At 60.1% G+C, this 57,671-nt stretch carries 45 protein-coding genes (1 of these 45 only partly in view); 19 read left to right on the top strand and 26 right to left on the bottom strand.

Translation table 11 applies throughout. From position 1 onward, the window contains the following. The first annotated feature begins 74 nt into the window (after positions 1–74). From CHU94_RS08980 to CHU94_RS08995, 3 genes are all read left to right on the top strand, one after another. On the top strand, positions 75–971 hold the full coding sequence (locus tag CHU94_RS08980) for a hypothetical protein (RefSeq protein WP_094478875.1): 897 nt from the start codon (positions 75–77) through the stop codon (positions 969–971). Between the two features lie 492 nt (positions 972–1,463). Next, a complete protein-coding gene (locus tag CHU94_RS08990) occupies positions 1,464–1,730 on the top strand; it encodes an AlpA family transcriptional regulator (RefSeq protein WP_094479356.1) in 267 nt (88 codons plus the stop codon). Positions 1,731–1,860: 130 nt separating this feature from the next. Next, positions 1,861–4,158 (top strand): phage/plasmid primase, P4 family, encoded by a 2,298-nt coding sequence (locus CHU94_RS08995; RefSeq protein WP_141211430.1) that lies wholly within the window; start codon positions 1,861–1,863, stop codon positions 4,156–4,158. 29 nt (positions 4,159–4,187) lie between these two features. Here CHU94_RS08995 and CHU94_RS09000 read toward each other — a convergent pair whose 3' ends face one another. Then, positions 4,188–5,180 (bottom strand): hypothetical protein, encoded by a 993-nt coding sequence (locus CHU94_RS09000; protein ID WP_141211431.1) that lies wholly within the window; start codon positions 5,178–5,180, stop codon positions 4,188–4,190. Between the two features lie 38 nt (positions 5,181–5,218). Next, positions 5,219–6,553 carry a site-specific integrase gene (locus CHU94_RS09005; RefSeq protein ID WP_094478884.1) on the bottom strand — a complete coding sequence of 445 codons (1,335 nt, stop codon included), beginning with the start codon at positions 6,551–6,553 and terminating at the stop codon, positions 5,219–5,221. A 319-nt stretch (positions 6,554–6,872) separates the two neighbouring features. Between CHU94_RS09005 and CHU94_RS09010 the strand changes: the two genes are divergently transcribed. Continuing rightward, positions 6,873–7,682 (top strand): mechanosensitive ion channel family protein, encoded by an 810-nt coding sequence (locus CHU94_RS09010; RefSeq protein ID WP_094478886.1) that lies wholly within the window; start codon positions 6,873–6,875, stop codon positions 7,680–7,682. Between the two features lie 66 nt (positions 7,683–7,748). On the opposite strand, the gene CHU94_RS09015 is transcribed toward CHU94_RS09010, so the two are convergent. From CHU94_RS09015 to CHU94_RS09035, 5 genes are all read right to left on the bottom strand, one after another. Then, complete coding sequence (locus CHU94_RS09015) at positions 7,749–8,384, bottom strand: glutaredoxin domain-containing protein (RefSeq protein WP_094479358.1); 636 nt, start codon at positions 8,382–8,384, stop codon at positions 7,749–7,751. A gap of 40 nt (positions 8,385–8,424) precedes the next feature. Then, a complete protein-coding gene (locus tag CHU94_RS09020) occupies positions 8,425–10,470 on the bottom strand; it encodes a M3 family metallopeptidase (protein ID WP_094478888.1) in 2,046 nt (681 codons plus the stop codon). A 52-nt stretch (positions 10,471–10,522) separates the two neighbouring features. Then, complete coding sequence (gene folD, locus CHU94_RS09025; RefSeq protein WP_094478890.1) at positions 10,523–11,395, bottom strand: bifunctional methylenetetrahydrofolate dehydrogenase/methenyltetrahydrofolate cyclohydrolase FolD; 873 nt, start codon at positions 11,393–11,395, stop codon at positions 10,523–10,525. A 71-nt stretch (positions 11,396–11,466) separates the two neighbouring features. After that, positions 11,467–12,093: a response regulator transcription factor gene (locus CHU94_RS09030; RefSeq protein ID WP_094478892.1), complete on the bottom strand. Its 627-nt coding sequence runs from the start codon at positions 12,091–12,093 to the stop codon at positions 11,467–11,469. A 4-nt stretch (positions 12,094–12,097) separates the two neighbouring features. Further along, positions 12,098–14,644: a PAS domain S-box protein gene (locus CHU94_RS09035; RefSeq protein WP_217901296.1), complete on the bottom strand. Its 2,547-nt coding sequence runs from the start codon at positions 14,642–14,644 to the stop codon at positions 12,098–12,100. Positions 14,645–14,811: 167 nt separating this feature from the next. Here CHU94_RS09035 and aceE point away from each other — a divergent pair, with 167 nt between their 5' ends. The 4 genes from aceE (at position 14,812) to CHU94_RS09055 (ending at position 22,064) form a co-directional block, all read left to right on the top strand. Next, on the top strand, positions 14,812–17,520 hold the full coding sequence (aceE, locus tag CHU94_RS09040) for a pyruvate dehydrogenase (acetyl-transferring), homodimeric type (RefSeq protein ID WP_094478894.1): 2,709 nt from the start codon (positions 14,812–14,814) through the stop codon (positions 17,518–17,520). An 18-nt stretch (positions 17,521–17,538) separates the two neighbouring features. Continuing rightward, positions 17,539–19,209 carry a dihydrolipoyllysine-residue acetyltransferase gene (gene aceF / locus CHU94_RS09045; protein WP_094478896.1) on the top strand — a complete coding sequence of 557 codons (1,671 nt, stop codon included), beginning with the start codon at positions 17,539–17,541 and terminating at the stop codon, positions 19,207–19,209. A gap of 15 nt (positions 19,210–19,224) precedes the next feature. After that, complete coding sequence (lpdA, locus tag CHU94_RS09050; protein WP_094478898.1) at positions 19,225–21,060, top strand: dihydrolipoyl dehydrogenase; 1,836 nt, start codon at positions 19,225–19,227, stop codon at positions 21,058–21,060. 179 nt (positions 21,061–21,239) lie between these two features. Then, positions 21,240–22,064 (top strand): hypothetical protein, encoded by an 825-nt coding sequence (locus tag CHU94_RS09055; protein WP_094478900.1) that lies wholly within the window; start codon positions 21,240–21,242, stop codon positions 22,062–22,064. Between the two features lie 171 nt (positions 22,065–22,235). Here the strand turns inward: CHU94_RS09055 and CHU94_RS19240 are convergent, their stop codons facing one another. Then, positions 22,236–22,379 (bottom strand): hypothetical protein, encoded by a 144-nt coding sequence (locus tag CHU94_RS19240; protein WP_176451974.1) that lies wholly within the window; start codon positions 22,377–22,379, stop codon positions 22,236–22,238. Positions 22,380–22,613: 234 nt separating this feature from the next. On the opposite strand from CHU94_RS19240, the gene CHU94_RS09065 reads away from it, so the two are divergent. The 5 genes from CHU94_RS09065 (at position 22,614) to CHU94_RS09085 (ending at position 29,860) form a co-directional block, all read left to right on the top strand. After that, entirely contained in the window at positions 22,614–23,558 is a 945-nt protein-coding gene (locus CHU94_RS09065) for a GGDEF domain-containing protein (protein ID WP_176451975.1), read from the top strand. A 195-nt stretch (positions 23,559–23,753) separates the two neighbouring features. After that, a complete protein-coding gene (gene rsmH, locus CHU94_RS09070; RefSeq protein WP_094478906.1) occupies positions 23,754–24,812 on the top strand; it encodes a 16S rRNA (cytosine(1402)-N(4))-methyltransferase RsmH in 1,059 nt (352 codons plus the stop codon). Positions 24,813–24,939: 127 nt separating this feature from the next. Beyond that, positions 24,940–25,764: an EAL domain-containing protein gene (locus CHU94_RS09075; protein WP_094478908.1), complete on the top strand. Its 825-nt coding sequence runs from the start codon at positions 24,940–24,942 to the stop codon at positions 25,762–25,764. 172 nt (positions 25,765–25,936) lie between these two features. Then, positions 25,937–28,354: a bifunctional diguanylate cyclase/phosphodiesterase gene (locus tag CHU94_RS09080; RefSeq protein WP_094478910.1), complete on the top strand. Its 2,418-nt coding sequence runs from the start codon at positions 25,937–25,939 to the stop codon at positions 28,352–28,354. An 84-nt stretch (positions 28,355–28,438) separates the two neighbouring features. Beyond that, a complete protein-coding gene (locus CHU94_RS09085) occupies positions 28,439–29,860 on the top strand; it encodes an aspartate kinase (RefSeq protein WP_094478912.1) in 1,422 nt (473 codons plus the stop codon). Between the two features lie 84 nt (positions 29,861–29,944). Here CHU94_RS09085 and CHU94_RS09090 read toward each other — a convergent pair whose 3' ends face one another. From CHU94_RS09090 to cyoA, 7 genes are read right to left on the bottom strand one after another with little or no spacing between them, the layout of a single operon-like run. Continuing rightward, the gene (locus CHU94_RS09090) at positions 29,945–30,478 is read right to left on the bottom strand and encodes a response regulator transcription factor (RefSeq protein WP_094478914.1); all 534 of its coding nucleotides are present in this window, start codon (positions 30,476–30,478) and stop codon (positions 29,945–29,947) included. Next, positions 30,468–31,805 carry an ATP-binding protein gene (locus CHU94_RS09095; protein WP_094479362.1) on the bottom strand — a complete coding sequence of 446 codons (1,338 nt, stop codon included), beginning with the start codon at positions 31,803–31,805 and terminating at the stop codon, positions 30,468–30,470. Before CHU94_RS09095 ends, CHU94_RS09090 begins: the two co-directional genes overlap by 11 nt. After that, on the bottom strand, positions 31,789–32,562 hold the full coding sequence (locus CHU94_RS09100) for an SURF1 family protein (RefSeq protein ID WP_094479364.1): 774 nt from the start codon (positions 32,560–32,562) through the stop codon (positions 31,789–31,791). The genes CHU94_RS09095 and CHU94_RS09100 overlap by 17 nt, the downstream gene beginning before the upstream one ends. 52 nt (positions 32,563–32,614) lie before the next feature. Beyond that, on the bottom strand, positions 32,615–32,992 hold the full coding sequence (cyoD, locus tag CHU94_RS09105) for a cytochrome o ubiquinol oxidase subunit IV (protein WP_094478916.1): 378 nt from the start codon (positions 32,990–32,992) through the stop codon (positions 32,615–32,617). Beyond that, positions 32,993–33,625: a cytochrome o ubiquinol oxidase subunit III gene (gene cyoC, locus CHU94_RS09110; protein ID WP_094478918.1), complete on the bottom strand. Its 633-nt coding sequence runs from the start codon at positions 33,623–33,625 to the stop codon at positions 32,993–32,995. Next, positions 33,618–35,621, bottom strand: a complete 2,004-nt coding sequence (gene cyoB / locus CHU94_RS09115; RefSeq protein WP_094478920.1) for a cytochrome o ubiquinol oxidase subunit I — start codon at positions 35,619–35,621, stop codon at positions 33,618–33,620. Before cyoB ends, cyoC begins: the two co-directional genes overlap by 8 nt. Positions 35,622–35,629: 8 nt before the next feature. Then, positions 35,630–36,676, bottom strand: a complete 1,047-nt coding sequence (cyoA, locus tag CHU94_RS09120) for a ubiquinol oxidase subunit II (protein WP_094478922.1) — start codon at positions 36,674–36,676, stop codon at positions 35,630–35,632. A gap of 339 nt (positions 36,677–37,015) precedes the next feature. Between cyoA and CHU94_RS09125 the strand changes: the two genes are divergently transcribed. From CHU94_RS09125 to CHU94_RS09150, 6 genes are all read left to right on the top strand, one after another. After that, on the top strand, positions 37,016–38,311 hold the full coding sequence (locus tag CHU94_RS09125; RefSeq protein ID WP_255033905.1) for an MFS transporter: 1,296 nt from the start codon (positions 37,016–37,018) through the stop codon (positions 38,309–38,311). Positions 38,312–38,671: 360 nt separating this feature from the next. Beyond that, a complete protein-coding gene (locus tag CHU94_RS09130; RefSeq protein ID WP_255033891.1) occupies positions 38,672–40,030 on the top strand; it encodes an SWIM zinc finger family protein in 1,359 nt (452 codons plus the stop codon). Further along, entirely contained in the window at positions 40,027–41,640 is a 1,614-nt protein-coding gene (locus tag CHU94_RS09135) for a DUF5691 domain-containing protein (RefSeq protein WP_094478926.1), read from the top strand. Before CHU94_RS09130 ends, CHU94_RS09135 begins: the two co-directional genes overlap by 4 nt. Beyond that, a complete protein-coding gene (locus CHU94_RS09140) occupies positions 41,637–42,716 on the top strand; it encodes an AAA family ATPase (protein ID WP_094478928.1) in 1,080 nt (359 codons plus the stop codon). Before CHU94_RS09135 ends, CHU94_RS09140 begins: the two co-directional genes overlap by 4 nt. Positions 42,717–42,738: 22 nt before the next feature. Then, entirely contained in the window at positions 42,739–45,072 is a 2,334-nt protein-coding gene (locus CHU94_RS09145; RefSeq protein ID WP_094478930.1) for a DUF5682 family protein, read from the top strand. Beyond that, on the top strand, positions 45,069–46,280 hold the full coding sequence (locus CHU94_RS09150; RefSeq protein ID WP_094478932.1) for a VWA domain-containing protein: 1,212 nt from the start codon (positions 45,069–45,071) through the stop codon (positions 46,278–46,280). The genes CHU94_RS09145 and CHU94_RS09150 overlap by 4 nt, the downstream gene beginning before the upstream one ends. Positions 46,281–46,373: 93 nt before the next feature. Here the strand turns inward: CHU94_RS09150 and CHU94_RS09155 are convergent, their stop codons facing one another. The 11 genes in view from CHU94_RS09155 to CHU94_RS09205 are tightly spaced (at most 53 nt apart) and all read right to left on the bottom strand, a layout consistent with a single transcriptional unit that may run on beyond the window. Beyond that, on the bottom strand, positions 46,374–47,093 hold the full coding sequence (locus CHU94_RS09155; protein WP_141211432.1) for a YceI family protein: 720 nt from the start codon (positions 47,091–47,093) through the stop codon (positions 46,374–46,376). A gap of 5 nt (positions 47,094–47,098) precedes the next feature. Then, a complete protein-coding gene (locus CHU94_RS09160) occupies positions 47,099–48,106 on the bottom strand; it encodes a zinc-binding alcohol dehydrogenase family protein (protein ID WP_094478936.1) in 1,008 nt (335 codons plus the stop codon). 15 nt (positions 48,107–48,121) lie between these two features. Continuing rightward, a complete protein-coding gene (locus tag CHU94_RS09165; RefSeq protein WP_303396085.1) occupies positions 48,122–49,081 on the bottom strand; it encodes a sugar kinase in 960 nt (319 codons plus the stop codon). Next, positions 49,078–50,586, bottom strand: a complete 1,509-nt coding sequence (locus tag CHU94_RS09170; RefSeq protein WP_176451976.1) for a mannitol dehydrogenase family protein — start codon at positions 50,584–50,586, stop codon at positions 49,078–49,080. The genes CHU94_RS09165 and CHU94_RS09170 overlap by 4 nt, the downstream gene beginning before the upstream one ends. Before the next feature lie 8 nt (positions 50,587–50,594). After that, a complete protein-coding gene (gene manD / locus CHU94_RS09175) occupies positions 50,595–51,806 on the bottom strand; it encodes a D-mannonate dehydratase ManD (RefSeq protein WP_094478939.1) in 1,212 nt (403 codons plus the stop codon). Further along, positions 51,803–52,888 carry a mandelate racemase/muconate lactonizing enzyme family protein gene (locus CHU94_RS09180; protein WP_094478941.1) on the bottom strand — a complete coding sequence of 362 codons (1,086 nt, stop codon included), beginning with the start codon at positions 52,886–52,888 and terminating at the stop codon, positions 51,803–51,805. Before CHU94_RS09180 ends, manD begins: the two co-directional genes overlap by 4 nt. 4 nt (positions 52,889–52,892) lie before the next feature. Beyond that, a complete protein-coding gene (locus tag CHU94_RS09185) occupies positions 52,893–54,416 on the bottom strand; it encodes a UxaA family hydrolase (RefSeq protein ID WP_094479372.1) in 1,524 nt (507 codons plus the stop codon). Then, the gene (locus CHU94_RS09190) at positions 54,413–55,819 is read right to left on the bottom strand and encodes a TRAP transporter large permease (RefSeq protein ID WP_094478943.1); all 1,407 of its coding nucleotides are present in this window, start codon (positions 55,817–55,819) and stop codon (positions 54,413–54,415) included. Before CHU94_RS09190 ends, CHU94_RS09185 begins: the two co-directional genes overlap by 4 nt. Before the next feature lie 12 nt (positions 55,820–55,831). Further along, positions 55,832–56,443: a TRAP transporter small permease gene (locus CHU94_RS09195; protein ID WP_094478945.1), complete on the bottom strand. Its 612-nt coding sequence runs from the start codon at positions 56,441–56,443 to the stop codon at positions 55,832–55,834. Between the two features lie 11 nt (positions 56,444–56,454). After that, on the bottom strand, positions 56,455–57,423 hold the full coding sequence (locus CHU94_RS09200; RefSeq protein WP_176451977.1) for a sialic acid TRAP transporter substrate-binding protein SiaP: 969 nt from the start codon (positions 57,421–57,423) through the stop codon (positions 56,455–56,457). A gap of 53 nt (positions 57,424–57,476) precedes the next feature. After that, a protein-coding gene (locus CHU94_RS09205) for an L-idonate 5-dehydrogenase (protein ID WP_094478947.1) crosses the window boundary here: on the bottom strand, positions 57,477–57,671 show its 3' portion. It continues 819 nt past the right edge of the window; 195 of the gene's 1,014 nt are visible here — the last part of the coding sequence; its start codon lies off the right edge, out of view — the gene reads right to left on this strand; its stop codon occupies positions 57,477–57,479.

A 57,671-nucleotide genomic window follows, 5' to 3' on the forward strand; every position in this document is an offset into this window, starting at 1 on the left:
CTTACTACAGGAAGGCACCCGCTCTCGTGAAGTAGGTCTGCGAAAAGCAGTAACAAACCAAAGAGGGAGAAAGTATGAAAAACGTGATGAAGGTATTTGCCGCAGGACGGCGGCTCTTCTTGCCACTGGTAATAGTTGCCCACGGATTGGCACTTGCCCAGCCCATACAAGTGCCGCGCTACGACGATGCTGATGAGTACCTTCCGAGTGCGCAGAAGAAGAACAAGGAGAATGCCCGCCTGTTCCTGCAACAGCAGCCGGAGGAAGAGCTATTCAAGGTCGCAAGCCCTCGAAACGTATTGGTAGATGTCGTTGCGAATGTCCCAAAAGATGCCGATGTCGGCATCGTCATCCTGCTGGGCGGGAGTGGTGTTCTATCGATAGTCAATGACAGGTTGGATCGTTCTTTCAGTTTCCAGCCCAGGACCCGAGATTTTTGGTGGGCGAACAAGATTGCTACCTTCATCGTGGACGCACCGTCTGATCGCTTGGGCAAGGATGGAATATCTGACGTGAGCTGGCGGGCCGGTCCCGAACATCGGACGGATTTGAAAGCGGTGCTGGACGAAGTGTCTAAACGCTTTGCAGGACCGCTGGTTTTGTTTGGACACTCAAACGGTGCGCATTCTCTGGGTAATGCGGCCGGGCTTGATATCCCTAATGTCAGGGCTTACCTTTTCAGTAGTCCAGCACATTTCAAGGCCGGGAGTGCGGCGCTCACTCAGTTGCAATACAAACTGCCAACATTGGTCTTCGCACATAGGAAAGACGCCTGCGGCAGTGCACCGGCCAGGGAAGTTGAAGGTTTCTATACGGGTCTAAATGCAAATACCAAGAAGCTGATTTGGATGGAAGGGGGCTTTGATCCCATCAGCGGTGCTTGCGGACCGTTTGCGCCGCACAGCTACTTTGGGATTGAGAAGCAGGTCATTGATGCAATGGCCTCGGAGATTCGCAAGGTCGTTCAGTAGCCTGGCTGTGATTGAGCTGGACGTGAAGACGAGGTTGAGGAAATATTTCGGGGCGCAATTCTTCGCATTGGTTTCCAGCAAATATCGCCACCAATCTTGGTCGAATTGGTGGCGAGCTCCGTCAAGTCCTTTGGCGGATCTGGAGCCATAAATTCAGCACCTTGTTTTCTCCACTTTATTTCTTAGGTGATTTGCCTATCCCCCCACGAAGAATGTGGAGGAAGTGGAGGGCATATCCAAACAGATGGTGTTTCTTCTTTTTTCTAATGAAGAAAAAAGAAACACCATTCGTCATCAAGCTCCGGTAAACATCTTCCACTTCCTCCACTTTTTTGTCGTGGGGGAGGGAGCAACAGGATGGATTAACTCGCAGTGCGACGTTAACTCAATGCTGATAGTTCTTTTCCGCTAAAAAATGCCCCTGATTTGGCGGAAACGGGCTTCCCGTTTGTCGGCTTAATCACCTTCATTGCAACTCGAACGAAAGGTGATATGAGCGACATTAAAAAGCAGCCAATTTCCCGGATAACAGGGCCGGGTAAAAGCAAATCCGTAGATGTAGACCATCCGATTCTTCCGCACACTGGATTGTTAAGACTCCCTCAAGTGTTGAAGTTCATCCCGGTCAGTCCTTCCCAGTTCTGGGCTGGTGTCAAAAGTGGTCAATACCCGGCGAGCAAAAAGTTGTCCGCAAGGGTGACCGTATGGACCGCTGAGTCAATACGGGCGTATTTGGAACGCGTTAGCGCCCAGGACTAGGGCATTGCAGAAGCGCTCCTGGGATGCGGGCGTTCATTGCCAATTGTTGGGGGTGTTGACGAAGGTCGTGCCCCATTTTCATTCACGTCCGAGCAGGACCAAATCTGACAGCCTAAGGCTTGTAGAGATCATGAGAAAAGTTAACAAAATCAGTAAGACAGGCAGCCGCGCAAAAGGCGACTCAATTGCGAAAGTAGAACCTGACCGCAAGATGATGGCGCTGGGTAAGCGGATAGTGCTGGGTAGCAAAAAGGCTGTGTTCGGTATTCACAAAGAAATGGATGGAAGTCCAGAGGTCAGCCGCTTTCTTTATGGGTCATACACAGGTAGCAAGCTTGAGCTTGAACAAGCAAACCTTGGTGGTGCTCGCGTCACCTTCTTGCCTCAAATAACCGATGGCAAAGGGGCAAAAGCAAAGAACGTCATCAAGATCAATTCCGTCTTTATTGACATCGACAATGATTTTGAGCGAAGTCTGAAAAAACTCAGTAACTCCAAGTTTCCCCCCGACGTTGTGGTTAGCACTTCAAAGAATCGTGGTCTTGTCATGTGGCTCGTTAAGAACTGCCCATTGGAAGATTTTCCAAGAGTTCAGAAGGCTTTGGCTAAGTTCGTTGGCGGAGATTTATCCCGTACCAGCCCAGCGTCAACTGTCCGTTTGGCCGGATCGCTCCACCACAAAAAAGGCACTCACCTAGTCAAATTGTTGGTAGCCAATATCAAGGCATCCCACAAAGATGTTTGGAAGTTGTGCAAGGGACTTGGCGTGAAGGTGCCGGAACAACCTTCCGATTCAAATGTGGTCGCAAAGCCAGATGACAGCAAGGTACCCATTGAAGACATTCGTCGTGCGTTGGGGGTGATACCACCGGCCGAAATCAAGGGCCGCGAAATGTGGCTAAAACTGATGATGGCAGTGCACTCAGCGGTACCAAATGACGAAGGCTACAAGGCATACCAGGATTTCTGCAAGGGGGAGCCTGGCTATGTTGAGAAGGACCAGCAAAAGGCTTGGAAAAGTTTGAAGTCCAACGGCCGCGTAACGGTGGCAACGCTATTCGACTTGGCATCGAAATACTCTCCAAGTCAGGTGAAGGCGGATGTGATGCCTGCATTCGTGGATAGTTTTGCAGTTCTAGATCGCTTTGCCGAAGAAGCCAAGGACACTCTGCGATACGACGCAGGACGGAAGGCATGGCTGGTTTGGCAGGAATCTGTGTGGACGGTAGACCCTGCGCTCGTTGAGCAGCGGGCCAGACATATCGCTCAAAAGATTGCAACAGATTTGTATGCGACTGGTGAACAGTTCAATCGAAAACAGGCGAGTTCTCTACGCTCAATGGCGGCAGTTCGCGCATTGCTGGGCAGCGCAACAACACATCCGCTATTGTCCGCGACGTCGGAAATGTTCGATGCCAATCCATACCTTCTGGCCGTGAAGAATGGTGTTATTGATCTAAGAACAGGTGAGTTTCGTCCGTCAACACCCCAGGACATGCTCGTTGTTCAGGCGAACGTTGTGTTTGACCATCAGGCTACCGCGCCCAAGTTTAAGAAGTTTATGAATTTTTTTACCTGCGGGAGACCAAAGCTAGAGGAGTATTTACAGCGCGTTTTGGGCTATATGCTTTTGGGGCATGGAAAAGAACAGGTTGCATTTATCTTGTTGGGTGACACAGAAAACGGCAAGGGTGTACTTAGTCGCGTGATGGAGTTTGTACTTGGGAAATATGTAATTTCGATAGCTCCCAATTTATTGACTAAGGCATATTCGGGTAATCCGAACTCGCCAACACCGGCGTTGATGGCACTGCGAGGTGCTCGAATGTATTTGTGTGGGGAGGGGCAGGAGGGCAAGCCGTTTGACGCAGCATTCTTCAAGCAGCTTTCTGGTAACGATACATTCACGGCCCGAGATGGGTATGCATCCCAAGGCGAATTTCGTCCTGTAGGAAAGCTTTGGCTTTCAACAAATGAGCTGCCCGACGTTGATCGTCAACAAAAAGCCATATGGCGCCGTATGGTCATCATTCCTTGCGATGGAAAGGTAGAGAAGGTTAACCGCAACTTAGATGACGAGCTAGCGCAGGAGGCCTCGGGGGTGCTCAACTGGCTGATCGAGGGCACAAAGGCTTACCGAAAAAATGGATTGGGTAGTTGCGAAGAGGTAGATCAAGCAAAAAAAACCGCCATGGCGAAAAGTGATTCGGTGGCCAATTGGATCGCTGAAAAGTGTTCGACTGGATCGAAAAAGAAGGTGCAGGCATCAGTCGCCTACAAAGACTACATTCAGTTCATCCGTAGTACGGGGCGGGTTGCACTATCGATTCAGCGCTTCCATAAAGCCATGGTAAAAAAGGGGCATCCAACCAAACGCCGTAACGGGTACAACACATTTCTCGGCATTGACCTCAAGCTAGAAAAATAGGTTAAAAATGACGCCCTGCGGGGCGTCATTTATTTTCGTTTGGATACCGATTTACGAGGGACCGCTTTGCTCTTGACTTGAGAAAGCACTAGTCCTGTATATCCGCCACCTGCAAGGTCTAGAGCTTCTCGGTAAATGTCGCTTGCTCTCTTATCAGGATCCACATTGGAATCTTCACTTGGAGTGTATGGGTGCTGTGGATTTAGTACGTCAAAAATTTGCCCGCCGTTCAGCGAGGTGCTCACTTTAAGGTCGAGACATCGAATCATTTTAAGAAGCTCCTCAGGAGAATATGGTCTTGGATTGGTGGTTTTATTTCGGCTCGTGTCTTCAAGATAAATACCCCTAAGAAGCCTTCCAAAATCCCGCAATCGATCCTCAGCATCTTTGAGCTGTTTTGCCAAGCTGCCTTCAAGGTTGAAAAGCATCGGTGCGATCTTGAATGTGATAGCAACATCGTCATGACCTAACTTGATCGACAGACGGCGGTCATCTTGAATTTCCTGTCCTTTGGCTCGTAGAAGGTGAACTTCCGAAAACTGCTCCCGCTTCGGATAAGAGGTGATGCTGACCAAAAAGCGTGGTGGATTGGGTTCGTATTCTTCGGCGTGGGGTTTGTAGGTTTGCAAGAAATGCTCGGCGGCCGCGGTCGTCATATCGGAAGTTTCATCTTTGGCGTATTCTTGGTACCGCTTGTCCCGTCGCAGGAATTCCCACATCCACATTTCCGTTTGCCATTTCTCCCAGTTGGAGTACTCATTCAGGTTCTTTCCTGTTGGACGTCTCCATTGGCCCACTTTATTGGTCAAGTGGAGAGGGCGATGCGGTCGATCACCATCAGAATCTGCGCTACCGTCGCTACTAGAAAATCGGCTTCGCCATTTAAGTGCCAGTGGCCCAGCAGGGGTATGAAGTTCGCGCTCGTCACCAGGACCACTAGTGATATGCAAAGTTGTTGGATCTTTCCGTGACCGTCCAAGCAATGGACGAGATGTGGCTTTACGGTCTTTCCTTTTTTTCATATCAATGATTTTGAGTATGGTGAAGTGACCAATCCCATTCAGGTCGACTTTGTGTGAGCATGATCTTTCTCTACGAACTGAGCCCAGTCGTTCATCAATTTGCGACGCTTGGCCAACACATCACCACGCCAGTAGGCTTGTTCGGTTTGATCGCCAGGCAAATGTGACAATGCAACCTCCAGTAGTTCTCTGGGGTGGTCGGTTAGCTCAGCTCCCCAGTCCCTGAACGATGAACGAAAGCCGTGCATGGTGTAAGGCAAGCCCAGTCCTTTGTGTAGAAGGCTTGTAAATACTGCATCGCTAAAGGCCTTGCCCGTCTTCGGATGGCAAAAGACCAGTTGCCTATTGCCAGTTATCAATCGTGCTTCTTCGAGTATTTCAACGCAGCGTGCAGGTAAGGGAACCCTATGTTCTTTGCCAGCTTTCATTCTTGAGCTTGGAATTTTCCATAGTGCTTCGTCTTCGGAAAATTCAGCCCAAGTCATCAAGCGTGCTTCACCTGAACGTGCAGCTGTAAGAAGAGTGAACTCAAATGCCAGCTTGACAATTGGTCGACTAGCACTTTGACGAAGGGCAGTGACAACCTTTGAAACTTGGTCGATAGGGCATGCGGCATGATGTGATTTCTCGCCTGAACGCGCTGAACCAAGTACCCGGTCAATCTGCCCCCACATGGCATGGGGGTAGTTGGGATACAGGTCCCTTGAGGCAGCCCAATCCAACACGGCATGCATCCGTTGCTTTACGCGACTTGCCGTTTCTGGCTTGACCTTCCATATCGGTTCAAGCACGCCCAGCACCTCTGGCTTGCCAATGTTGTGCACTTTCATTCTCCCAATTTTTGGAAAAGCATAAGTGCGTAAGGTGTTAATCCATTGCGCAGCGTGCTTGGCGTTCTTCCAGTTAGTGGCCTCGCGTAGATGGTATTCCTCAGCACATTCCTTGAAAGTAACCTCTGTGGCTCGCTGCAAAGCAAGCTCACGGGCGCGTTGTTCTCGTTCGTCAATTGGGTCGCGCTTGTCCCTGACTGTTTGTCGCAGTTTTCTAGCTGCCTCTCGTGCTTCAGCAAGAGTCAAGTCATTAAGAGAGCCAAGTCCCATGCTGCGAAGCTTGCCCTGTAAACGATATCGAAACACCCACGATTTATTGATTGCTGGACCCGATGCACTTTCAGCTTTGCGCTTGGAAAGAGATACTTGGAGGTAAAGGCCACCTCCATCGTGGTAAAGATCAGGCGTAGTTAGTCGCTTGATACCTAGTGGCGTTAGCCGATCACGAGCTGTACTGTAAGGACGCGCATCCGTTGACTTTATGAATGAGGATGGTTCAATACCATCGGGTTCGATGGAGGTTGATTGAATATCTGTATGCATATTCAATTATCTGATGGTCTTGGATAACAATCAACACCATTGGATGAACAGATTGCGCTGTATGTCTCATCTGCTATGGATTTTGTCGCTCAACTGGAGTTTCCGAGACTCACTTGGACAACATGGCAAGCGGTCTCCGTCTCCGCCAAAGTTGAAAAATGCCCGATCAATGATCGGGCATTTTTTTCGTCCCTGTGTGACGCACTTCACACAAGCCTCCCAATCGCGCCCTGCATGGCAGCTATCATGCAACGCAGCCACATGTGGCTTGGCGTCAGGCGTATTGGCGATTCCGATTTCATTTCAGGAGGGCGCGTACATGAACACAGAAGTCATTTGGACATTTCTCACCACGCAAGGCGCGGATTTTGGTTTGAAATTGCTAGGGGCCTTGGGTGCCTGGATTGTTGGGCGCTGGCTGATATCGCTAGCCTTGCGTTTGCTGGGGGCAGCCTTGCAGCGCGGGGGCAAGGTGGACCAGACCCTAGCCAATTACCTGAATTCCATTTTGTCCGTGATTCTGAACGTGGTTCTGATCTTGGCGATTTTGGACATATTCGGTGTGCAGACCACTTCATTTGCCGCTTTGCTTGCAGGTGCCGGTCTGGCAATTGGCACCGCTTGGGGCGGCTTGCTCACCCACTTTGCAGCGGGTGTGTTCATGCAGGTGTTGCGCCCCTACAAGGTGGGTGATTTTGTAACTGCAGGTGGCGTAACGGGTACCGTCAAGGAGCTGGGTCTGTTTGGTACCACCCTGATCACTGCCGACAATGTGGTCACCATAGTGGGTAATAACACCGTGTTCTCGGGCTCCATCCAGAACTTCAGTACTTTGGCGTATCGCCGCGTGGATTGCGTAGCCAAGGTGGCCAATGGGGTGGATGTGCTCGACGCCATTGCACGTTTGCGTGCTGCTGTGGCGGCGATTCCCAACGTGGCTGCGACGCCCGCACCTGACATTGAGATTCTGCAGTTCACTCCAGAGGGCCCATTGCTGTGCGTGCGCCCGTATACCCATACCGATCACTACTGGCAGGTCTACTTTGACACACACAAAGCAGTGGTAAGTACGTTTGGCGCAGCAGGTTATCCCGTACCAGAGACGCCGATAGTGCATCGGACACTATAAAACAGGGCAACACCAATACAAAGGCCGCCTGATAAGGCGGCCTTTTTGCATGGAGCCAAGCTTGGTCTAGAAGGTGATACCCGCGGGGTTGGACGGTGCTTGCGCCGGCGGTGCTACAGGTTCTACGGGTGCCTCGGCGGGTTTTGTTGCCGAATTGGTGGGGGTGGTCGGTTTTTGCACCGCAACCAGCGGCGTTGGGGAGGCAAAGCGGTAGGCTTTGGGAAGCGCTGAGGCTGCGGGATAGCCGGCCGCATTGAGGTATTGCGACCACTCCAGGTCGGAGAACCCTTTGAGCTTTTGTCCTCCAATCGTTGCATAGGGGAGGGATTTGTCGCCGGCCAAGCGCTGCAGGGCTTCCAGGTCTTCTTGCGTGCTCACGGTTCGCTCGGCGAAAGGGATGCCCCGATTTTTCAGCAGCGCACGGCCTGCATCGCAGGGGGCACAGCCGGTTGCTGTGTAAAGGGTAACGGGGTATTTGGACGCCACTTGGCGCAATTCGTAAGGGAGGTCGGGGCCAGAGTTGCCACCGCCTGATGCCGTGCCACTTGCGGCTACTTTGCCTTTGTCTGCCGAAGCTGGAGGCTTGTCGGAAAACGTGACCTTGCCATCCGGCCCCACAATTTTGTAGACCGGTTGGGCCAGGCTGGTCTGGCCTAGCAATGCCAGTGCCAGGGTGCCGATGAGGGTGATGCGGGTCTGCATGGTCATGGGGTTATCCTGCAAGGTGTGTGTCAACAAGAATTCAGGGCTGCGCCATGCCTTGGTGGCGTAGCAGTGCATCCAGTGAAGGTTCACGGCCACGGAAGGCCTTGAACGACTCCATGGCCGGACGGCTACCGCCCGCCTCGAGAATGGCCTTCCGGTATTGTCGGCCGGTTTCGGGGTTGGGCACGCCCTGGGCATCGGCAGATTCTTCAAATGCGGCGTAAGCGTCCGCACTCAGTACCTCCGCCCATTTGTAGCTGTAGTAACCCGCGGCATAACCGCCCGCAAAAATATGGCTGAAAGTGTTGGCGGTCCGGCTCCAGGCAGGAGGCTGCAAGACCGCAACCTCTTGGCGCACTTGCTCTAGCAGGGGCATGAAGTCAGCTGCAGGGTCGTGGTCGGTATGCAGCAGCATGTCGAACAGTGAAAACTCGATTTGGCGCAAGGTCTGCATACCGCTCTGGAAGTTTTTGGCCGCCAGCATTTTGTCAAACAATGCACGGGGCAGTGTCTCACCGGTGTCCACGTGGGCTGTCATGTGTTGCAGCACACGCCATTCCCAGCAAAAGTTTTCCATGAACTGGCTAGGTAGCTCCACCGCATCCCACTCTACGCCGCTAATGCCAGACACATCGCGTTCGTTCACTTGTGTCAGCATGTGGTGCAGGCCGTGACCGAATTCGTGGAACAGGGTGGTGACGTCATCGTGTGTGAGTAGCGCGGGCTTGCCGTCTACGCTTTCCGCAAAGTTGCAGACCAGATGGGCTACCGGGGTTTGCAGTTGGCCAGTGTCGGGGCGCAGCCAGCGCGTGCGCACATCGTCCATCCAGGCGCCGCCACGCTTGCTACTGCGGGCCGTGGGGTCCAGGTAGAACTGGCCCACCAGTTGCAGGCCTTGGGCATTACGTCGTTCGATCCGGTAAAACTTCACACCGGCATTCCACACAGGGGCGTTGTCTTCGCGGATTTCCACGTCGAAGAGGGTTTCCACAATCTTGAACAGGCCTGCCAGCACTTTGGGTGCCGTGAAGTACTGTTTGACTTCCTGTTCGCTGAAAGCGTAGCGCGCTTCCTTGAGCTTTTCAGAGATATAGGGCCAGTCCCAGGCCTGCGGGTCGTTCAGGCCGAGCTCAGTACGGGCAAAGGCGCGCAGGTCGGCAATGTCTTGCTCGGCAAAGGGGCGTGCCTTGCGCGCCAAGTCACGTAGAAATGCGATCACCGTGGCAGGAGAATCCGCCATCTTGGGCACTACGGACAGTGCGCCAAAGTTGGCGTATCCCAGCAGATGTGCCTCCTCTTGGCGCAAGGCCAACAGCTCGCGGATGATGGTGCTGTTGTCGAATTTTTGGAACTCGGGCTCTGCTTCGGTGGAGGCGCGGGTGACGTAGGCACGGTACAGCACAGCCCGTAGGGCGCTGCTCGTGGCAAACTGCATCACGGGCAGGTAGCAGGGCATCTTCAGTGTGAGTTTGTAGCCTGCTTTGCCTTCGGCCTGGGCCGCGGCATGTGCTGCTTGCACCACATCGGGTGGTACACCGTCCAGCTCAGCCTCGCTGGCGTAGTAGGCAAAGGCATCAGTGGCGTCCAGGGTGTTTTCGCTGAACTTCTGACCAAGTTCGGCCTGCTTTTCCTGGATGGCTGCAAAACGCTCGCGCTCGGCACCTTGAAGCTCGGCACCGCCCAGTACAAAGTTGCGCACAGCGTTTTTGTGGGCCTGCAGTTGCTCGGGGTTCAACGCCGTGGTGTCAATGGCTTTGTATTTGGCGTAGAGGCGCTCATCTGCCCCCAGGCGAGTCCAAAATTCGGTCACTTTGGGCAGCGCCTCATTGTAGGCCGCACGCAATTCTGGTGTGTCGGCCACGCTATTGAGGTGGCTTACCGCGCCCCAAGCCATGCCGAGCTTTTCAGTGGCGACGTCAAGTGTCCGGGCGATGGCATCCCATTCGGCGGGGAAATCGGTGGCTGCCACAGTCTCCAATGCCTCTTCGGCCTGGGCCAGCAGCGCGTCTACGGCGGGTTCCACATGTTCTGGCCGGATTTGGTCGAACAGGGGCAGGCCGGTGGCGTTTAACAAAGGATTCATGGTGGTTGGGACGGGGCAGTGAAACTCAAAAGCAGATGGGGTCTGGCCGGGCTTATGCAAGATCACGCAGGGCCGCATCGCGCTCTGCGGCTTCCAACGTGTTGACCAGCAACATGGTGATGGTCATGGGGCCCACGCCACCAGGCACCGGGGTGATGTAGCCGGCTACTTCGCTCACGCCAGCAAAATCCACGTCGCCGCAGAGTTTGCCCGCGTCATCGCGGTTCATGCCCACGTCGATGACCACGGTGCCGGGTTTGACCATGTCGGCGGTGAGCACATTGCGCTTGCCTACGGCGGCCACGATCACGTCAGCTTGCAGGGTCATGGCTTTCAAGTTGACGGTGCCGCTGTGGCAGATGGTGACGGTGGCATTTTGTTGCAACAGCATCATGGCCATGGGCTTGCCCACGATGTTGGAGCGACCAATGACGACGGCATGCTTGCCCTTGAGGCTGTAGCCAATGCTTTCCAGCATCTTCATGCAACCGTAGGGGGTGCAGGGCCAAAAACCGGGTTGGCCCACCATGAGCGCGCCAGCACTCGCTACGTGGAATCCGTCCACGTCTTTGGCGGGCGAGATGGCCTCGATCACCTTGTGCGCGTCAATGTGTGCAGGCAAAGGCAGCTGCACCAGGATGCCGTGGATGCTGGGGTCATTGTTCAGCGCGTCCACGCGGGCCAGCAATTCAGCCTCGGTCATGGAGGCCTCATACTTTTCCAGTATGGAATGCAATCCGGCATCTGTGCAGGCCTTGACCTTGTTGCGAACATAGACTTGGCTGGCTTGGTTGTCGCCAACCAGGACCACGGCCAGCCCGGGAGTGAGTCCGCGGGCCTTGAGGGCTGCGGTACGGGTGGCGACGTCGCCGCGGAGTTGGGCCGCCAGGGCGTTGCCGTCAATGGTCTGTGCGGGAACTGTCATGGTCGATTATTCAAGTAAAAACGCCCGCAGCGGAGGCAGAGCGGGCGTAAAGTGCTATAAAAAGTGAAGTTTCAGGTTTTTGGGGCGTTCTGGCCCAAGGCAATCTTGAGCAGATCGGCCACCGTGTTTGCGCTGAGTTTTTCCATGATGTTGGCGCGGTGCGCCTCCACCGTTTTGATGCTGATGCCCAAGTCGTCGGCAATCTGCTTGTTCAGGCGGCCGGCAACAATGCGTTCCAGAACCTGGCTTTCGCGCAAGGTGAGCTTGGAGAGAAGTGCGTCGCGGCTGACGGCGAGCTGGTAGTCGGCAAAGGTGTCCTTGGCGTGCTCCAGCATGCGTTCCACCAGGCTGACCAGTTGGTCTTCTTTGAAGGGCTTCTGGATGAAATCCATGGCGCCCTTTTTCATGCTGTCCACGGCCATCGGCACGTCACCGTGGCCGGTGATGAAGACGATGGGCAGGGGAGACTTGGCTTCGATGAGGCGGCTTTGCAGTTCCAGGCCGGTCATGCCACCCATGCGGATGTCGACAATCAGGCATGCCACCTCGCGCGCGTCGTAGCGGCTCAAAAACGATTCGGCGGAATCAAAGCAGCGAACCCGATACCCCTTACCCTCCAGCAGCCACTGCAGGGAGTCCCGCACTGCTTCGTCGTCATCGACTACGTAAACCGTTCCTTTTTTGGGGATCAAGCTCATTCAGTTATCCGAGGTTGGGTTGGGGGGCAGGAGGCTCTGCATAGGTCAGGGCGCTACCTTCGGTCAGAGGCACCCAAAAAGAGAAGCGGCACCCTGACACTTCCGTGCCATTGTAGATGTTCTCCGCAGTCATTCGCCCAAGGTGAGACTCGACAATGGAGCGGCACAAAGAGAGGCCAATCCCCATGCCATCGGCCTTGGTGGAATAGAAAGCTTCGTAGAGCCTCGCCATGACTTCGGGTGCCAGGCCTTTGCCTGTGTCCTGCACTGAAAACTCGATGACAGGCTTGTTGTCAATGTGGCGCGGCAATACCCTCAGTTCGACGATGCGATCTGCGGTTTGGCGCAGTGCTGAATCAATGGATTCGGCCGCATTGCGCAGCAGGTTGACCAGCACTTGCTCGATAAGGATGGGGTCCACCATGACCATGGGCAGGCGCGCTGCCACATAGTGGTTCAAGCGCACATTGAAACGGCGCAGCTCGATTTCAGCCAGCTCCACGGCTTCAGCCACCATGATCGCCACTTCGGAAGGCGTGCGGTTAGGCTCGCTGCGTTTTACGAAGGAACGAATGCGCTGGATGATCTGGCCCGCGCGCTGGGCCTGTTTGGCAGTCTTTTCCAAGGCTCCCAGCAGGTCCTCCTCGGATATCTGCTTTTCTTTGATGCGCGACACCATACCATTGCAGTAGTTGTTGATGGCGGTCAGGGGCTGGTTCAGCTCGTGGGCCACGCTCGAGGCCATCTCGCCCATAGTGATGAGCCGGCTGGAGGTTTGTGCCCGCTCGGCCTGGATGGCCGCCTGCTCTTCGGCCAAACGGCGGGTGGTGATGTCGGTGGCAATCACCATCTGCGCCAAGCGACCATCGACCCAGCTCAGATACCGGGTGCGCACTTCCAGCCATTTGCCCAGCGCCGTGATGAAGATTTCTGCACTCTCTGAATCGCTGTCTGGCAAAGCGGTGGTGGGCAGGCCGGCAAACGAGTCCACGCTGTCTGACGCTTCGTCATTGGTCGTGTTCATGGGTACGCCAGCCTCTGCCACCAGCTGCAAGTGGCCACCTGCCTGTACCCCAAACCATTGGCGGTACAGTTTGTTGGCGAACAGCAGCTCGTCGCTGCCCAGTGGTGCCACAGAGATGGAGGCGTCCAACGCCTCTAGCACGGTGGTGAAGCGTTGGTGTGATGCCGAGAGCTGCTCGCGCACCCGGTTCGGCTCGGTGATGTCGGTCATGGACGTGACCCAACCTGTTTGTGTCCCCATCGCGTCAATCAGCGGCGACACATACAGCCGGGCGTCGAAAAGTGTGTTGTCACGCCGTTTGACGCGGACCTGAATGCCGCCCGGCGTCGTGTTGCCATGCATTTCTTCTTCCAGACGAGAAGCCAGATTGTCCCGGTCACTGTCGGGCCAATAGGGGAAGGGGGCTGTCCGGCCCACCAGGTCGGATTCGCTCCAGCCTGTCATCTGGCAAAACGCAGCGTTGACGTAGGTGATTCGGCCTTGCAGGTCCATGGCGCGCATGCCGGTGAGCATGGAGTTTTCCATGGCGCGGCGGAAGTTGGTCTCCGACATCAGGGCTTGTTGTGCCTGTACGCGGCGGCGGGTGTGGCGCCAATTGGCAATCAGCATCCAAGCTGTCATCACGCTCAGGGCGCTGACCAGCCAAAACAGACCACTGCCGATGACCCCCAGCGAGGCCCGGTAGGCCTGCGCCCGGATCACCAGCCCAGCGCCTACTGGCGAGACCGGCATGGCGTATTCATTGGCAGGGTTGCTCCAGGGCATCACACGGCCTACCAATTTGCGGTCCGGAATGCTGGTGCCGGCCAAAAGTTTGCCATTGGCGTCTTGCAGCGAAACCGCGTAGCGCGCGGAAACTTCCGATGGCACCCCATAGCGGTAGAGGCCATCCACCGAGTATTCCGTCAGTAGCACCCCTGAGAAACGTCCCCGTTCGTTCAGCGGGACGAACATTTGCAGCATGGGTGCCTCGTCCTTGGCCCGTGGGGGCTGGATGTACAGGGGCTGGTTGACTTCGCGCGTCAGGGTGTAGCCCGCTTCACGTGCGCCAAAGGACAGTACGTCGTTGCTGGACTGCAAGCTGCCCGAGAAATTGCCACCCATACCCAAGCTAGCGCGGGTGCGTTGTTTGTCATCCACCCAGGCCATGCCCTGTACCTCGGGGTACTGGTCCAGCATGGCGGCGGCACGTTGCCGGAAATCGTCCAGGTCCAACTCGCGGTTCGAGATTTCGCGGGCTATCCGCATGATTTGTTCTTGCCGCTCCAGCAGGCGCAGGCGCAGGCGCTGTTGGGTGTACTCCACATCCCGTTGTACGGCTTCTTGCTCGCGGTCCATCTCTTCCACGCGCAAATAGCCCAGTGCCGAAACAATGGCTGCAAAAAACAACAACACGGCCGCCAGCGGAGCCAACATGGCCACACGGTCTTGGCGGTGTGGCGTGAGCCGATGCCACCAACGGCGTGCGCCATCGACGGAGGGCAGGGCGATGGGTTTTGGCAATGAGATCACTTTGTGCAAGGGCATACGCCGAGTGTAGGGGAGGGGCGCCGTAGCCCACGGCGCATGTGCTGCAAAGCAGCAATAAATTCCACAATAAGAAATGGGTTGGCATGATTTGAAATTCTCAAATAAATATGAGAAACTAGGTACACCGCACTAAATTACGCCAAAGTACCAAGAAGGAGACATCGATGGCTGCAGTTCCCCAAAACCCTTTGGGTACGTCCGATGTGGACGGTCAGGAAACCCGTGAATGGATGGACGCGCTCAGTGCCGTCATCGAAGCTGAAGGCCCCGAACGCGCCCATTTCCTGCTGGAGCAACTGCTCGAGCACGCACGCCAAAAGAGCATCGACATGCCTTTCTCGGCTACCACCGGCTACGTGAACACCATTGAGCCCCAGGACGAGGAACGTTCCCCCGGCAATCTGGAAATTGAAGAGCGCCTGCGCGCCTATATGCGCTGGAATGCCATGGCCATGGTTGTGAAGGCCAACCGCCACAACCCCGCAGATGGTGGGGACTTGGGTGGTCACATCGGCTCTTTTGCATCGCTGGCCAGCCTGTTCGGCGCCGGCTTCAACCACTTCTGGCACGCTGAAAGCGAAAACCACGGTGGCGACTGCCTCTACATCCAGGGTCACGTGTCCCCCGGTGTGTATGCCCGCGCCTACCTGGAAGGCCGCCTGACCGAAGAGCAGTTGCTCAACTTCCGCCAGGAAGTGGACGGCAAGGGCTTGTCGAGCTACCCGCACCCCAAGTTGATGCCCGAGTTCTGGCAGTTCCCCACTGTGTCCATGGGCTTGGGCCCATTGATGGCGATTTACCAGGCCCGTTTCCTGAAATACCTGCACGCCCGCGGCATTGCCAACACCGAAAACCGCAAGGTCTGGGTGTTCTGCGGCGACGGCGAAATGGACGAAGTGGAATCCTTGGGCGCCATCGGCCTGGCTGCCCGTGAAGGCTTGGACAACCTGGTCTTCGTAATCAACTGCAACTTGCAGCGTCTGGACGGCCCGGTGCGCGGCAACGGCAAGATCATCCAGGAACTCGAAGGCGAATTCCGCGGCGCCGGCTGGAACGTGATCAAGCTGCTGTGGGGCTCCGGTTGGGATCCTTTGCTGGCCCGCGACAAGGAAGGCGCCCTCAAGAAAATAATGATGGAAACGCTGGATGGCGACTACCAGGCCATGAAGGCCAACGACGGTGCCTACGTGCGCAAGCATTTCTTCGGCAAGGACCCCCGCACGCTGGAGATGGTCTCCAAAATGTCCGATGAAGAAATCTTCGATCTGCGCCGCGGTGGCCACGATTCCAAGAAGGTGTACGCCGCCTTCCACAAGGCCGTAAACCACAAGGGCGAACCGACGGTCTTGTTGATCAAGACCGTCAAGGGCTTCGGCATGGGCAAAGCCGGTGAAGGCAAGAACACCGTGCACCAGACCAAGAAGCTGACCGACGAAGACATCAAGGCCTTCCGCGACCGCTTCAATATCCCCGTGCCGGACAGCGAGTTGCCCAAGGTGCCGTTCTACAAGCCTGCAGACGACACCCCTGAAATGAAGTACCTGCATGAGCGCCGCAAGGCCTTGGGTGGCTATCTGCCGCACCGCCGTACCAAAGCGGACGAGAGCTTCACCGTGCCGTCCCTGGAAACCTTCAAGGCTGTGATCGAACCCACTGCCGAAGGCCGTGAGATTTCCACCACCCAAGCCTATGTGCGCTTCCTGACCCAATTGTTGCGCGACCAGGCTTTGGGCCCCCGCGTGGTGCCGATTCTGGTGGATGAGGCCCGTACCTTCGGTATGGAAGGCTTGTTCCGCCAAGTGGGTATCTACAACCCCGCAGGCCAGCAGTACACCCCGGTCGACAAAGACCAGGTCATGTACTACAAGGAAGACAAGGCCGGCCAGATCCTGCAAGAGGGTATCAACGAAGCCGGCGGCATGAGCAGCTGGATTGCAGCGGCCACCAGTTACTCCACCAGCAACCGCATCATGGTGCCGTTCTACGTGTACTACTCGATGTTCGGCTTCCAGCGCATTGGTGACTTGGCCTGGGCGGCTGGCGACATGCAAGCCCGTGGCTTCTTGTTGGGCGGCACTTCCGGCCGTACCACCCTGAACGGAGAGGGTTTGCAGCACGAGGATGGCCACAGCCACATCATGGCCGGCACTATCCCGAACTGCATCTCGTACGACCCGACCTTCGCCCACGAAGTCGGCGTGATCCTGCACCACGGTTTGAAGCGCATGGTCGAGAAGCAAGACAACGTCTTCTACTACCTGACCCTGTTGAATGAAAACTACCCCATGCCCGGCCTGCAGCCCGGCACGGAAGAGCAAATCATCAAAGGCATGTACCAGTGCAAGGCCGGCCCTGCGCTCACCAAGAAGGCTCCCCGCGTACAACTTTTGGGCTCCGGCACCATCCTGCGCGAAAGCATTGCGGCGCAAGAGTTGCTGGAAAAAGACTGGGGCATCGGCGCCGACGTGTGGAGCTGCCCAAGCTTTAACGAACTGACCCGCGACGGCCAGGACGCTGACCGCTGGAACCTGCTGCACCCGCTGGAAACACCGCGTGTGCCTTTCGTGGCCGAGCAACTCAACAAGTCCACCGGCCCCGTGATCGCGTCTACCGACTACATGAAGGCCTATGCCGAGCAGATCCGTCCGTTCGTGCCCAAGGGCCGTACGTACAAAGTGCTGGGTACCGATGGCTTCGGCCGCTCCGACTTCCGCAGCAAGCTGCGTGAGCACTTCGAGGTGAACCGCCATTACATCGTGGTTGCCGCCCTGAAGGCCCTGAGCGAAGACGGTACCGTGCCGGTGGCCAAGGTGGCGGAAGCCATCGCCAAGTACGGCATCAACGCTGACAAAGTGAACCCCCTGTACGCCTAAGCACCGGAGACAAACAATATGGCAATCGTAGAAGTACAAGTCCCGGACATTGGCGACCTCGACGAGGTGGCGGTGATCGAGGTAATGGTCAAAGTCGGGGACACGGTCAAGGCCGAGCAAAGCCTGATCACCGTGGAGAGCGACAAGGCCTCCATGGAAATCCCTTCCAGCACCGCCGGTGTGGTCAAAGAGATCAAGGTCAAGCTGGGCGACAAGGTCAAGCAAGGTTCTGTGGTGTTGGTGCTGGAAGCCGAAGGTGCTGCTGCAGCTCCGGCTGCGGAATCAAAAGCGGCTCCAGCGCCGGCAGCGTCTGCGCCAGCAGCTCCTGTTTCTGTAGCGGCAGCCCCGGTTACAGCGCCAGCGGCCTCCGGCCCTGTGAATGTGCTGGTGCCCGACATCGGCGACTTCAAAGACGTGGCCGTCATCGAACTGCTGGTCAAAGTTGGCGACACCGTTAAGGTGGAGCAGAGCCTGATCACCGTGGAGTCGGACAAGGCTTCCATGGAGATTCCTTCCAGCACCGCCGGTGTGGTGAAGGAAATCAAGGTCAAGCTGGGTGACACCGTCAACATCGGTGACTTGGTGGTGATTCTGGAAGGCGTGGCTGGTGCCGCAGCCGCCCCTGCTGCGGCTCCCGCTGCGGTTGCCGCCATGCCTGCTACCCCCGCCGCAGCTCTGGCGCCTGTGGCTGCTGCTGTGGCAGCGCCTGTCGCTGTGGCCGTGCCCGCGCACGCGCCCGGAGGCACCACGCTTGGTTTGCCCCATGCATCCCCATCCGTGCGCAAGTTCGCCCGCGAACTGGGCGTGCCGCTGAACGAAGTCAAGGGTTCCGGCCTCAAGGGCCGTATCACCGAGGCTGACGTGCAAGGCTTCACCCGTTCCGTGATGAGTGGTGCGGTACAGACCTTGGCCATTGCAGCCCAAGCCAAGGTTGCCGGCAGCAACGACGGCGCCGGCCTAGGCTTGATCCCTTGGCCGAAGGTGGACTTTGCCAAGTTCGGCCCGATCGAGCGCAAGGAAATGTCCCGCATCAAGAAGATCAGCGGTGCCAACCTGCTGCGCAACGCGGTCATGATTCCGGCCGTCACCAATCACGACGACGCCGACATCACCGACCTCGAAGCCTTCCGCGTCTCTACCAATAAAGAGAACGAGAAGTCGGGCATCAAGGTCACCATGCTGGCTTTCCTGATCAAGGCCTGCGTGGCTGCGCTCAAGAAGTTCCCCGAGTTCAACAGCTCGCTGGACGGCGATGCGCTGATCTACAAGCAGTACTACCACATCGGTTTTGCGGCCGACACGCCTAACGGCTTGGTGGTGCCTGTGATCAAGGATGCCGACAAAAAAGGCATCTTCCAGATCAGCCAGGAAATGGGTGAGCTGGCCAAGAAGGCCCGTGATGGCAAGCTCGGCCCTGCCGACATGAGCGGCGCGACCTTCACCATCTCTTCATTGGGTGGCATTGGTGGCCGTTACTTCACGCCCATCATCAACGCGCCTGAAGTCGCTATTCTGGGCGTCTGCAAGAGCCAGATGGAACCCGTGTGGGATGGCAAGGCTTTCCAGCCACGCCTGATGCTGCCCTTGTCGCTGACCTGGGACCACCGCGTGATCGACGGCGCCGCGGCTGCCCGCTTTAACGTGTACCTGGGCCAGATCCTGGGTGACTTCCGCCGCGTGCTGCTCTAAGACAGGAACCTGAATATGGCAATCGTAGAAATCAAGGTTCCGGACATCGGTGACTTCGACGAAGTCGCGGTTATCGAACTGCTGGTCAAGGTCGGCGACACCATCAAGCCCGAGCAAAGCCTGATCACCGTGGAGTCCGACAAGGCCTCCATGGAGATCCCGGCCAGCCACGGCGGTGTGGTCACCGAGCTCAAAGTCAAGCTGGGCGATAAGGTCAAAGAAGGCTCTGTGGTCGTGTTGCTCGATGCAGTCGGCGCAGTTTCTGAGGCAAAATCGGCTGCAGCGCCCGCCGCATCTGCGCCAGCAGCTCCTGTTTCTGTAGCAGCCCCGGCGGCTTCGGCCCCAGTGGCCAGCAGCTTTGGCGGCAGTGCAGATCTGGAGTGCGATGTGGTCGTCATCGGTGGCGGCCCCGGCGGTTACTCCGCGGCATTCCGCGCGGCAGACTTGGGCCTCAAGGTCATCGTTGTCGAGCGCTACGCCACCTTGGGCGGCGTGTGCCTGAACGTGGGTTGCATTCCTTCCAAGGCGCTGTTGCACGTGGCGGCGGTCATGGACGAAGTTAGCCACATGGCGGACCTGGGTGTGGACTTTGGCGCACCCGTGGTCAACATTGACAAGCTGCGCGGCCACAAAGAAAAGGTCATCGGCAAGCTGACCGGTGGCTTGGCTGCCATGGCCAAAATGCGCAAGGTCACCACCGTGCGCGGCTACGGCAACTTTGTGGGTGCGAACCACCTTGAAGTCGAAGAAACCAGCGGCACCGCCCAAGAGAAGACCGGCAGCAAGAAAGTTATCACCTTTAAGCGCGCCATCATTGCGGCCGGCTCGCAAGCCGTGCGTTTGCCTTTCATGCCCAACGACCCGCGCGTCGTGGACTCCACCGGCGCTTTGGAGCTCAAGGAAGTTCCCAAGCGCATGTTGATTTTGGGTGGCGGCATCATCGGCTTGGAAATGGGCACCGTTTACAGCACGCTGGGCGCCCGCCTGGACGTGGTGGAAATGATGGACGGCCTGATGCAGGGAGCCGATCGCGACCTGGTCAAGATCTGGCAGAAGATGAACGCCAAGCGCTTCGACAACATCATGCTCAAGACCAAGACCGTGTCCGCACGCGCCTTGCCTGAAGGCATTGAAGTGACATTTGCAGCAGCGGAAGAGGGCGGTACTGCCCCCGCACCGCAGGTGTACGACTTGGTGCTGCAAGCCGTGGGCCGCACGCCCAATGGCAAAAAGATCAGCGCAGAGAAGGCCGGTGTGGCGGTGACAGACCGTGGCTTCATCAACGTCGACATCCAGATGCGCACCAACGTGCCGCACATCTTCGCCATCGGCGACATCGTGGGCCAGCCCATGCTGGCGCACAAGGCGGTGCATGAAGCGCACGTGGCAGCCGAAGTGATTGCCGGTGAACTCCAAGGTAACAAGGAATTGGCCGCTGCGGCATTCAACGCCCGCGTCATTCCTAGCGTGGCCTACACCGACCCCGAAGTGGCATGGGTGGGCCTTACCGAAGACCAGGCCAAGGCGCAAGGCATCAAGGTCAAGAAGGGCCTGTTCCCCTGGACCGCCTCTGGCCGCGCCATCGCCAACGGCCGCGACGAAGGCGTGACCAAACTGCTGTTCGACGACTCGCCCGAGGCCCATGGCCACGGCAAGATCCTGGGCGGCGGCATGGTGGGCACCCATGCGGGCGACATGATTGGCGAGATCGCCTTGGCGATCGAGATGGGCGCTGATGCAGTAGATATCGGCAAGACCATTCACCCGCACCCCACACTGGGCGAGAGCATAGGCATGGCGGCGGAGATTGCGCATGGCAGCTGCACGGATGTGCTGCCGCAGAAGAAGTAATCACTAAAAACTGCTACTAATTCAGTACCTGGCTGCGCAGATTCCGTAAGGGCTGTGCGGCCTTTTTTTCTTCGAAAGTTCTCTCTTGCCAAACTACCCTCCGTACCATTGGACTTCCTGTCCGTCCCAATTGATCGTCGGCTAGACTGTTTGGCCTGTCACCTACAACGGAGTACCACGTGGCAACGACCCCCAAGGAGATTAAACAGCTGCTTGACCGATTGATCGAGCGCCAGAACCTGCCCTTTGACGAGGTGCTGTCGATCTTCGCAGACCGGGGCGGCAAGTTCAGGCCTGGGGCGGTGCGGGAGCGCTTGCACTTTCTGTGGAACCGAGACCTGTTCGTACTGCTCGACGAGGCTGGCGAGCCGTCCTCGTGGGACGATGACGGGCCCTTCAAGTCGCCCGCGGCCTACACGCTGCGTTTCCTGGGCATCGCCGGCCGCGAAGAGGTCTACTCCGAATCTTTCGCCGACATCGTGGATCAGGACGACGTGCAGCAGATCGTGCCAGGCTATGTCTGGGTTGGTTTGAAGCGGCGCAGTGAACTGCGTATCGTGGGCGAACAGGCGACGGCGACGCTGCTCGCCGAGCGGCTGCGAGCCTTCACGCACCAGTTCTCTTTTCACTTGGTGACTGGGCAGCACGGGCCGCTTGCCCCATTGTTCTCCTCCAAGGCTGTCAAAGGCCAGAACTTGGAGACACTGTTGACACGGATCAGAAACCTTGAAACCGAGTATGGGCCTCTCGACTACTTCGATCACGTGCAGGTGATGCAGGTGCTCAATGGAGATACCTCCATGATGAAAGAAGGAGATGGCAATTTCAGGATGGATGTTCCTAAAAGCATCTCGCTCGATGCGATTCGCGGCTGGACGCAGTTCAAGCTCATAAGCGTGCGCACGCCGCATGGCGTGGCGGTGCACGACGTGACGGTCATGCTGAAGATTGTGGAAGAGGAGGGGTTCTTCCGCATCGTTGACGCCACGGTCGTCAGTAGCTAACGAATTACTGCAAACTCAGTAGCTGGACGCGCAAATTCCATGAGGGCTGCGTGAATCTTCAATAACAATGCCATTACGCCTTGCATGGGTGGTCTGGTACTGAATCGCTCTTGCATCCTTAAGGCCCTTGCGCTTCAAATCTCAGGCCTCTTTGTAAGCGCCAGAAAAAAACTACAAGCGTCGAAGTGATTTGATCTCTGTCACCTGCATCCCGAGGAAATCGCGCTCTGTCATGCCATTTTTGCTTTGATACTCAACGGAGACAACTTCTTCGAAACCGCCGTCCACTACCTTGCCGCGATCCATGTGGATCACGATGTCTTCAATCGCGAGAACCTCATTCCTTACCTAGAGACCCGCTGCCCACCAACGGAATTGCTGCAGAAACTTGCGTCCCATTCCGCCCAGCTTGCCGTGGGTACGAGGAGTATCTTGAGGGATGAGGGCTCCAAGCTAGAGGCAGGAAAATGGGAGCCAATGTCGGACAATAGCGGCCTATCGTAGAAATTGATGCGGTCCATAAGTGTTCTGAGCGAGTTAAACCATCCCATGACTTATCTAACCCAGGAACTAGCCCAAACGGAATTGCTGTCCAACTTGCCCGATTCCATTTTGGAGCAGGTCGCCGGGCATGCGACCCCACGGTTGTTGGCGGCTGGCGAGGTTTTGCTGACGCCTGACCAGGACAACGCTTATGTTTACCTCGTGTTGAGCGGTGCGCTGACCATTCACTTTGACACCCTAGATTCTCCGGCCATCCGTGAAGTAGCGCCGGGTGGATCCGTTGGAGAGATGTCGGTCATGGACGGCACACGACCCTCGGCGTTTGTGGTGGCCAAGGTTCCGAGCCGGGTATTCGGCATACACAGGGACCTGATTCAGGAAATGGTGGCCAATACCCATTCAGTGGCGGGTAATCTGCTGCGGCTGCTGACCCGGTGGCTGAAGGAGAACACGCACCGCATCGTCCGCGACCGTTTGCAGATTCAGGAACTCACAGACCATGTCGATGTCGATGCGCTGACTCGCCTCTACAACCGGCGTTGGCTCGACAATGCGATGGAGCGTCTGCTGGAGCAGTCGATCAAGGGTCAGCAGGGCTTGGGTGTTTTGCTGATTGATGTTGACCATTTCAAGCAATACAACGACACCCATGGACACCAGGGTGGCGACCAGGCCTTGGTCGCATTGAGCAATGTGCTAAAGACTACGGTGCGGCCCTATGACTTTGCGACCCGCTATGGTGGTGAAGAGTTTTTGGTCTTGCTGCCCAACACGACACTGCCCGAGGCCATCGCCACGGCACAACGCATGTGCGACGCCGCGCAGTCCATGGCAGTGGTGTCGCCAACGGGTTCCAGGTTGCCCGGCATCACGGTGTCGATCGGCGTCGCCGTGAGCGATGCGTCTTCCACGCCCCAGTCGCTGGTCGCTGCGGCTGACGCGAAGCTCTATCTGGCCAAACATGGCGGCCGCAACAGCGTGCGCTTCTGAGCGGGCGGTCGCTTCCTCGCAAGTCGCAATTTGATGGGCGCAAAGAACCCGACCTATCGACAAGTTTTTCGGTTGGCCTATTTTTTTCGCTCCTTATAGTTGCTGTTATCGCTATAAATTCAGTAGCTGGCCGCGCATATCCCGAAACGTCTGCGGGTCTTTTTCATTCGCAATCGCCAGAGCGCATAATGGCCAATGACCGACGCTTCTCCTCCCCACAAGCGCCGCGTGCGTTACGCTGGCACCCACCCCCGCCAGTTTGAAGACAAATACAAAGAACTGGACCCTGTGCGCCATGCGGCCGAGGTAGAGAAGGTCATGCAGCGCGGGCAAACGCCTGCGGGTATGCACCGCTCCATTTGCGTCGATGAAATCCTGGCCATCCTGAAACCCTTGCCCGGCGAAACCGGCCTGGATTTGACCCTGGGCTTTGGCGGCCACACGCTGGCCATGCTGCCGCTGGTGCAGCCCGGTGGACGCGTGTTTGGCATGGATGTGGACCCGATTGAACTGCCCCGCACCACAGCACGGCTTCGTACTTTGGGTTTTGGTGAAGAAACGCTCATCGTCCACCGCGCCAACTTCAGTGAATTGGCCACTTTGCTACCACAAGCGGGCGGTGGCTTTGACTTTGTGCTGGCCGACCTGGGGGTGTCGTCCATGCAGATCGACAACCCAGCACGGGGCTTCAGTTTCCGGGCGGATGGTCCGTTGGATTTGCGCCTGGATCCCAGCAGTGGCCAGTCTGCCAGCGAGCTGCTGCTGTGTGTGACCCGGCACCGGCTGCGCGACTTGTTGACCGACAACTCTGACGAGCCTTTTGCGATCCCCTTGGCCGCAGCCCTGCAAGGCCAGTATCTGGAAACCACGGTGCAGCTCGCCGATCTGGTGCGGGCCACCATGGAGCTGGCCTATAAGCGCAGCATGCCGTTTGAGGAGCGCCAAGTGGAGACCAAGAAGGTGCTGCAGCGCACCTTCCAGGCGCTACGCATTGAGGTGAATGACGAGTTTGGTGTGCTGGACAAAATGTTGCTGAACCTGCCCGCCTGCCTCAAGCCCGGTGGTCGGGTGGCCATCCTGAGCTTTCACTCCGGGGAAGACCGGCGCGTGAAAAAGTGCTTTCAATCTGGCGAACGCAACGGCATGTTCAGCAGTGTGGCCGCCGACCCGATTCGCGCGTCGTACGACGAGCAGCGCAGCAATCCCCGCTCCTCATCAGCAAAATTGCGCTGGGCGGTACGGGCGATGCATTGAGGCTTGGCCTAGGTGAAGTGGTAGTCTGCAGATACAGGGATGCGCACGGACAGTGCGCACTGAAAGCGCTCCATTTTTGGGGGGGGTACAGATTGACTCTTGGATTGATGTGGAGAGAATCGTCAGCATGAACACGCTCAACCCGTCGCGGTCCAATCCGTCCTTTCCTGTTCACTTTGTGCCTTTCAGCGGCACTCGGCAGGACTGCGATGAATGCGAAAAAGCCGAACGCCTGGGCTTTCAGTTTGAATATGCCTATCAGCCCATTGTTGATTTGCAAAACCGCAGCGTTTTTGCCCATGAGGCCCTGGTGAGGGGCCCTGGTGGCGAAGGCGCTGCCACCGTGTTGTCCCAGGTCAACGACCAGAATCGCTACCGATTTGATCAGTCATGCCGCGTCAAGGCGATCAAAGGTGCCGCAGAGTTGGGCATGACCCAGCCGGTATCCATCAATTTTTTGCCCAATGCCATCTACAAACCAGAGGTGTGTATCCGCACTACGCTGGAGGCCGCCCGGGTACACAGTTTCCCGCTGGAACAAATTATCTTTGAGGTGACTGAAGGGGAGCGAATTGACGATGGACCGTGGTTTGCATCCATCTTGCGCGAGTACAAACGCTGCGGTTTCAAAACGGCGATTGACGACTTTGGTGCAGGTTATGCCGGGCTCAAACTGCTGTCGGATTTTCAGCCTGACATTATCAAAATTGACATGGACTTGATCCGCAACGTCGATACCAACCGCGCCCGTCAAGCCATTGTGCGCAGCCTGGTTTCTCTGTGCCAAGACATGAATATCCAAGTTGTGGCCGAGGGCATCGAAACGGCAGGGGAGCGCGACTTCTTGTTTGACGCAGGCATCCACCTGATGCAGGGGTATCTGTTTGCCAAACCGGCTTTCCGTGCCATCGCAGAAATATCCCCGGCTGCTTGGAGCACCCAGAAATTCTAGCCACTGGCTGTGCATTCGCAGTGTGGTTGCCACCGGCTTGCACAGGCGTGTGTTGGCCTAATACCCGCGGCATGGACAGCGCTTTGTGCTCACCATTGCGTGACCTTGTTCCTTGCAATCTGCGCCGTGTCTTGTTTCGTATGATGTGTGACGATTTCCCTCAGAGGGTGCCATGAATATCGAAACAGCATCGTGGGTTCGGGATATGGGAATGAATGCGGGGATGCTGTCGTTTCTGGCAGCACTCTACGGTCTTGCCCATAGCAATGCGCGCCCCTCCGATTTGATTTTGCGCGCGAGACGGCAGCGTCTGTTGCCTTGGGTGACGGGCTTGCTGTTTGGCGTGACGGGTGTTCTCACCATGCTGGTGCCGCTTCGCTTGAGTGAAGGAGTGATCGTGGATGCCCGGCTGGTGGTGGCGGGCCTCGCCGGCGCCTACCTGCCGCCGGTGGGTGCGTTGCTGTGTGCGGCGGTACTGGCCACGTACCGTATTGCGCTGGGTGGCATAGGCACCGGTCCCGCGATGGTGGGCATTGTCTTGTGCGCCGGGATCGGCTGGCTATGGCAGCGCTACCGTCCGCTGTTTTCCGGTCGTCGCAATACAGCGTTGGCCGATGGATTTTGGCTGATCGGGCTGGGGCTTAGTTTGGCGGCAGGCGGGATGCTGGCCATCCAAACCCTGCCGGCCGATATCGCCCGCATGGTGACAGATCGAACCTGGCTCGCAGTCGTCCTGGTCTACCCCTTCGGGGCGTGCTTGCTTGGCTATTTGCTGGACAACGTTCACACACTGCATCTGCGTGAGGATGCGTTGGAGCGCACCGCCCAAAAGCTGAAAGACCTGTTGGCCGAAGCCCGACAGGCCGCCAGTGTTTTCATCAATAGCAAAGATGCGATTGCGATCATGTCGCCTGACGGCGTTGTGCTGGATGTCAACCCCACCTATTGCTCAATGCTGGGGTATTCCCGTGAAGAACTGATTGGCAAGACATCGGCCTTGTTACGTGTCGATGAAGGGGGAGAGTCCACGTTTTTGCGCCGGGTTTCGCAGAGCATTGAACACGATGGCCGTTGGCATGGGGAAGTGGTCCGACGTCGTAAAAATGGCGAGATATTTGTCTCTGAAGTCACAATAGAAGGCGTTCGGGACACTGCCGGGACCGTGTGCAACTGGGTATCTATTGGCAAGGATGTGACAGAGCAACGGCGGCTGGAACTCGCGCTGCAACAGTTCGGGAATTACGATGCACTGACAGGCTTGCCCAGTCGTCTGCTCTTCACCAAAGAACTCAATGCCGCCTTGCTTGATGTGGAAGATGCCAACAAGCTTTTGGTGCTGTGCCTTTTGGACATCGATCAATTCAAGGAGCTCAACGACATGTGGGGATTGCTGGTGGCGGACCAGTACCTGCGTTTGTTTGCACAGCGTCTCAAAAAAGAAGCCGGGGAGGGCAGTCTAGTCGGGCGCATTGGTGGCGATGAATTTGTTGTGGTGTTGCAGCATTGCCAGAGCGCCGAATCTGCCATGCAGCGGCTGCAAGCATTGCGTGGGGTGCTGGCGCAGACCGCGAGCCTGGACGGGAATGAGGTCCGGTTGACGTGCAGCGGGGGGGTAACCTTCTACCCGGATGACGATGCCGACGCCGATGGCTTGCTGCGCCACGCGGACCTTGCCTTGTATGCGGCCAAGGAGCAAGGCAAGGACCGTCTCGTGGTGTTCGATGTCAAGCAGGGCCAGCGCAGGCAGGCGCGCAGGCAGTCCGCCAAGCTGGTGGAGGAGGCGCTGCAACGCGGTGAAATGGAGCTATTTTTTCAGCCCAAGGTCAGGATCAGCGATGGGCAAGTGGTTGGCGCTGAATCGCTGATCCGGTGGCGCCACCCAGAGCGGGGACTTTTGGCGCCGGGGGCCTTTCTCGAGGACATCGCAGGCACGCCAGTCAGCAACCAGCTGGACTACTGGGTGATGGAGGCCGCCTTCAAGGCCGGGCAAACCTTGGCCGCCAACGGCCAGCCGGTGGCACTGAGCATCAACCTCACCGTCTCTACCCTGATCGACAGCCACTTCCAACTCAAGGTTGCCCAGTTGCAGGCCCAGTATCCCGAGCTGCCTAACCGTTTCCTGGAGGTCGAGTTGTTGGAGACAGAGACGTTCAACGATCTGTCCGCAGTGGCCTATGTCATCCGGGGTCTGGATGCTGTCGGTATCCAGTGCGCGATTGACGACTTTGGTACGGGCTACTCTTCACTGACCTACCTGCAGCGCTTGCCGGCGCAAATCGTGAAGATTGACCAGTCTTTTGTGCGTGACATGTTGAACAACGAACGCGATTCCCGGTTGGTGCGCGGCATCATCAGCCTCGCCCGTGCCTTTGAGCGGCAAGTGGTGGCCGAGGGGGTGGAGACGCTGGCCCATGCGGAAACGCTGTGTGAGATGGGATGCGACATTTTGCAGGGGTATGGCATTGCACGCCCCATGCCTTTGCCGGATCTGAAGGTGTGGCTTAAGGATTGGCGACCACCTCCCGAGCTCTTACGTGCCATGCCGGGCAAGCGGAGTGGTCGCCGTGCTGGTGACGCCATTGCAAAGTAGTGGAAAATAGCGGGTTTTCTGCCATTGACACCCCAGCAGGAAATCACTCGGTCTTCCAACCCCTTTGCTCGATTGCGCCTGTCCATGTCTGACATCAATTCCTCCAAGATCTCTGTCGAGAAAATCGGCGGCACTTCCATGACCGCCTTTGGCGATGTGCTGCGCCACATCGTGCTGCACGACCCCAAACGCATCTACGGCCGCATTTACGTGGTGTCTGCCTACTCTGGCGTGACCAACCAGTTACTGGAGCACAAAAAGACGGGCGAACGCGGTATTTATGCGTTGTTTGCCGAGGGCAAGGGTTACCAGGACGCACTAACCGGTCTGGCAGTCAGCCTGAAGAAGCTCAACGCAGGGTACGCCGATATCGGCTTGCCACTGGCCGTGGCCGATGCCTTCATTGACCAGCGCATTGCCCAGGCCCGCGAATACCTAGGTGCCATGCAGCACGTGCTGGCCAGCGGCTACCTGAGCCGCAAGGATGTGCTGTTGGCTGCGCGTGAAGTGCTGGCCTCCATCGGTGAATCCCATAGCGCGTTCAACTCGGTGGAGATTCTCAAAGCCAACGGCGTGAATGCCGTCCTGATGGATCTGGCAGGTTTTGACGACAACGAGGCCTGGACGATCGACGAACGCATTGCCAACAGCTTCAAAGATCTGGACTTGGTGAACAACGTGATCGTGGCCACTGGTTACACCAAGGGCACCGAAGGCATCATGCGTGAGTTCGACCGCGGATACTCGGAAGTTACCTTCAGCAAAATCGCCGTGGAAGTGCGCCCGGCCGAGGCAGTGATCCACAAGGAATTCCACTTGTCTTCTGCCGACCCCAACCTCGTGGGTCTGGAAAACGCTATCGTGGTGGGCGCCACCAACTACGACGTGGCCGACCAGTTGGCTGATGTGGGCATGGAAGCCATCCACCCTAAGGCTGCCAAGCCCATGGAGCTGGCCGGTATTCCCATCCGCCTGAAGAACACGTTTGAGCCCGACCACCCTGGCACCTTGATCACCAAAGATTTTGTGGGCGAGCGCGCCCGCGTGGAAATCGTGACCGGTACCGACAAGGTCACGCTGATCGAGATTCACGACCCCAGCATGGTGGGCACCGTGGGCTTTGATGCCAGCCTGATGCAGGTGTTTTGCAAACACGACATCAGCTACATCCTGAAAGCGACCAACGCCAATTCCATTGCCCACTTGGTGTGGGATAGCCAGGTCACGCCTGAACTCGTGGCCGAATTGGAGACCTTGTACCAGGTGGTCACCGTCAAGCCAAGCGCCATTGTCTGCACCATCGGCTCCAACATCGGCATTCCCGGCGTGCTGGCCAAGGCGGCGCAGGCGCTGGCAGATGCGGAGGTCAACGTCAACTGCGTGTCGCAAACGCTGCGCCAGGTAAACATGCAGTTCGTGATTGAGCGCGCCGATTACAAAACCGCCATCAAGGCACTCAATATGGCCTTGTGCGTCAACTCCGGGACGCCCGTACCCCGCGTCTGATTGGCTCTCGTAACGCTACTAATTTAGTAGCTGGCCGCGCAGTATCTACGAGCATTGCGCGGCTTTTTTATGCCCAACGCAGCGTCAAACCCGTTGCTTGTCCAGTTTGCGGCTCAGCGTGCGGCGGTGCATGCCCAAGCGCCGGGCAGCTTCCGAGATATTGAAATCGCTCTCCGCCAGCACCTGGTGGATGCGTTCCCATTCCAGGGTCTTGATGGAGCTGGAGCGGTTGGTCAGCGCGACTTCCGGGTTGCCTTCTTGTTGGCCAAAAGCAGCCTCAATGTCATCGGTGTTGGATGGCTTGGCCAGGTACTGACTGGCGCCCAGCTTGACGGCTTCGACCGCCGTGGCAATGCTGGCAAAACCGGTGAGTACCACGATGCGTGTCGTCGCGCTGTGTGCGTGCAGGGCGCGCACGCACGCCAGGCCCGTAGCTTCGCCCTTGAGTTTGAGGTCTACCACCGCGTACTGGGGGGTGTGCAGTGCCAGCAGGGCGTCCATGGCGGCCATGCCATCGGCGTGCAGCACGCGGTAGCCGCGCCGTTCGAATGAACGGGCCAAGGTACGTGCAAAGGCCTCGTCGTCCTCCACGATGAGCAGCAGGCGTTCAGAGTCCATGGTCTTCCTGGTTAGCATCTTGCAGGGTAATGGCCGAGAGCGACAAGGTGATGGTGACTTCTGCGCCCCCCTCGGGGCGGTTGCGGGCGACCACGCTGCCACCCAAGGTGCGCGCCACATTCATCGACAAAAACAGTCCCAGGCCACCGCCCGGGCGCCCCTTGGTGGACTGGTATGGAGTGCCGATGTGCGCGAGCAATTCAGGTGCGAAGCCGGGCCCGCGGTCGCTCACCACAATGCGCAGCGTATCAACATCGCGCTCAGCGTGGAGCTGCACCCAGTGCGGTGAGGCGTCGCGCGCGTTGTCCAGCACATTGAACACCATTTGCTCCAGTGTGGTGTCGGCCACCATGGGGCTGTCGTGCAGGATGTGGTTGTCATACACAAACTGGTTCACCGAGCGGGTGGTGCGCCAGTCCTTCACCAACGTGTCCAGAAACTGCCGCACGGTGGTCTGCACAGAGGACTCACCTCGCGTCTCGCCCGCCGAAAGCAGGATGCCGCTGACGATGCTCTTGCAGCGTTTGACTTGGGCCTCCATCTCGGCAATGTCTTCTTGCAGCGTTGTGTCGGCGCTTAGCGCGGGAACACGTTTCCAGTCGCCCAAGATGACGGCCATGGTGGCCAGCGGGGTGCCAAGTTCGTGTGCGGCGCCCGATGCCAGCAGGCCCATACGCACGATGTGCTCTTCTTCTGCAGCACGCTGGCGGGCCGTGGCCAGGCGAGCGTCTTGGCGGCGCAAGTTTTGGTTGATTCGGGTGATGAAGATCACCACCAGGATGGCGTTGAGCGCAAAACACACCAAAAGGCCCACCACATAGGGGCTGCTCCAGCCCTCCTGCAAATTGGGCGCCAGCGGCAGAGGGCGGCTGTGCTCGGCCAATAAAACCACGCAGGCCGACGCTGCCAACACGATGGACCAGAGGTAGCCACCGCGCAACAGCATGGCTCCCACAGCAATTTGCAGCAGGTAGAGGAAGACAAAGGGGTTGCTGATGCCGCCGCTGAGGTACAACTGTGCAGTCAAAGCGGCTACATCCACCAGCAGGGCAATAAAGAGCTCCACCTCGTGCACCCGGCGGCGCACCCGCCAGCGCAACAGGCTCACCAAGTTGAACACCACCATACACGCCACGATGGCCAGCATGGCCTGCAGTGGCAAAGCCAAGCGCAGGCTGTAGTGCGTCACTTCAATGGTCAGCAACTGCCCCACCACGGCAATCCAGCGCAGCTGGATAAGCTGCTGCAGGTTTTTTCGCCCCGCCGATGCGCCGGCGGTGCGGGCCTTGCGCAGGGGTGTTTGGGTGGGTTCAGTCGTGCGTGTCATGGTCGGGGTGATGGACAGCGGCATGCTGTCGACGTTCGTAGCGTGCCACAAGCACAGCTGCACCTACAACCATCAGGGCCAGCCCAAACCAGGTAAGCGCGTATACCAAGTGGCTGTTGGAGAAACGAACCACGGTCAGGCCAGGGCGTGGCCAGGGCCCCACGGGGTTGGGGGCCAATTCTGCGGAGCTGGCTTCCAGCAAGGCAGGGAGACCTGCGTCCACGAAGAAGGGGGCGGCCTGCGGCAACTGTTGGGCCAAGGCGATGGCAGCAACATCCCTTGAATGCCAGCGTTGCTGGGATGGGTCATTGCTGCGCAAAAAACCACCATCGGGCTCCGTTTTGCGCAGCAGGCCAACGACGCTCAGATGCTTGTGGTCAGGTTCTGCCGGGGCCAGCCACTCTGCGCGTTGGGAGGCGGGCACAAAGCCGCGATTGACCAGCACCTGTGTCCCGTCTGTCTGTTGCAACGGGGTTAGCACCCAATAGCCGGCGCCCAGAACAGTGCTGGCCTGCGTGAGTACGGTTTTGTTGCTCAGCCAATGACCTTCCAGGCGCACCGCCAGGTATTCCAGCTTGGCAACATCCAGCCCGGGCCATTGGCCAGCGGTGGGGGGCGCAACAGGCGCCGCTTGGATGCGTTCGGTGACGCGGTTGATCAGGTCCAGCTTCCAAGCCCGGCGCTGCAGCTGCCAAACCCCCAAGGTGCTGAAGCCGACCAGCAACGCCAAGCCCAGCACGGCGAGTGTTGCCAGCATCCAGGCCGGACGCTGCTTGCTGCTGCGCGGTGGCGTGTTGGACACCTGGTGGTCAGGTCGGGGCTGGCGCAACGACCGGCAGCGTCGGGTGCTCGGGCATCATGTTGGTGTTCATGTGGAACATGACCCACAAGGTGCCAGCAATGGCAATGGCCACAAAGACTACGGTAAAGATGGTGGACAGGAGTGTCCAGCCACCTTCTACCTTGCCGTTCATGTGCAGAAAGTACACCATGTGCACCACGATCTGCACTACTGCAAAGGCGCCCAGCACCAACACGGCGGTATTGCGGTCGGCAATCACTTTGGCCATGACCAGCCAGAAGGGGATGGCCGTGAGGATGATAGACAACACAAAACCAGTCATGTAGCCCGAGAAGGTGCTGTGCGGTTCAGTGTTGCCGTGGTGGTCGTCATGTGCGGCGCTCATTTACAGCACTCCCATCAGGTAGACAAAGGTAAAGACGCCGATCCAGACTACGTCCAGAAAGTGCCAGAACATGGACAGGCACATCAGGCGGCGCGTGTTGGCAGGGATCAGGCCGTGTTTGCTGATCTGGACCATCAGTACCACCAGCCAGATGAGGCCGAAGGTAACGTGCAAGCCGTGTGTGCCCACCAGAGTGAAGAAAGCCGACAGAAACGCACTGCGCTGGGGTGTGGCGCCTTGGTGTATCAGGTGGTAGAACTCATACAGCTCCAGGCCCAGGAAACACAGGCCGAAAAAGCCGGTCACAGCCAGCCACAGCAGCGTGCCTTTCACGTCGCCCAGTTGTTTGCGCAGCATGGCAAAGCCGAAGGTGATGGACGACAGCAGCAGAAACGCCGTGTTGATGGCCACCAGTGTCAGGTCAAACAGTTGGGCACCGGTGGGGCCTGCAGCATAGCTGCGGCCCAGTACGCCGTAGGTGGCAAACAAGGCGGCAAAGATGAGGCAGTCGCTCATCAGGTAGAGCCAGAAGCCCAGGGCCGTGCCGTTCTCGGGGTGGGGCTCGTGGGCGAGGTGGTACTCGCGCACGGCCATGGCGCCAGCGGCGCTTGTGTGCAGGGTGGTATCAGACATGGCGGGCCAGTTGCAGTGTGCGGACTTCTTCGCTGGCAGCCACGTCGGCTGCAGGGATGTAGAAGTCACGCTGGTAATTGAAAGTGTGGGCGATGCATGCGAGCAGCAGCGCGGCAAACGACACGCCGGCCAGCAGCCACATGTGCCAGATCAGTGCAAAGCCAAACACCAGCGACAGGGCCGAGATCACTACACCGGCACCGGTGTTGGCAGGCATGTGGATCGCCTGGTAGCCGCGCAGCGGGCGCTGGTAGCCGTGTTTTTTCATGTCCCACCAGGCATCAATGCTGTGCACCACGGGGGTGAAGGCAAAGTTGTAGTCGGGCGGGGGCGAGGAAGTGGCCCACTCCAGCGTGCGTGCATCCCAGGGGTCGCCGGTGTGGTCGCGCAGTTCTTCTCGCTTGAGGTAGCTCACCACCAGCTGGATCAGGAAGCAGGCAATACCCGCCGCAATCATGGCAGCGCCGATAGCAGCCACCACGAAGTAGGGCTGCAGGGAAGCGTCTTCAAAATGGTTGGCACGGCGGGTCACGCCCATCAGGCCCAACACATAGAGTGGGCCAAACGCGACCCAGAAGCCCACCACCCACAGCCAGAACGAGCGCACGCCCCAGGTGCGGTCCAGCTTGTAGCCAAAAGCCTTGGGGTACCAATAGTTGATGCCGGCAAACAGGCCGAACAACACACCGCCGATGATCACGTTGTGGAAGTGGGCGATCAGGAACAGGCTGTTGTGCAGCACAAAGTCAGCCGGTGGCACCGCCAGCAGCACGCCGGTCATCCCGCCAATGGCAAAGGTAATCATGAAAGCCACGGTCCACATCATGGGCAGCTCAAAGCGGATGCGGCCCTTGTACATGGTGAACAGCCAATTGAAGATCTTGGCCCCCGTGGGGATCGAGATGATCATGGTCGTGATGCCGAAGAAGGTGTTCACGCTGGCGCCGGAGCCCATGGTGAAGAAGTGGTGCAACCACACCAAGTACGACAAGATGGTGATCACCACAGTGGCGTACACCATGGAGGTATAGCCAAACAGGCGTTTCTTGCAGAACGTAGCCACCACCTCGGAGAAGATGCCGAAGCAGGGCAGGATCAGGATGTAGACCTCGGGGTGGCCCCAGATCCAGATCAGGTTCACGTAGAGCATGGGATTGCCACCCAGCTCGTTGGTAAAGAAATTGGTGCCCACATAGCGGTCCAGCGACATCAGCACCAGGGCAGCGGTCAACACGGGGAAGGACGCCACGATCAGTGCATTGGTGCACAGGGCGGTCCAGGTGAACACAGGCATCTTCATCAGGCTCATGCCGGGTGCGCGCATCTTGATGATGGTGACGATCAGGTTGATGCCCGAGAGCGTGGTGCCCACCCCGGCAATCTGCAGCGCCCAGATGTAGTAGTCCAGCCCGGTGCTGGGGTTTTGCGCCCCCAAGTTAGACAAAGCCAGCCAGCCGGACGTAGAGAACTCGCCCAGGAACAGCGACACCATCACCAGCACGGCGCCTGCGGTGGTCATCCAGAAACTGAAGTTGTTCAGAAAAGGAAACGACACGTCGCGCGCACCGATCTGCAACGGGACCAAGTAGTTCATCAGGCCCGTGACCAGCGGCATGGCCACGAAGAAGATCATGATCACGCCGTGGGCGGTGAAGATCTGGTCGTAGTGGTGCGGTGGCAGGTAGCCCATGTTGTCGCCAAAGGCCATGGCCTGTTGCAGGCGCATCATCACGGCGTCGGCAAAGCCGCGCAGCAGCATCACCAGGCCCAGGATCATGTACATGATCCCGATCTTCTTGTGGTCGATGCTGCAGATCCAGTCGCGCCACAAGGGGCCCCACAGACGGAACTTGGTGATGGCGGCCATCACGGCCAGACCGCCCAGCACCACGGCGATAAAGGTCCACAGCACGATGGGCTCGTGTGCCATGGGCACGGCGTCCCAGTTCAGCCGGCCCAAGGCCCAGTGGGAGGGGGAGACAGTTTCAGAGGACATAGGAATGCTCATTGACGGATGCTGGCGCGCGACGTGGCGCGGGTTTCGAGCGCGGCCATTTGCTGGGGCGCGTTCTGTGGTGTGCAAATGTCCTGGGGCAGGTTCAGGCCGGCTGAGCGCACATAGGCGTCGCCGCCTTGGGCGTCGATGGCCATCATGTGGTGCATGCACATCTTGCCGTCTTCGACGCAGCGGTTGAGCACCTTGTCGTACAGGCCTTCCTCGACACTGGAAAACCGCTGCACCGGATCACGTTCGCTGGGTTGTACCAAGGCTTGGTAGGTATTGCGGTCCAGGGCCTTGCCCTCGGCCTTGGCCGTTTGCACCCATTGGGAAAAATCCTTTTCGCTCAGGCCGTGGAACTTGAACGTCATGCCTGAAAAGCCGGCGCCGCTGTAGTGCGAAGACATGCCTTTGTACACGCCGGGCTTGTTGATCACGGCGTTGAGCTCGGTCTGCATGCCGGGCATGGCGTAAATCATGCCGGCCAGGTCTGGCACGTAGAAGGCATTCATGGTCGATGTAGCCGTTAGCTTGAAGAGAATGGGGCGGTCCACCGGGGCAGCCAGTTCGTTCACCGTGGCGATACCTTGCTCGGGGTAAAAGAACAGCCATTTCCAGTCCATGGCTACCACGTACACCTCCATTGGCTTGCTATCGGCGGGTAGCGGGCGCTGGGCGTCGATCCGGTCCAAGGGGCGGTATGGGTCCAGCTTGTGGGTACCGATCCAGGTTAATGCCCCGAGTGCAATGATGATCAGCAAAGGAACCGTCCAGATCACCAGCTCTAGCGATGTGGAGTGGTGCCACTCGGGGTCATATTCGGCCTCTGTATTGCTTTGGCGGTACTTCCAGGCAAAAAACAAGGTCAGTGCAATGACCGGAACAATGATGATGAGCATCAACAAAGTTGCGGTGATGACCATTTGGCCTTGTTGGGCGGCAATGTCGCCTGCCGGGTTGAGCACAACAGCCTTGCTGCAGCCGCTCAGGGCGACACTCAGGGCAATGGCAGCCAGGCAGGCGGGTCTGCGGAGTTCCAGGGTTTTGGGCATGCTAGGGGCGCAAAGGAAATGCGCTTAGGGGTAAACGCGGTTGACTTGATGCGGTGAATGTATCGGGGCTAGCAAATTTGTCGATTGGACATTTTGTCCAAGATCAAGGGCGGCGCGATAGGGCCGCCGGCCAGTGCCGCAATTTCCTACCTTTTACCGCATTGCGAAATTTGAAGGCGTTTAGCTTGTCCGCCTCAGGGTTTTCCTGTGCGCCTCCGGGCCAAATGCAGCTGGTGCGCGGTGTAGAAAGGAGCCATGGCCTGAAGCGGGCCGGTTTTTTAGTTTTCAGGAGCAAGCGATATGGTGAGCCAAGGTTCTGCAGTGCTGTCTGCACCCGGTATGGAGAGTGCGGTGTCCCTGGCCCGGGCGCACACCGACGAGGATGTGACTCCCAGCGAGATCGCGGTCGGCGTGATCATCGGCCGCGCCTCCGAGTACTTTGATTTCTTTGTCTTTGGGATTGCCTGTGTGCTGGTGTTTCCCTCGCTCTTGTTTCCCTTTATGTCCCGGCTGGATGGCACTCTGGTGTCCTTTGCCATTTTTTCCTTGGCTTTCATCGCGCGGCCAGTGGGGACGGCAATGTCTATGGCGGTGCAGCGGCGCTGGGGGCGGGGCACCAAGCTGACGATCTCGCTGTTTGTGTTGGGAGCCAGCACCGCTGGCATTGCGTTTTTGCCCAGCCACGCTTCTGCCGGGACCATGGCCATTGCAGCTTTGGTCATCTTGCGCATTGGCCAGGGTCTGGCTCTGGGGGGTTCTTGGGATGGTCTGCCTTCCTTGTTGGCCATGAGTGCCCCTGAGCACCGGCGCGGCTGGTTCTCCATGATTGGTCAACTGGGCGCACCGGTGGGTTTTGTGCTGGCCGCCAGCCTGTTTGCCTATCTGTTGAGCAGCCTGAGCAACACCGAGTTCTTGAACTGGGGCTGGCGCTACCCCTTCTTCGTGGCGTTTGCCATCAACGTGGTGGCCCTGTTTGCGCGCTTGCGCTTGGTGGTGGGCCAGTCCTACGCCGAGCTGCTGCAGCAGCGCGAGCTGCAGCCTGTGCCGGTAAGCAAGGTGCTGCGGGACGAAGGCCACAACGTACTGCTGGGCGCCTTTGCGGCACTGGCCAGCTTCGCACTGTTTCACCTGGCGACTGTCTTCCCGCTGTCGTGGATTGTGATTTACTCCGAACAGCCCATCACCGAGGTGCTGCAGGTGCAGATCGTTGGCGCCGTGCTGGCAGCCTTGGCCATTTTGTTGTCGGGCTGGCTCGCTGACCGTGTGGGCCGACGCCGCCTTCTGGGTAGCATGGCCGTGCTGATTGGTCTCTTCAGTTTCGCCACGCCCTGGCTGCTGGGAGCGGGCGTGTGGGGCAACAACGTGTTTTTGCTACTGGGCTTTGTGCTGCTGGGCTTGTCGTATGGCCAAGCTTCAGGCACGGTAACCGCCAATTTCTCGGCCCACTACCGCTACACCGGTGCCGCCTTGTCGGCTGATCTCGCTTGGCTGCTGGGGGCAGGCTTTGCGCCCTTGGTAGCCCTGGGGCTGTCGGCCAAATTTGGTTTGGGCGCTGTGTCCTTGTATCTGCTCTCCGGCGTCGTTTGCACGCTGGCCGCCCTGCGCATCAACCGCTTGGTCGAGCACAAAGACTAAGCTGCCCCCGTATCCCCACGGTGAGGGTCCGCGTGCAGCCCTCGGTGGGGCATGCACGCCGCGGACCCAGGCGGCACCGCACCCAAGATGCCAAGTGTGATGATGGCTGCTATGAAAATAGTAGCTGCTTGCGCACACTCCAAAAGGGCTTTAAGCACTTTTGATGCCAAAATACCATCCGCCGAACAAGGTCGCGGCCTGCCCATTGATGGAGATGTTCCCATGCGCTGGGGGCGTCCCATTTGTCGATATATTCCAGTGTCGAGTTCTATGGAATCTGCCTGTGCGACTGTTCGCTCCCACTGCCTGTTCACGCTTGCCCGCACCTAGTGCTGCCACCTTGCCGCGGGTGGGTACTGCATGAGCCGTATTCCCCTCACCGCAGACGCGGTGCTGGCCTTGTCCCCCGACGATGCATCGACCAAGGCCGCGCGCGGTCTGGTGGCACCGGCCAAGTGGCCCATGCTGGGCGCCAGCGACGCGGCGGTGTGGGGTGAGTGCCAGGGCAGCGGCAGCAAGCCCTACCAAACGCAGGTGGACGTGTCGGGCGCGGGGCCTACGTTCCGCTGCAGTTGCCCCAGCCGCAAGTTCCCGTGCAAACATGGCCTGGCCTTGCTGTTGTTGCAAGCGCAAACCCCGCAAACGTTTACCGCCGCAGAGCCGACCTGGGTCAGCGAATGGCTGGCATCGCGTCTGGAGCGGGCCGAGAAAAAAGAAGCCAAGGCCGCTGCTGCACCAGCAGTGGCCGACCCCGCCGCCGGTGCCAAACGCGAAGCCCAGCGTCTGCAACGCATGGCCGCCGGCGCGCAAGAGCTGGCGCTGTGGCTGGACGACACCAGCCGCAAGGGCTTGGCCACTGTGTCCGACAGCGACGGGCCTGCGTGGGCCACCATGGCGGCGCGCATGGTCGATGCCCAAGCGCCGGGTTTGGGCGAACGTGTGCGGCAGGCGTTTGCGGTGGTCGGGCAGGGGCGCGATTGGCCTGCGCGTCTGCTGGGGCGTTTGGGCAATTTGCAGCTGCTGGTGGACGCCGTGGCGCAGCGCGAGCACCTGCCGCCCGGTCTGCAGGCCGATCTGCGCCAGGCCCTGGGTTGGCCCCTGGAGCGAGACGAGGTGCTGGCCAGCGGTGAGCGCGTCAGCGACCAGTGGCAGGTGTTGGCCCAGGTGCTGGTAGAGCGCGAGGCGCGCCTCACCGAGCGGCGTGTCTGGCTGCAGGGCACGCGCAGCCAGCGCCGTGCCTTGCTGGTGGATTTTTCGTTTGCTGGCAAGGCGTTTGAGCAGGGCTGGAGCGTGGGCGTTCCGCACAGTGGCACGCTGGCGTTCTACCCCAGTGCCGACCCGCTGCGTGCGCTGCTTGCGGAGAGCAAACCGGCGCCAGATGCGACACCCTTGCGCCAGGCGCCAAGCCGCACTGCCGAATGGACCGCACTGGCCACACGCATGGCCGCCAACCCCTGGGCGCAAAGTTGGCCGCTGTGGCTGGAGACCGTGCAGTTGCAATACACGGCCGATGCCGAAAACCCGTGGTGGCTGTGGGCGGATGCAGGCGCCATCCCGCTGGCCATTGGTGAGGCCGATGCCTGGCAGCTGATGGCCATGGCCGCTGGTGGGCCGGTAGCCGTGTTTGGGGAGTGGACCGGTGAACTGTTGCGCCCCCTGACCGCCTGGTGTGATGCCGACCGCTGGTCCGCCAGCAGTGTGCAAGGAGACCCGGCATGAACGACTGGAACGCCTTGTTGCAGGCTGCGTTGCTGGGTGCGGAGAGGCCGTGGAGCTTGCCCGCCCTTGCACAGGATGGTGCTGCGGACCCTGTGGCCCGCCTGCTGCGCGACGCCCGTGTGCAATCCGCCACCGATGTCCCCGGCCTGCTGCTGCGTCTGGCCGGTGCCAAAGCCGTATGCCAACGCGCTGGCTGGACGGCAGCTGCTGCGCCACGTGCGCCGATGGCACCGGCCGCACCCGAGTCGCGTATGCCCGCTGATGCCGTCTGGAGTACGTTGTTGTCCCAGGCCTTGGCTCTGGGCGTGCCGCGTTTGCAACACCAGGTTTTGTTTGCCATGGACGCCGCAAGCCTGCATGCACCGCCTGCCGTGTTGCCGGTTTTGCTACACGCCGGGCGCCAGAGCGTTGCATTGCGCAACCATTTGCTGCCCGTGCTGGGTGAGCGTGGCCGTTGGCTGGCACAGCAGAACCCGGAGTGGGCCTACGCCTGTGGCGCGCAAGAACAGGCCGACACCCAAACGCATTGGGCGCATGGCAGCCTGGAGCAACGCTGCGCCGTGTTGCGCACCGAGCGCGCCAGCGCACCCGCAGCGGCCCGCGAACGCCTGCAGGCCGATTGGGACAACCTGGCCGCCAAAGACCGCGTCGCGCTGATTACCATCCTGCGCGTTGATCTGTGCTTGGATGACGAGACCTTCTTGAACACCCAGCTCAAAGATCGCGCACTGGACGTGCGTCGCACGGCAGCCAAGTTGCTGGCCGCCTTGCCTAGCAGTGACTACGCCCAGCGCATCACGGCACGCATGGTGCCGCTGGTGGTGCGCAGCCAGGTCGAGCCTGGGTTGTTGGGGCGCATGCTGGGGCGATCGGCCACGGAGCAGCGCGTCACGCTGGATGCCCCGACGCAGCCCGACGCCGACTGGAAGACAGACCTGCTGGAGCCGGAGCGCCCCACCCACGAGTCGCTCGGTGAGCGCGCGTGGTGGCTGTACCAGCTCACCAGCCGCACGCCCTTGGCTTGGTGGACCGCGCATACCGGGCTGGCACCGGCAGAGCTTTTGGCGCTGGCTCAGCGCAGCGACTGGACGGAAGCCCTGGTACGCGGCTGGACGGATGCCCTGCTGTGGCAGCGTGATCCGGCGTGGGCGCAAGCGCTGCTCGACCATGCGGGGGATCTGCGCGGCGACCACCGGGCCGAGCTGTTGGCGATGTTGTCCGCACCGCAGCGGGAAGCGTTTTTGCTGCAGCAACTGGGTGAGCCAAAGCAGCTGTACGAAGTGGTTGCTGCGTGTTTGGCGGGTTGTGCCTTGCACGCCTCCCTGGGGCCGGCGGTATCAACGCGGCTGGCGCAGTTGCTGCGCCAGCAGATCGACCGCGGTGCGCTGCTAGACAACTACAGCTTGCGCAGCCTGCTGCCAGAGGTGGTGTGTGCGCTGCATCCAGGCACCGCGCACCCGCTGATGCATTTGCCACGCAGTGCCGAAGAAACCACTTCCCTGACCGAAGCCTTGACCCTGCTGGAGCAGGTGCTCCACAGCCGCCAGCATTTGATCCAATTGACTGAATCCACGATTGAAGCAACCTCTACGGAAGCCCAAACACCATGAGCCAAGTCCTACGCCAACACGCCGAACACCAATTTGCCGAAGAGCTGGCCAACCTGCAGCAGGTCGACAAACGCCAGCGCCCCGCCAACTGGAAGCTGTCGCCCTGGGCCGTGGTGACCTATCTGATGGGTGGCAAGCTCGACAACGGTTTTGAGGTGACGCCCAAATACATCGGCAACCAGCGCCTGATGGAGATCGCAGTCTCCACGCTGGCTACTGACCGCGCGCTGCTGCTGTATGGCGTGCCGGGCACGGCCAAGTCCTGGGTGTCCGAGCACCTGGCCGCTGCGGTCAGTGGCGACTCCACCATGCTGATCCAGGGCACGGCCGGCACCAGCGAAGAGCAGCTGCGCTACGGTTGGAACTATGCCGAGCTGTTGGCCCATGGCCCGTCCGACAAGGCCCTGGTGATCAGCCCGCTGGTCAGCGCCATGCGCCTGGGCAAGATCGCCCGCATCGAAGAACTGACCCGTATCCCTGCCGATGTGCAAGACGCGTTGATTACGGTGTTGTCCGAAAAGACCATGCCCATCCCCGAGCTGGGCAGCGAGGTGCAGGCCACGCGTGGTTTCTCGGTGATAGCCACGGCCAACAACCGCGACAAGGGTGTCAACGAGTTGTCCAGCGCGCTCAAGCGCCGCTTCAACACCGTGGTGCTGCCTGTGCCCGATACCGAGGACGAAGAGGTGCGCATCGTCGCCAAACGTGTGGCCGAGCTGGGCCGTGCGCTGGAGCTGCCCGCCGAGCCGCCGGCGCTGAAAGAAATCCGCCGCGTGGTGCAAATCTTCCGCGAACTGCGCAACGGTCTCACGGCCGATGGCAAGACGCGTATCAAGTCGCCCACCTCCACGCTGTCTACGGCGGAAGCTATCTCCGTTATCAACAGCGGCATGGCCCTGGCTGGGCACTTTGGCGATGGTGTGTTACATGCGCGCGACATTGCATCGGGCCTGCTGGGCGCCGTCGTCAAAGACCCGGTGCAAGACCAGGTGGTGTGGAAGGAGTACCTGGAAACCGTGGTCAAGGAGCGCAGCGATTGGAAAGAGCTGTACCGCGCCTGTCGTGAGCAGTTGTGAGCACCCCGCACCGCCTTGTGTGATGGAAGATTCCACCGTTCACTACTTCGGCATACGCCACCACGGCCCGGGATGCGCGCGCAGCCTGCACGCTGCGCTGGCCGCCTTGCAGCCCGACTGTCTGCTGATCGAAGGCCCGCCCGATGCCGATGGGCTGTTGCCCTTTGTGACCCACGCCGGCCTGCAGCCACCGGTGGCCCTGCTGGTGCACAGCCCGGACGACACGCACGCCTCCGCCTTCTACCCCTTCGCTGCGTTCTCGCCCGAATGGCAGGCGTTGCAACACGGCGTGCAGCGCGGCATTCCCACCCGCTTTATCGACCTGCCGCAAGCAGTGCGACTGGCGCAAAACAAGGTGTACCGTGAAAAAGAAGATGCTATTGAAAAGATAGCTGCCGGCGCAGATGTGACGGGGGCTGGTGCCGAAAAAGGCTTGGAATCTGCTGTGGAGGCCGTTTTCCCGCAGCACCATGATCCCATGGACGCGCTGGCCCACGCGGCCGGCTTTGCCGATGGCGAGAGCTGGTGGAACCAACTGGTGGAAGAGCGCGGCGACAGCGAAGACCTGTTTGCCGCCATCCACGAAGCCATGGCCGCGCTGCGCGAAGATTGGCCCGACGACGCCCGCGGCCCACGCGCCGCCGAGCGCGAGGTGCAGCGCGAAGCCCATATGCGCCAGTGCATACGCGAGGCTGTGGGCCAGGGCCATGCGCGCATCGCCGTGGTCTGCGGCGCCTGGCACGTGCCCGCACTGCAAGCCAAACACACGGCCAAGGCCGATGCGGCCCTGCTCAAGGGCCTGCCCAAGATCAAGGTCAGCGCCACCTGGGTGCCCTGGACCTACCGCCACCTGACCTGGGCCAGCGGTTATGGCGCCGGAGTAGATTCCCCCGGCTGGTACGACTACCTGTGGCAACGCAGCCAGGGCGGTGGTGATGCCGAGCCATCGCGTGCGGTGGTTTCGCGCGCCAGCGGCTGGCTGGCCCGCGTAGCCCGTTTGCTGCGTGCGCACCAGCTGGACTGCTCGTCAGCCCACATTATCGAAGCCTCGCGCCTGTCCGACACGCTGGCCGCGCTGCGCGGCCGTACCGAGCCGGGCCTGGAAGAGTTGAACGAAGCCGTGCGCACCGTGGTCTGCATGGGCGCGTCGGCCCCGCTGGAGCTGATCCACCGCGCGCTGACGGTGAGCGACCGCATGGGCCAGGTGCCGCCCGAGGTGCCCGCCGTGCCGCTGCAACGCGACATCGAACAGGCGCAAAAGAGCCTGCGCCTCAAGCCCGAGGCGCTGGAGCGCACGCTGGACCTGGACCTGCGTACTGCCAACGACCTGGCCCGCAGCCACCTGCTGCACCGCCTGCGCTTGCTGTCCATCCCCTGGGGGGAACCCGCCCGCAGCGACCGCGCCAACCGCGGCACCTTCCGCGAAACCTGGCGCCTGCAATGGCAGCCCGAGTTTGCGCTGCGCATCATCGAGGCCACACGCTTCGGCCCCACGGTGGAGCTGGCGGCCAATGCTTGCGTGGCCGAGCAGTGCGCCACGCTGACGCGCCTGGACGCATTGGCCGAACTGGTGGACACCGTGTTGCTGGCCGACCTGGGCACGGCGGTGCAAGCGGTGAGCCACGCCTTGCAAACCCAAGCCGCCATCACCGGCGACGCGGTGCAGCTCATCAGCGCGGTGCCACCGCTGGCCCGCGTGTTCCGCTACGGCAGCGTGCGCCAGATGGATGGCGACCTGCTGGCAAAAATTCTGGACGGTCTGATCACCCGCGGCGCCATCGGCCTGTCGCTGGCCTGCCACAGCCTGGACGACAGCGCCGCAGAGGCATTGCGCGAGACTTTGCTGCCCGCACACGATGCAGTGGGGCTGCGCGACAGTGCGGAGCCCACGCAAGCCTGGCAGCAGGCCTTGCAGCAGATCGCAGTAGGCGACGCATGCCACGCGCTGCTGCGCGGCCTGTGCTGCCGCTTGCTGATGGATGCCGGCCATATCGACCAGACCCAGGCGGCCGTGCAGTTGTCGCGCAACCTGTCGGCCGGCGCATTGCCGTTAGAGGCCGCGCAGTGGCTGGATGGATTCTTGAACCGCAACGCCATGGTGCTGTTGCACGATGCGGCCGTGTGGAGTTTGGTCGACGCATGGCTGGCCGATCTGGCGGATGTACATTTTCTGCAAGTCGTGCCGCTGCTGCGCCGCAGCTTTGCGAACTTTTCGCAATCGGAGCGGCGTGAGCTGGGTGCGCGTGCGGCGCAGGGCGTCAAGGTCGCGCCTGTGGTTGTTGCCAGCGAAGGCGATGCGGTGCGTGCCGCGCTGCCGGTGCCTACCTTGCGCCTATTGTTAGGACTGCCTGCATGACCACATCCTCAGATTCCGACACTACCTCCGCCGCACCCGTGGAGCACACGGACCGCCTGCAACGCTGGCGCCTGGTGCTGGGTGGCGAGGCCGATGCTAGTTGCGGTGCCGCCAGCGGCAGTCTGCGCGAAATGGACCAGGCGCTTGCCGCGTTGTATGAACCCGAAGGCGCCAATGGCCTGGGCAAACGCAAAGGCGGGCGCGGCAATTCGTCGCCCAGCGTGGCGCGCTGGCTGGGTGATATCCGCAAATACTTCCCCAGCTCGGTGGTGCAAATCATGCAGCACGACGCCATGCAGCGCCTCAACCTGCGTGAGATGCTGCTGCAACCCGAAATGCTGGAGACCGCCCATGCCGACGTGCATCTGGTGGCCAATCTGGTGGCGCTCTCAAACGTGATCCCCGATGGCACCAAGGACACCGCGCGCCAGGTGGTGCGCACCGTGGTGGACCAACTGCTGGAGCGCCTGCAGGAGCCCATGCGCAGCGCCGTCAGCGGGGCTCTGAACCGCAGCCAGCGCAACCGCCGCCCGCGCCACGCCGAGATCGACTGGAACCGCACCTTGCGCGCCAACCTGCAGCACTGGCAGCCGGACTACCGCACCATCATTCCGCAAACCCTGGTGGGTTATGGCCGCAAGGCCCGCAGGCCGCAGCGTGAGGTGATTTTGTGCATCGACCAAAGCGGCTCCATGTCGGCCTCGGTCGTCTACTCCAGCATCTTCGGCGCCGTGATGGCCAGCCTGCCGGCCGTGGCCACCAAGCTTGTCGTGTTTGACACCGTGGTGGTGGACATGACCGAGAAGCTGGACGACCCGGTGGACCTGCTGTTTGGCGTGCAACTGGGCGGCGGCACCGACATCAATGGCGCGGTGGGTTATTGCCAAAGCATCATCCAGGAGCCGCGCAACACCATCCTGGTGCTGATCTCTGACCTGTACGAAGGCGGTGTCGAAGCCGGCCTGTTGCGCCGCGCGCAAGAGCTGGTGGAGGCCGGCGTGCAGTTCATCACACTGCTGGCCCTGAGCGACGAAGGCGCGCCGTCCTACGACCGCGAACTGGCCGCGAAATTGGCCGCGCTGGGCGTCCCCAGCTTTGCTTGCACACCCGATGCCTTTCCCGGCCTGATGGCGGCCGCCATCCGGCGGGACGATGTGGGTGCGTGGGCCGCGGGGCAGGGCATCAAGACGAGCCGGCCAGTCGGCTAGGGGGACTGGTGTTGTCGTGAAGTGGGGTGTTTTTTTGCTATTGATTTAGTAGCTTCTTGCGCAGACTCCACAAGGGTTAGAGGTCGTTTTTGTTCAAAAATGACTGCCTGTGGCCAGTAATGAAAACTTGATCTTGACCGTGTCCACCACCAGCAGTGCCCCCATGGCAATGCTCAGCGGGGTGATGCCAAAGTCGCTTTGTTTGATCTCGAACCCACCGGTGACCCGCAGGCCCCCATCGGTGGTCTGCAGCGTCACCGGCACGGTGACCTGGCGCGTCTGGTCGCGTATGCGCAGCGCCGCGATGACCACGGGCGCCTTGGCGTCACCCTGTATCCTCACCGAGGTGATGCGAATCTCCGGGTAACGCGCACCGTCCAGCAAGGTTTCGCGCAGCATATTGGCCTTGGTGCCTTGTTTGGCGTCTTCGCTTATGTTGGCGGGGAAGTCTTCGCCTTCGGCGGCGCGTGCTGCGTTGTCGTCCACCACCAGTTCATTCACCGGCACCGTGATCTCAAAGCCCGCGTCTTCCAGCGCAGCGCCTTGCCACACACGGCCTTGCAGGTTCTGCGAACTCACCACATGGTTGTGGCCCAGCCGGGCCATGGGGCCACCACGGTAGACCAAGATGTGTAGCGTGGAGGCTGCAGGGTCCACCTGGTACATCTTGGCCGGGGACGATGCGGCAACCGACTGCGCTGCTGCAATTGGTGGTGCGGCATCCGCTGGTGCAACTCCCGTGGGTGCAGCGCTGCACCCCGCCAGCACGGCGATACACACCAGCAGCAGACCATGCAGCCTAGGGCGCTCCATGTGGTTCAGCACTCCACAATCGCCTTGATCACGCCCTCCTTGGGATCCAATAAGTCCTGGAACTTGGTGGGCACTTCGGCCAGAGTCAGGCGGTGGGTATTCAAGGCCTGTGGAATCAGCCCGGCGCGCATGGCTTTTAGTACGGTCTCAAAGTCTTCGGCGGTAGCGTTGCGGCTGCCCATGAGGGTCATTTCACGTTTGTGAAACTCGGGGTCGGAGAAAGTGATGTTCGCCCCCACCACCGAAATCAGCACATAAGTGCCACCGTGCGCCACGAACTTGAAGCCGCGCTCCATGGCTTTGGGGTTGCCCGTTGCGTCAAACACCACGTCATAAAACTCATTGTTCGTCAGCGCAGCCAGCTGTGCTTCATCGGTATCGCCCAAGGCAACGCCTGCACCCACACCCAGTGATTGGGTGCAAAAGTCCAAGCGGTCTTGGCGCCCGTCTAGCGCGGTGACGACCGCACCCTGCAGTTGCGCAAAAATCATCGCAGCCATCCCGATCGGGCCTGCACCCACGACCAGCACCCGTTGGCCTTTGCCTACACCGCTGCGGCGCACGGCGTGGGCGCCAATGGACAAAAACTCCACCATGGCCGCCTGGTCCAGCGACACGCCTTCCGCCTTGTGCACAAACTGCTGGGGCACGCTCAGGTATTCGGTAAACGCGCCATCGGTATGCACACCCAGCACCTGGATGCGGGTGCAGCAATTGGTCTTGCCGGCCCGGCAGGCAATGCAGGTGCCACACGACAGGTAGGGCATCACGTACACCGTGTCGCCGGTTTGGAGTGCGCTGCCTTCGGGGGCAGTTTCCACAATGCCGGACAGCTCATGCCCCATGACCCGTGGGTAGCTCAGGTAGGGCTGGTTGCCGGTGAAGATATGCAGGTCGGTCCCACATACGCCCACCCGTTTGACGCGCAGCAGCACTTCGTTGGCCGCACGTTGCGGTAAGGGGCGGTCGTGGGCACGCAGGGTGCCGGGGGTTTCGCAAACAACGGTCAGCATGATGGGTTCCTTAGTTCATTCCAGATTCTGTGCGCTGAGTTCAGCGCGGGTGGGCAGGCCTTCCATGTCACCCACCACTTGCAGGGCGCGTGAGGCAATCCAATTGGCACGTCGCAAGGCCTGAGGCCAGCCCAGACCTTCGAGCTGCGCGCTGATGATGCCCACCGCAAACGCGTCACCCGCGCCCACGGTGTCCACCACCACCGGCACGGGCACGCCAGGCACCTGCCCCTGTTCGCCGCTGGCGGTGTGGAAGTAGGCGCCTTTTGCGCCTTGTTTGATGACCACTGCCTTGGCACCCCGGTCCAGGTACCACGCGGCAATGTCGGCCGGGGTGCTCTGTCCGGTGAGCAACTTGCCTTCCTCGATACCGGGTAGCACCCAGTCCGCGTGGCGGGCCAGGTCGTTGAGGGTGTTGCGCATGGTGGCTGTATCTGGCCACAGGCTGGGGCGCAGGTTGGGGTCAAAGGACACGCTGCGGCCCGCTGTGCGCAGCGTTTGCATGGCGTGGGCCACCAGCTCGCGGGCCGCAGGCGACAGGGCGGGCGTGATGCCGGTGGTGTGCACATGCCGGGCGCGCAAAGCGTAGTCGGTGTTCAGGTGCGCCACGCTGAGCTGGCTGGCTGCTGAACCCCGTCGGTAGTACTCGATGGATGGGTCGCTGCCATCCACGCTGCGCGACTTGAGCATGAAACCGGTGGAGCGTTGCGGGTCAGTCTCGACTTGCGAGGTGTCCACACCTTCCGCCTCCACCGTTTTGCGCACATAGCTACCGAATGAATCCGACCCCAAGCGGCTTACCCAGCCGACTTTGAAGCCCAGACGGGCCAGGCCGATGGCCACATTGGTGTCGGCCCCTGCAATACGCTTGCTGAAACTATGTACCTCCGCCAAGGGGCCGGGCTCTTGTGCCACCAGCAGCGCCATGGTTTCGCCCATGGACAGCACGTCGAGTGCGTTTGCCCTGTCGTTCACGCTGCCAACTCCCCGCGGTTCACTGCTTCCAGAGTGGCTGCGACGCCGACTGTCTGTAGCGATTGCAACAGCGGAATCAACGCGGCGGTGAGCGTTCCGTTACCAGCCAAGTCTCCAAACACCGGCGCATAAGCCAGCATTGCTTCTACAGATTGCTTGTTCACGTCCTGACCGAGGCTCTGCTGGTAAAGCGCGGTGAGTGTCGTCGCATGCGGGTCGTCAATGCGGTAGGCCTGACCCAGTTCGTCCACGCCGCGCAGATAGTGCATCCAAGCGGCCAGACCCAAGGCCATGCGGGTGACGGATAGTCCACGCGCCAAGCGGTCACGCAAGGTGCCCAGCAGGCGCTGCGGCAGCTTTTGTGAGCCATCCATGGCGATCTGGTGGGTGCGGTGGGCCAAGGCGGGGTTGGCGTAGCGGGCCAGCAGGTTGTTGCGGTAGGCCGCCAGGTCCAGGCCGGGTAAAGCGGGCAGGGTGGGTTCAATTTCGTCGCGCATCAGCGCTTCGATGTGCGCGCGCAGGGCGGGCTGTGCGATGGCCTTGTCCACGGTCTGCCAGCCGGCCATGGCACCCAGGTAGGCCAGGCTGGAGTGGGTGCCGTTGACCATGCGCAGCTTGAGTCGCTCAAACGGCTCCGCATCGGGCACAAAGCGTGCGCCGCCCAGCGCCCAGTCCGGGCGGTCGGCAGCAAATTGGTCGCCGATGGCCCAGTCAAAAAACGGCTCGCCCAGCACGGGCCAGGCATCTGCCAGTCCCAGCGCTTGGCTGACTGCTGCGCGGTCGCCATCGGTGGTTTTGGGCACGATGCGGTCCACCATGGAGCAGGGAAAACGGCACTCCGATGCTATGCGCTTGGCCAAGTCCAGATTCACCTGCTCTGCAAAACGCAGCACGGCAGAGCGCAGTACGCGCCCATTGGCGGGCAGGTTGTCCAGCGACATCAGCGTGATCGGGGGCTTGCCCAGGGCGTAGCGCTGTTGCAAGCCATACACCAGGATCCCGATGGCCGAGCGGGGGGCGTGGGGGTGCGCCAGATCGAACACGATGTCCGGATGGTCCAGTCGCAGGGTGCCGGTGGCCGGGTCGTGGCAGTAGCCTTTTTCGGTCACCGTCAGGCTGACAATGCGGGTGTCTGCGGCAGCGATGGCATCCAGCACGGCTTGCGGGTTTTCAGGCGCTACCAGCAGCTTGCGTACGGCACCTATGACGTGCAAACGTTGGCGTGGTTGGCCCTGGTCGTCCGCATCCCGAATCGCCAAGGTATAGAGACCGTCTTGCGCCGCCAGCGCATCGCGCGTGTCGGGCTGGCGCAACGACACACCGGTGATACCCCAGCGCAAATCCCCAGCAGCAATGGCAGCCTCCGTGGCCGCCGCCATGTGGGCGCGCATAAAAGCGCCTATGCCCAGATGCACGATGCCGGTTTTCAGCGCCCGGCGGTCGTAAGCCGGGCGGGCCACGGCGGCGGGCAGGGTCGTGACCGTGGCGTCATTCAATCGGTTCATATTCAGTATCACCAGTTGGTCAGCGTGCCGTCGTGTTGCAGGCGGTTGACCGGCAGGTAGGCACGTTGGTAGGGGTACTTGGCGGCGAGCGCTTCATCGATGGTCACGCCATGGCCGGGCGCCTCGCCAGGGTGCATGAAGCCATCCTTGAAGCTGTAGGCATGGGGAAACACGGCGTCAGTCACGTCGGTATGGCGCATGTACTCCTGAATGCCGAAGTTGGGCACCCACAGGTCGAAGTTCAGCGCAGCGCCCATGCACACGGGCGACAGATCAGTGGCGCCGTGCGAACCGGTGCGCACTTGGTAAAGCGCGGCCAAATCCGCAATACGGCGCAGGTGGGTGATGCCGCCTGCATGGACCACGGTAGTGCGGATGTAGTCGATCAGCTGGTTCTCGATCAGGTCCTTGCAGTCCCAGATGGTGTTGAAAATCTCGCCCACGGCCAGCGGCGTGGTGGTGTGCTGGCGGATCAGGCGGAAGGCTTCCTGGTTCTCGGCGGGGGTGGCGTCTTCCATCCAGAACAGGCGGTAGGGCTCCAGGTCTTTGCCCAGTCGGCCTGCTTCGATCGGGGTGAGGCGATGGTGCACATCGTGCAGCAGGTGAATCTCCGGGCCCACGGCAGCGCGTACCTTGTCAAACAGCTCGGGCGTGTGGCGCAGGTACTTTTCGGTAGACCAGTCGTGTTCGCTGGGCAGGTCGGCATCGGCAGGTTCGTAGAACATGGTGCCGCGGCCTACGCCGTACACCTTTTCAAGGCCGGGCACGCCGCTTTGGGCGCGGATGGCCTTGTAGCCCATCTCCTTGTAGCGCAGCACTTCTTCCACGGTTTGGCTGATGTCTTTGCCGTTGGCGTGGCCGTAGACCATGACGCCGGTGCGGCTCTTGCCGCCCAGCAACTGGTACAGCGGCATGTTGGCGGCCTTGGCCTTGATGTCCCACAGGGCGGTATCCACGCCGGCGATTGCACTCATGGTGACCGGGCCGCGGCGCCAGTAGGCGCCTTTGTAAAGGTACTGCCAGATGTCTTCAATCTGCTGCGGGTCGCGGCCAATCAGGCAGGGAATGACGTGCTCCGTCAGGTAGCTGGCCACGGCCAGCTCGCGGCCATTGAGGGTGGCGTCGCCGATGCCGGTCAGGCCCTCGTCGGTTTCGATTTTGAGGGTGACAAAGTTGCGACTCGGTGCGCAGACGATGACTTTGGCGGAAGTGATTTTCATGGTGTGATTTCTTTCAGTGTCGATTCCTTGAATCGGAAGCCCCAGCCAGCGCCTTCGCGCGGCAGAGCCAGCCCGTTTTCAATGGACAAGGGGGTGTCGATGAGTGCGTCGATCCAGTCAAAGCTCTCGGCAGCCAGACCGTTGGGGATGCTGCACAAAAGGGGCACGTCGTAGTCGCGGTAGTAGTGGGGGAGTACGGGCAGGTGGTGGGCCTGCGCCAGCGCGGCAGATGCACGCCACGCCTCCACACTGCCTATGCGCAGCAAGTCGGGCTGCCAAAGGTCGATGCCGTCCGCCGCAATCAGGGCTTGCAGGGTGCGGGTGTCGTATTCCCGCTCACCCATGGCCAAGCTCATGCCGCACTGGCGGCGCAGCGTGGCGTAGCCCGCAACGTCGTAGTGGTGCAGCGGCTCTTCGAACCAGGTGATGCCCAGCGGCATGGCCGCGCGCGACAAGGCCAGGGCTCCGGCCAAGTCGCAGCCTTGGTTGGCGTCCATCATGACGCGCACCTGCGGGCCCACGGCATCGCGCACCAGGCGCAGGCGCTCCATGTCGCGGCGCACGTCGGGCGAGCCCACTTTGATCTTGACGGCATCAAAGCCCCGGCCCACATAGCCGCGCACTTCGTCCACCAACTCCGCGTCGCTATAGGACAGCCAGCCGCCCGAGCCATACACCGGCACACTGCGGCGCGTTTGGCCCAAGAGCCGGTGCATGGGCGCGTCCAGGCTGCGGGCCCAAGCGTCCCACATGGCAATGTTGATCAGGCCCACGGCCCAGCGCTGCACGCCTTCGTGGCCAAAATACTCGTGGCCTCGTTCAGCCTGCGCAATAAATTCACCGGTAGCCGCCGCATCGAATCCGTGCACCAGCGGCGCGATGTCGCGCAGTGCGCCCCGAATGGCTTCGCGGGAGTAATGGAAGGCCAGCAGGTAGCCCTGGCCCCGCACGCCGTTGGCCAGCACGATTTCCGCCACGATGAATTCAATGGCTGGAATCTGGTGCGTCGCATCGGCAATGGGCTGCGACAGGGTGGAGGTCGCCTCAAAAAAGCGAAGTTCTTGAATGGTCGTATTGCGCATAGCGTTACATCACCGCGCCCAGCGCCCAGGGTACAAATTCGTTCTGGCCGTAGCCATGCAGCTCGCTCTTGGTTTTGCGGCCAGAGGCGGCGGCCAGCATCTCCTGAAAAATGCGCTCTCCCAACTGCTCCACGCTCTCGCTGCCGTCGATCACGGTGCCGCAGTTGATGTCCATGTCCTCCTCCTGCTTGGCCCACAGCGCGTTGTTGGTGGCCAGCTTGAGGGACGGTGAGGGGGCGCAGCCGTAGGCCGAGCCACGCCCGGTGGTGAAGCAAATGAGGTTGGCGCCACCGGCCACCTGGCCGGTGGCCGATACCGGGTCATAGCCCGGTGTGTCCATGTAGACGAAGCCTTTGGCGCTGATGGGCTGCGCGTATTCGTACACGTCCACCATGGGCGTGGTGCCACCCTTGGCAATAGCGCCCAGCGATTTTTCGAGGATGGTGGTCAGGCCCCCAGCCTTGTTGCCCGCAGACGGGTTGTTGTCCATCTCCGCGTGATGGCGGGCGCAGTAGTCGGTCCACCACTGCAATCGAGCCTCCAGTTTGTCGGCCACGGCTTGCGACACGGCGCGTTGCAACAGCAGGTGTTCGCCGCCATAGATCTCAGGGGTTTCAGACAGCACGGCGGTACCGCCATGGCGCACCACCAAGTCCACCGCTGCGCCCAGGCCGGGGTTGGCGCTGATGCCCGAATAGCCGTCCGAGCCGCCGCATTGCAGGCCGACGATGAGGTGGCTGGCAGGCACGGGCTCACGCTTTACCGCGTTGGCCTCGGGCAGCAATTGCTTCACCACCTCGATACCGCGCGCCACGCTTTTGGCCGTACCACCGGTGTCCTGGATGCTGAAGGTCACCAGCTTGGCCCCTTCGCGCAAGCCTTCTTGTGCCAGCAGGCCCTGGATCTGGTTGGTCTCGCAGCCCAGGCCCACCACGATGACGGCGGCAAAGTTGGCGTGGCGGGCGTAACCGGCCAGCGTGCGGCGCAGCACCTGCAGGCCTTCGCCCTCGCTGTCGGTGGCGCAACCGGCACCGTGGGTCAGTGCCACGATGCCATCCACATTCGGGAATGCGGCCAGCGCTTCGGGGTGGATGTCGCGGCGGAAATGGTCTGCAATGGCGCGCGCCACAGTGGCCGAGCAGTTCACGCTGGTCAGCACGCCGATGTAGTTGCGGGTAGCCACGCGGCCATCCGGGCGCTTGATACCGTCAAAGGTAGCGGGCTTGTCCACATAGGCCACGGGTCGCACATCGCCACCCACGGTGTGGCCGCGGTCAAAGCGGCTGAAGGCCAGGTTGTGGGTGTGCACATGTTGGCCGGCGGCGATGGGCTGCGTAGCGGTGCCAATGATCTGGTTGTAGCGCCGCACCGGCTCGCCCGCTGCGATGGCGCGCACTGCCACCTTGTGACCCGGTGGAATCAGGCCGGAGATGGTGATGCCTTCCGATTCGATGCGGGTGCCGCCCAGCAGTTGCTGCCGGGCAATCACCACATCGTCCTGCGGGTGGATGCGGATGATCGGGTTCACTTGGTCAGCCCCATCTGCTGCGGCAGCCACAGGGTGAGCGCCGGGATGTACGTGATGGCCACCAGCGCCAGCATCAGCGGAATCAGCCACGGCAGGATGGCCATGGTGGTGCGCTCCACCGACAGCTTGGAGATGCGTGCCAGCACAAACAGCACCATGCCCAGCGGCGGGTGCAGCAGGCCGATCATCAGGTTCAGCGTCATGATCAGGCCGAACTGGATGGGGTCAATACCCAGCTTGAGCACGATGGGCAGCAGGATGGGCACCAGGATGGTGATGGCGGCAATCGTGTCAATGAAACAACCTACAAACAGAATCAGCAGGTTGGCCAGCAGCAGGAACACCCACTTGTTGCTGGTGATGGACAGAATCCAGTCCGCCAAGGCTTGGGCCGCTTGTGTGGTGGTGAGCAACCAGGCAAAGATGGATGCGGCAGTGACGATGAACAAGACCGAGGCCGTGGTTTCAATGGTCTCAAAGGTGGCCTGTGCCAACGTGCGGATGGTCATGGAGCGGTAGCGCACCAGGCCCAGGAACAGCGCCCAGATCACCGCGGCCACTGCGGCTTCGGTGGGGGTGAACCAGCCCATGGTCATGCCGCCAATCAAGATGACAGGTGCCATCAGGGCCAGCACGGCGGAGAAGTTGTAACGCCAATCCAGCACCAGCAGCGCCACAAACGCGGCGCCTGCTGCCATGTTCACTGAGGCCCCGGCCTTGACTGCCAGCCATACGGCCATCGGGAAGGCCAGCACCACCAGAATTTCCAGGGTGGCGCCCCCCAGGCGACCCCAGTGGAACGCCACATCGCCACCCCAGCCGTTGCGGTGGGCGAAGTAGGCCACGGTAGCCATCATCAGTCCGGTCATGAACAGGCCGGGCAGGATGCCCGCCACAAACAGGGCGCCGATGGACACGTTGGCCATCATGCCGTAGATCACAAAGGGCAGAGAGGGCGGAATGATGGGGCCCAGCGTTGCTGACGCTGCGGTCACCCCCACCGCAAATTCGGTGCTGTAGCCATGCTCTTTCATGGCCTTGATCTCGATGGAGCCCAGGCCTGCGGCGTCTGCAATGGCGGTGCCCGACATGCCCGAGAAAATCACCGAACCGATGATGTTGACCTGCCCCAAGCCACCCCGCATCCAGCCCACCAGGGCCACGGCAAAGTTGTAAATGCGACTGGTGATGCCCGCAATGTTCATCAGGTTGCCCGCGAGAATGAAGAAGGGTACGGCCAGCAGCGGGAAGGATTCAATGCCCGCAATCATGCGCTGGGCCAGCACGATGTCGGGCACGGTGCCGGAAACCAAGATATAGACCAGCGAGCCGCCCGCCATGGCTACCGCCACCGGCAGGCCGCAGAGCATCAGGCCCAGAAAAGAAAAAATGAGTATCAGCATGGGTGGGTCCGTTCAGTCGTCCGAGCCGTCAAAGAAGCCCGGGTTTTGCAGCGCGGAAAAACCGCGGCGCCAGTTCTCTATGCCCACCTGCAGGGCACGCACGCTCATCAGTGCAAAGCCTGCAAAGGCCAGCCAGTACACATGGCTCTTGTTCCAGTTGATGGTGGTCATGGGCTCGTTGTCCACGGCCAGCGCATAACGCGCCACCAGCCAGGCAGCGTAGCTGTAGAAGGCGAGTGCCGCAATATCCACGGCGGTGGAGAGCGCCCGACCTGCAGGTACCGGCAGGTAGCGGTAAATCAGGTTGACCTGGATGTGCCGCACCCGGCGCACACACATGGACGCCCCAATGAACACCACCGGCATCAGGCAGTACACGGCGAGTTCTTCGGTCCAGGCAAACGAGTCGTTCAGCACATAGCGGGTGAAAAACTGCAGAAACACCAGGCCGGCCATGGTCCAGAAAAAGCCCAGGCAAATCCAGTCCTCGACGCCGTAGCCCGAGAGGTCGACCGTGTGCTGGTCGGCCTCTGCGAAGCTGGCGACCAGCGCTTCCGCGCTGGTCTCGACGGGACGTGATTCGGCTGCGCCGCCCGACAAGGGCAGAGAGCTGTGAAGCGTCATGTCGTGTCGCCTTACTTGATGGCCTGGATGCGGTCCCAGTCAGCCTTCTGGTAGCCGAACTGCTCAAACGCCACGTTCTTGAGCACCGTGTCGCGGAACTCGCCGGTGTTCACATCGGTCACGCTCACGCCCTTGCTGCGGAAGATGGCAGCCAGCTCGCCTTCACGCGCAGCCACTTCCTTGGAGGCCTTGGCAGCGGCTTCGAGGGCCACATCGGTAAAGATCTTCTTGTCAGCCTCCGAGAGCTTTTTCCACAGGCCGCCGGCCACCACGGTGTTCAGGTGGTCCACGATGTGACCGGTCAGCACGATGTGCTTTTGCACTTCATAGAACTTCTTGGCTTCGATGGTGGGCAGCGGGTTTTCCTGCGCTTCCACGGTGCCGTTTTGCAGGGCGAGGTAGACCTCGGCAAACGCAATCGGCGAGGTGTTGGCACCGCAGGCACGCGGCATCGCCAGGTAGGCGGGCACGTCAGGCACGCGCATCTTCAGGCCCTTCATGTCTGCGCACTTGGCAATCGGCTTGTTGCTGGTGGTGTGGCGGGTGCCGTAGTAGGTGGTGGCAATGATTTCATTGCCGCTCTTTTGCTCGTAACCGGCAGTCAGCTCTTTGTAGATGTCGCTCTTGGTGTAGGCCAGCAGGTGGTCCACGTTGCGGAAGGTGTAGGGGTAGTAGGTGACACCGATGCGGGGGAAGGCCTTGGCCGCAAAGCTGGAGCCCGAAATGATGATGTCCACCGTGCCCAGGCTCAGGCCCTGGTTGATGTCGTTTTCTTTGCCCAACTGCGAGGCAGGATACACATCAATCTGGTAGCGCCCGTTGGTGCGCTTCTGGATCTCTTGCGCAGCCCAGACGGAGGCGGTATGGAAGGGCTCGCCCGGCTCGTAGACGTGGGCCCATTTGAGCTTGGTCTGTGCGAATGCGGGGGCGGCGACCACCAGGCTTGCAGCCAGGGCCAGTGAAATGCGTTTGAATGTCATGCTCTTTGTCTCCTCTTGTTGTGAATGGTGTGCAGCCGGGTCGTTACCGGGGTCTAACCGGGAACGAGCTGCACCTTGGTACTGCGGCCTCTGTCCAAAGCCAAATCGAAGGCCGCTTTCGATTGGCTGATCGGCAACTGGGCGCTGATGAGCGGGCGCACATCAGCCCGCCGGCTGCGAATGGCCTGCACGGCCCAGTCAAATTCAATGTCGGCGCGGAAAGCGCCCACGTAGTCCAGCTCGCGCGA

The sequence above is a fragment of the Rhodoferax sp. TH121 genome (assembly GCF_002251855.1).
GTDB lineage: Bacteria > Pseudomonadota > Gammaproteobacteria > Burkholderiales > Burkholderiaceae_C > Allorhodoferax.

Excerpts from the sequence above, each read along its gene's own strand:
- CHU94_RS08980 (WP_094478875.1), top strand. The coding sequence starts at position 75 with ATGAAAAACGTGATGAAGGTATTTGCCGCAGGACGGCGGCTCTTCTTG.
- CHU94_RS08990 (WP_094479356.1), top strand. The coding sequence starts at position 1,464 with ATGAGCGACATTAAAAAGCAGCCAATTTCCCGGATAACAGGGCCGGGT.
- CHU94_RS08995 (WP_141211430.1), top strand. The coding sequence starts at position 1,861 with ATGAGAAAAGTTAACAAAATCAGTAAGACAGGCAGCCGCGCAAAAGGC.
- CHU94_RS09000 (WP_141211431.1), bottom strand. The coding sequence starts at position 5,180 with ATGAAAAAAAGGAAAGACCGTAAAGCCACATCTCGTCCATTGCTTGGA.
- CHU94_RS09005 (WP_094478884.1), bottom strand. The coding sequence starts at position 6,553 with ATGCATACAGATATTCAATCAACCTCCATCGAACCCGATGGTATTGAA.
- CHU94_RS09010 (WP_094478886.1), top strand. The coding sequence starts at position 6,873 with ATGAACACAGAAGTCATTTGGACATTTCTCACCACGCAAGGCGCGGAT.
- CHU94_RS09015 (WP_094479358.1), bottom strand. The coding sequence starts at position 8,384 with ATGCAGACCCGCATCACCCTCATCGGCACCCTGGCACTGGCATTGCTA.
- CHU94_RS09020 (WP_094478888.1), bottom strand. The coding sequence starts at position 10,470 with ATGAATCCTTTGTTAAACGCCACCGGCCTGCCCCTGTTCGACCAAATC.
- folD (WP_094478890.1), bottom strand. The coding sequence starts at position 11,395 with ATGACAGTTCCCGCACAGACCATTGACGGCAACGCCCTGGCGGCCCAA.
- CHU94_RS09030 (WP_094478892.1), bottom strand. The coding sequence starts at position 12,093 with ATGAGCTTGATCCCCAAAAAAGGAACGGTTTACGTAGTCGATGACGAC.
- CHU94_RS09035 (WP_217901296.1), bottom strand. The coding sequence starts at position 14,644 with ATGCCCTTGCACAAAGTGATCTCATTGCCAAAACCCATCGCCCTGCCC.
- aceE (WP_094478894.1), top strand. The coding sequence starts at position 14,812 with ATGGCTGCAGTTCCCCAAAACCCTTTGGGTACGTCCGATGTGGACGGT.
- aceF (WP_094478896.1), top strand. The coding sequence starts at position 17,539 with ATGGCAATCGTAGAAGTACAAGTCCCGGACATTGGCGACCTCGACGAG.
- lpdA (WP_094478898.1), top strand. The coding sequence starts at position 19,225 with ATGGCAATCGTAGAAATCAAGGTTCCGGACATCGGTGACTTCGACGAA.
- CHU94_RS09065 (WP_176451975.1), top strand. The coding sequence starts at position 22,614 with ATGACTTATCTAACCCAGGAACTAGCCCAAACGGAATTGCTGTCCAAC.
- rsmH (WP_094478906.1), top strand. The coding sequence starts at position 23,754 with ATGACCGACGCTTCTCCTCCCCACAAGCGCCGCGTGCGTTACGCTGGC.
- CHU94_RS09075 (WP_094478908.1), top strand. The coding sequence starts at position 24,940 with ATGAACACGCTCAACCCGTCGCGGTCCAATCCGTCCTTTCCTGTTCAC.
- CHU94_RS09080 (WP_094478910.1), top strand. The coding sequence starts at position 25,937 with ATGAATATCGAAACAGCATCGTGGGTTCGGGATATGGGAATGAATGCG.
- CHU94_RS09085 (WP_094478912.1), top strand. The coding sequence starts at position 28,439 with ATGTCTGACATCAATTCCTCCAAGATCTCTGTCGAGAAAATCGGCGGC.
- CHU94_RS09090 (WP_094478914.1), bottom strand. The coding sequence starts at position 30,478 with ATGGACTCTGAACGCCTGCTGCTCATCGTGGAGGACGACGAGGCCTTT.
- CHU94_RS09095 (WP_094479362.1), bottom strand. The coding sequence starts at position 31,805 with ATGACACGCACGACTGAACCCACCCAAACACCCCTGCGCAAGGCCCGC.
- CHU94_RS09100 (WP_094479364.1), bottom strand. The coding sequence starts at position 32,562 with ATGCTGGCAACACTCGCCGTGCTGGGCTTGGCGTTGCTGGTCGGCTTC.
- cyoD (WP_094478916.1), bottom strand. The coding sequence starts at position 32,992 with ATGAGCGCCGCACATGACGACCACCACGGCAACACTGAACCGCACAGC.
- cyoC (WP_094478918.1), bottom strand. The coding sequence starts at position 33,625 with ATGTCTGATACCACCCTGCACACAAGCGCCGCTGGCGCCATGGCCGTG.
- cyoB (WP_094478920.1), bottom strand. The coding sequence starts at position 35,621 with ATGTCCTCTGAAACTGTCTCCCCCTCCCACTGGGCCTTGGGCCGGCTG.
- cyoA (WP_094478922.1), bottom strand. The coding sequence starts at position 36,676 with ATGCCCAAAACCCTGGAACTCCGCAGACCCGCCTGCCTGGCTGCCATT.
- CHU94_RS09125 (WP_255033905.1), top strand. The coding sequence starts at position 37,016 with ATGGAGAGTGCGGTGTCCCTGGCCCGGGCGCACACCGACGAGGATGTG.
- CHU94_RS09130 (WP_255033891.1), top strand. The coding sequence starts at position 38,672 with ATGAGCCGTATTCCCCTCACCGCAGACGCGGTGCTGGCCTTGTCCCCC.
- CHU94_RS09135 (WP_094478926.1), top strand. The coding sequence starts at position 40,027 with ATGAACGACTGGAACGCCTTGTTGCAGGCTGCGTTGCTGGGTGCGGAG.
- CHU94_RS09140 (WP_094478928.1), top strand. The coding sequence starts at position 41,637 with ATGAGCCAAGTCCTACGCCAACACGCCGAACACCAATTTGCCGAAGAG.
- CHU94_RS09145 (WP_094478930.1), top strand. The coding sequence starts at position 42,739 with ATGGAAGATTCCACCGTTCACTACTTCGGCATACGCCACCACGGCCCG.
- CHU94_RS09150 (WP_094478932.1), top strand. The coding sequence starts at position 45,069 with ATGACCACATCCTCAGATTCCGACACTACCTCCGCCGCACCCGTGGAG.
- CHU94_RS09155 (WP_141211432.1), bottom strand. The coding sequence starts at position 47,093 with ATGGAGCGCCCTAGGCTGCATGGTCTGCTGCTGGTGTGTATCGCCGTG.
- CHU94_RS09160 (WP_094478936.1), bottom strand. The coding sequence starts at position 48,106 with ATGCTGACCGTTGTTTGCGAAACCCCCGGCACCCTGCGTGCCCACGAC.
- CHU94_RS09170 (WP_176451976.1), bottom strand. The coding sequence starts at position 50,586 with ATGAACCGATTGAATGACGCCACGGTCACGACCCTGCCCGCCGCCGTG.
- manD (WP_094478939.1), bottom strand. The coding sequence starts at position 51,806 with ATGAAAATCACTTCCGCCAAAGTCATCGTCTGCGCACCGAGTCGCAAC.
- CHU94_RS09180 (WP_094478941.1), bottom strand. The coding sequence starts at position 52,888 with ATGCGCAATACGACCATTCAAGAACTTCGCTTTTTTGAGGCGACCTCC.
- CHU94_RS09190 (WP_094478943.1), bottom strand. The coding sequence starts at position 55,819 with ATGCTGATACTCATTTTTTCTTTTCTGGGCCTGATGCTCTGCGGCCTG.
- CHU94_RS09195 (WP_094478945.1), bottom strand. The coding sequence starts at position 56,443 with ATGACGCTTCACAGCTCTCTGCCCTTGTCGGGCGGCGCAGCCGAATCA.
- CHU94_RS09200 (WP_176451977.1), bottom strand. The coding sequence starts at position 57,423 with ATGACATTCAAACGCATTTCACTGGCCCTGGCTGCAAGCCTGGTGGTC.